This is a genomic window from Georgenia subflava, assembly GCF_009193155.1.
Classification (GTDB): Bacteria; Actinomycetota; Actinomycetes; order Actinomycetales; family Actinomycetaceae; genus Georgenia; species Georgenia subflava.
Genome location: NZ_VUKD01000003.1, coordinates 340,305 through 397,975, shown reverse-complemented (window position 1 = coordinate 397,975; position 57,671 = coordinate 340,305). Strand labels below are relative to the sequence as shown.

The 57,671-nt window shown below is 73.5% G+C and carries 47 protein-coding genes (2 of these 47 cut by a window edge); 40 read left to right on the top strand and 7 right to left on the bottom strand.

Annotated features, from left to right (window positions below; all coding sequences use genetic code 11):
- The 3 genes in view from secF to GD748_RS11850 are tightly spaced (at most 53 nt apart) and all read left to right on the top strand, a layout consistent with a single transcriptional unit that may run on beyond the window.
- Nucleotides 1-683, top strand: the 3' portion of a protein-coding gene (gene secF / locus GD748_RS11860; RefSeq protein WP_152195408.1) for a protein translocase subunit SecF. Its footprint begins 427 nt before the window's first position; only the last 683 of its 1,110 coding nucleotides appear in the window; the start codon falls outside the window, past its left edge; it ends in the stop codon at nucleotides 681-683.
- A complete protein-coding gene (locus GD748_RS11855; RefSeq protein WP_152195407.1) occupies nucleotides 680-1,231 on the top strand; it encodes an adenine phosphoribosyltransferase in 552 nt (183 codons plus the stop codon). The genes secF and GD748_RS11855 overlap by 4 nt, the downstream gene beginning before the upstream one ends.
- A gap of 53 nt (nucleotides 1,232-1,284) precedes the next feature.
- The gene (locus tag GD748_RS11850; RefSeq protein WP_152195406.1) at nucleotides 1,285-3,627 is read left to right on the top strand and encodes a RelA/SpoT family protein; all 2,343 of its coding nucleotides are present in this window, start codon (nucleotides 1,285-1,287) and stop codon (nucleotides 3,625-3,627) included.
- A 127-nt stretch (nucleotides 3,628-3,754) separates the two neighbouring features.
- On the opposite strand, the gene GD748_RS11845 is transcribed toward GD748_RS11850, so the two are convergent.
- The gene (locus GD748_RS11845) at nucleotides 3,755-4,372 is read right to left on the bottom strand and encodes a GyrI-like domain-containing protein (RefSeq protein ID WP_152195405.1); all 618 of its coding nucleotides are present in this window, start codon (nucleotides 4,370-4,372) and stop codon (nucleotides 3,755-3,757) included.
- A 234-nt stretch (nucleotides 4,373-4,606) separates the two neighbouring features.
- Nucleotides 4,607-6,316, bottom strand: coding sequence for a DUF349 domain-containing protein (locus GD748_RS11840; protein ID WP_226921242.1), 1,710 nt, complete (start codon nucleotides 6,314-6,316; stop codon nucleotides 4,607-4,609).
- Nucleotides 6,317-7,164: 848 nt separating this feature from the next.
- Here GD748_RS11840 and GD748_RS11835 point away from each other — a divergent pair.
- The 4 genes from GD748_RS11835 (at nucleotide 7,165) to GD748_RS11820 (ending at nucleotide 12,834) form a co-directional block, all read left to right on the top strand.
- Complete coding sequence (locus GD748_RS11835; protein ID WP_152195404.1) at nucleotides 7,165-7,893, top strand: MBL fold metallo-hydrolase; 729 nt, start codon at nucleotides 7,165-7,167, stop codon at nucleotides 7,891-7,893.
- 152 nt (nucleotides 7,894-8,045) lie between these two features.
- Nucleotides 8,046-9,407: a histidine--tRNA ligase gene (hisS, locus tag GD748_RS11830; RefSeq protein ID WP_152195403.1), complete on the top strand. Its 1,362-nt coding sequence runs from the start codon at nucleotides 8,046-8,048 to the stop codon at nucleotides 9,405-9,407.
- Complete coding sequence (locus tag GD748_RS11825) at nucleotides 9,404-11,170, top strand: dynamin family protein (protein ID WP_152195402.1); 1,767 nt, start codon at nucleotides 9,404-9,406, stop codon at nucleotides 11,168-11,170. The genes hisS and GD748_RS11825 overlap by 4 nt, the downstream gene beginning before the upstream one ends.
- Nucleotides 11,167-12,834 carry a GTPase gene (locus GD748_RS11820; protein WP_152195401.1) on the top strand — a complete coding sequence of 556 codons (1,668 nt, stop codon included), beginning with the start codon at nucleotides 11,167-11,169 and terminating at the stop codon, nucleotides 12,832-12,834. Before GD748_RS11825 ends, GD748_RS11820 begins: the two co-directional genes overlap by 4 nt.
- Nucleotides 12,835-13,137: 303 nt before the next feature.
- Here GD748_RS11820 and GD748_RS11815 read toward each other — a convergent pair whose 3' ends face one another.
- Together GD748_RS11815 and GD748_RS11810 are read right to left on the bottom strand one after the other, a co-directional pair.
- Entirely contained in the window at nucleotides 13,138-15,120 is a 1,983-nt protein-coding gene (locus GD748_RS11815; protein WP_152195400.1) for a DEAD/DEAH box helicase, read from the bottom strand.
- A gap of 210 nt (nucleotides 15,121-15,330) precedes the next feature.
- Entirely contained in the window at nucleotides 15,331-16,857 is a 1,527-nt protein-coding gene (locus tag GD748_RS11810; protein ID WP_152195399.1) for an MFS transporter, read from the bottom strand.
- Between the two features lie 171 nt (nucleotides 16,858-17,028).
- On the opposite strand from GD748_RS11810, the gene aspS reads away from it, so the two are divergent.
- From aspS to GD748_RS11795, 3 genes are all read left to right on the top strand, one after another.
- Nucleotides 17,029-18,969, top strand: a complete 1,941-nt coding sequence (gene aspS / locus GD748_RS11805) for an aspartate--tRNA ligase (RefSeq protein ID WP_152195398.1) — start codon at nucleotides 17,029-17,031, stop codon at nucleotides 18,967-18,969.
- 13 nt (nucleotides 18,970-18,982) lie between these two features.
- Nucleotides 18,983-19,753, top strand: a complete 771-nt coding sequence (locus GD748_RS11800; RefSeq protein WP_152195397.1) for a GNAT family N-acetyltransferase — start codon at nucleotides 18,983-18,985, stop codon at nucleotides 19,751-19,753.
- Between the two features lie 277 nt (nucleotides 19,754-20,030).
- Entirely contained in the window at nucleotides 20,031-20,651 is a 621-nt protein-coding gene (locus tag GD748_RS11795; protein WP_152195396.1) for an L-threonylcarbamoyladenylate synthase, read from the top strand.
- A gap of 120 nt (nucleotides 20,652-20,771) precedes the next feature.
- Here GD748_RS11795 and GD748_RS11790 read toward each other — a convergent pair whose 3' ends face one another.
- Nucleotides 20,772-23,027, bottom strand: a complete 2,256-nt coding sequence (locus GD748_RS11790; protein WP_226921238.1) for an MMPL family transporter — start codon at nucleotides 23,025-23,027, stop codon at nucleotides 20,772-20,774.
- 150 nt (nucleotides 23,028-23,177) lie between these two features.
- Between GD748_RS11790 and GD748_RS11785 the strand changes: the two genes are divergently transcribed.
- The 16 genes from GD748_RS11785 (at nucleotide 23,178) to nusB (ending at nucleotide 39,295) form a co-directional block, all read left to right on the top strand.
- Nucleotides 23,178-24,536, top strand: coding sequence for a replication-associated recombination protein A (locus GD748_RS11785; protein WP_152195394.1), 1,359 nt, complete (start codon nucleotides 23,178-23,180; stop codon nucleotides 24,534-24,536).
- Between the two features lie 144 nt (nucleotides 24,537-24,680).
- Entirely contained in the window at nucleotides 24,681-25,304 is a 624-nt protein-coding gene (rpsD, locus tag GD748_RS11780; RefSeq protein WP_152195393.1) for a 30S ribosomal protein S4, read from the top strand.
- A gap of 156 nt (nucleotides 25,305-25,460) precedes the next feature.
- Nucleotides 25,461-25,817 (top strand): DUF948 domain-containing protein, encoded by a 357-nt coding sequence (locus GD748_RS11775; protein ID WP_152195392.1) that lies wholly within the window; start codon nucleotides 25,461-25,463, stop codon nucleotides 25,815-25,817.
- A complete protein-coding gene (locus tag GD748_RS11770; RefSeq protein ID WP_152195391.1) occupies nucleotides 25,814-26,119 on the top strand; it encodes a hypothetical protein in 306 nt (101 codons plus the stop codon). The genes GD748_RS11775 and GD748_RS11770 overlap by 4 nt, the downstream gene beginning before the upstream one ends.
- Nucleotides 26,120-26,197: 78 nt before the next feature.
- Complete coding sequence (gene alaS, locus GD748_RS11765; protein WP_152195390.1) at nucleotides 26,198-28,900, top strand: alanine--tRNA ligase; 2,703 nt, start codon at nucleotides 26,198-26,200, stop codon at nucleotides 28,898-28,900.
- Nucleotides 28,897-29,421, top strand: a complete 525-nt coding sequence (gene ruvX / locus GD748_RS11760) for a Holliday junction resolvase RuvX (protein WP_152195389.1) — start codon at nucleotides 28,897-28,899, stop codon at nucleotides 29,419-29,421. The genes alaS and ruvX overlap by 4 nt, the downstream gene beginning before the upstream one ends.
- Nucleotides 29,418-30,581 carry an endolytic transglycosylase MltG gene (mltG, locus tag GD748_RS11755; protein ID WP_152195388.1) on the top strand — a complete coding sequence of 388 codons (1,164 nt, stop codon included), beginning with the start codon at nucleotides 29,418-29,420 and terminating at the stop codon, nucleotides 30,579-30,581. Before ruvX ends, mltG begins: the two co-directional genes overlap by 4 nt.
- Nucleotides 30,582-30,941: 360 nt before the next feature.
- Complete coding sequence (locus tag GD748_RS11750; RefSeq protein WP_152195387.1) at nucleotides 30,942-31,928, top strand: shikimate dehydrogenase; 987 nt, start codon at nucleotides 30,942-30,944, stop codon at nucleotides 31,926-31,928.
- Nucleotides 31,918-32,658: a prepilin peptidase gene (locus tag GD748_RS11745; RefSeq protein WP_152195386.1), complete on the top strand. Its 741-nt coding sequence runs from the start codon at nucleotides 31,918-31,920 to the stop codon at nucleotides 32,656-32,658. The genes GD748_RS11750 and GD748_RS11745 overlap by 11 nt, the downstream gene beginning before the upstream one ends.
- 331 nt (nucleotides 32,659-32,989) lie before the next feature.
- On the top strand, nucleotides 32,990-34,204 hold the full coding sequence (gene aroC, locus GD748_RS11740) for a chorismate synthase (RefSeq protein ID WP_152195385.1): 1,215 nt from the start codon (nucleotides 32,990-32,992) through the stop codon (nucleotides 34,202-34,204).
- Between the two features lie 129 nt (nucleotides 34,205-34,333).
- The gene (gene aroB / locus GD748_RS20210; RefSeq protein ID WP_152195384.1) at nucleotides 34,334-36,115 is read left to right on the top strand and encodes a 3-dehydroquinate synthase; all 1,782 of its coding nucleotides are present in this window, start codon (nucleotides 34,334-34,336) and stop codon (nucleotides 36,113-36,115) included.
- A gap of 218 nt (nucleotides 36,116-36,333) precedes the next feature.
- A complete protein-coding gene (locus tag GD748_RS11730) occupies nucleotides 36,334-36,855 on the top strand; it encodes a shikimate kinase (protein ID WP_193312922.1) in 522 nt (173 codons plus the stop codon).
- 218 nt (nucleotides 36,856-37,073) lie between these two features.
- Nucleotides 37,074-37,700 (top strand): hypothetical protein, encoded by a 627-nt coding sequence (locus GD748_RS11725; RefSeq protein WP_152195382.1) that lies wholly within the window; start codon nucleotides 37,074-37,076, stop codon nucleotides 37,698-37,700.
- On the top strand, nucleotides 37,697-38,077 hold the full coding sequence (locus tag GD748_RS11720) for a hypothetical protein (RefSeq protein ID WP_152195381.1): 381 nt from the start codon (nucleotides 37,697-37,699) through the stop codon (nucleotides 38,075-38,077). Before GD748_RS11725 ends, GD748_RS11720 begins: the two co-directional genes overlap by 4 nt.
- A gap of 85 nt (nucleotides 38,078-38,162) precedes the next feature.
- Nucleotides 38,163-38,726, top strand: coding sequence for an elongation factor P (gene efp / locus GD748_RS11715; RefSeq protein ID WP_152195380.1), 564 nt, complete (start codon nucleotides 38,163-38,165; stop codon nucleotides 38,724-38,726).
- A 146-nt stretch (nucleotides 38,727-38,872) separates the two neighbouring features.
- Complete coding sequence (gene nusB / locus GD748_RS11710; RefSeq protein ID WP_152195379.1) at nucleotides 38,873-39,295, top strand: transcription antitermination factor NusB; 423 nt, start codon at nucleotides 38,873-38,875, stop codon at nucleotides 39,293-39,295.
- Nucleotides 39,296-39,401: 106 nt separating this feature from the next.
- Here the strand turns inward: nusB and GD748_RS11705 are convergent, their stop codons facing one another.
- Both GD748_RS11705 and GD748_RS11700 read right to left on the bottom strand, forming a co-directional pair.
- Nucleotides 39,402-40,052, bottom strand: a complete 651-nt coding sequence (locus tag GD748_RS11705) for a response regulator transcription factor (RefSeq protein ID WP_152195378.1) — start codon at nucleotides 40,050-40,052, stop codon at nucleotides 39,402-39,404.
- Nucleotides 40,049-42,019 carry a sensor histidine kinase gene (locus tag GD748_RS11700; RefSeq protein WP_152195377.1) on the bottom strand — a complete coding sequence of 657 codons (1,971 nt, stop codon included), beginning with the start codon at nucleotides 42,017-42,019 and terminating at the stop codon, nucleotides 40,049-40,051. The genes GD748_RS11705 and GD748_RS11700 overlap by 4 nt, the downstream gene beginning before the upstream one ends.
- A 173-nt stretch (nucleotides 42,020-42,192) precedes the next feature.
- Here GD748_RS11700 and GD748_RS11695 point away from each other — a divergent pair, with 173 nt between their 5' ends.
- From GD748_RS11695 to GD748_RS19945, 14 genes are all read left to right on the top strand, one after another.
- Nucleotides 42,193-42,939, top strand: a complete 747-nt coding sequence (locus GD748_RS11695; RefSeq protein WP_152195376.1) for a hypothetical protein — start codon at nucleotides 42,193-42,195, stop codon at nucleotides 42,937-42,939.
- A 130-nt stretch (nucleotides 42,940-43,069) separates the two neighbouring features.
- Nucleotides 43,070-43,579, top strand: coding sequence for a CinA family protein (locus GD748_RS11690; RefSeq protein ID WP_152195375.1), 510 nt, complete (start codon nucleotides 43,070-43,072; stop codon nucleotides 43,577-43,579).
- A gap of 134 nt (nucleotides 43,580-43,713) precedes the next feature.
- Complete coding sequence (pyrR, locus tag GD748_RS11685) at nucleotides 43,714-44,331, top strand: bifunctional pyr operon transcriptional regulator/uracil phosphoribosyltransferase PyrR (protein WP_152195690.1); 618 nt, start codon at nucleotides 43,714-43,716, stop codon at nucleotides 44,329-44,331.
- Nucleotides 44,331-45,344, top strand: coding sequence for an aspartate carbamoyltransferase catalytic subunit (locus GD748_RS11680; protein ID WP_152195689.1), 1,014 nt, complete (start codon nucleotides 44,331-44,333; stop codon nucleotides 45,342-45,344). Before pyrR ends, GD748_RS11680 begins: the two co-directional genes overlap by 1 nt.
- Complete coding sequence (locus GD748_RS11675; protein WP_152195374.1) at nucleotides 45,341-46,654, top strand: dihydroorotase; 1,314 nt, start codon at nucleotides 45,341-45,343, stop codon at nucleotides 46,652-46,654. Before GD748_RS11680 ends, GD748_RS11675 begins: the two co-directional genes overlap by 4 nt.
- Nucleotides 46,651-47,982 (top strand): glutamine-hydrolyzing carbamoyl-phosphate synthase small subunit, encoded by a 1,332-nt coding sequence (gene carA / locus GD748_RS11670; RefSeq protein ID WP_152195373.1) that lies wholly within the window; start codon nucleotides 46,651-46,653, stop codon nucleotides 47,980-47,982. Before GD748_RS11675 ends, carA begins: the two co-directional genes overlap by 4 nt.
- Nucleotides 47,982-51,311 (top strand): carbamoyl-phosphate synthase large subunit, encoded by a 3,330-nt coding sequence (gene carB / locus GD748_RS11665; protein WP_152195372.1) that lies wholly within the window; start codon nucleotides 47,982-47,984, stop codon nucleotides 51,309-51,311. Before carA ends, carB begins: the two co-directional genes overlap by 1 nt.
- A gap of 164 nt (nucleotides 51,312-51,475) precedes the next feature.
- The gene (gene pyrF / locus GD748_RS11660; protein WP_152816159.1) at nucleotides 51,476-52,288 is read left to right on the top strand and encodes an orotidine-5'-phosphate decarboxylase; all 813 of its coding nucleotides are present in this window, start codon (nucleotides 51,476-51,478) and stop codon (nucleotides 52,286-52,288) included.
- Between the two features lie 286 nt (nucleotides 52,289-52,574).
- Nucleotides 52,575-52,886 (top strand): integration host factor, actinobacterial type, encoded by a 312-nt coding sequence (mihF, locus tag GD748_RS11655; RefSeq protein WP_152195370.1) that lies wholly within the window; start codon nucleotides 52,575-52,577, stop codon nucleotides 52,884-52,886.
- Nucleotides 52,887-53,021: 135 nt separating this feature from the next.
- The gene (gene gmk, locus GD748_RS11650; RefSeq protein WP_152195369.1) at nucleotides 53,022-53,651 is read left to right on the top strand and encodes a guanylate kinase; all 630 of its coding nucleotides are present in this window, start codon (nucleotides 53,022-53,024) and stop codon (nucleotides 53,649-53,651) included.
- Nucleotides 53,652-53,743: 92 nt separating this feature from the next.
- Nucleotides 53,744-54,007: a DNA-directed RNA polymerase subunit omega gene (gene rpoZ / locus GD748_RS11645; RefSeq protein WP_152195368.1), complete on the top strand. Its 264-nt coding sequence runs from the start codon at nucleotides 53,744-53,746 to the stop codon at nucleotides 54,005-54,007.
- Nucleotides 54,008-54,070: 63 nt separating this feature from the next.
- Entirely contained in the window at nucleotides 54,071-55,372 is a 1,302-nt protein-coding gene (locus GD748_RS11640) for a bifunctional phosphopantothenoylcysteine decarboxylase/phosphopantothenate synthase (RefSeq protein WP_152195688.1), read from the top strand.
- Nucleotides 55,369-56,577: a methionine adenosyltransferase gene (gene metK / locus GD748_RS11635; protein ID WP_193312921.1), complete on the top strand. Its 1,209-nt coding sequence runs from the start codon at nucleotides 55,369-55,371 to the stop codon at nucleotides 56,575-56,577. The genes GD748_RS11640 and metK overlap by 4 nt, the downstream gene beginning before the upstream one ends.
- Before the next feature lie 81 nt (nucleotides 56,578-56,658).
- Nucleotides 56,659-57,671, top strand: the 5' end (the start) of a protein-coding gene (locus GD748_RS19945; protein ID WP_152195367.1) for a primosomal protein N'. Its footprint extends 1,231 nt past the window's final position; only the first 1,013 of its 2,244 coding nucleotides appear in the window; its start codon is at nucleotides 56,659-56,661; the stop codon falls past the right edge of the window.

The following is a 57,671-nucleotide window of genomic DNA, read 5'->3' as shown; positions in this document are numbered from 1 at the left end:
TGCAGAGCCTGGTGATCTTCCTCGTCCTCATCACCGTCGGCATGGCCCTGTACTTCCGCACCTGGACGATGGCGGTCGGCGCGGTCGGGGCGCTGCTGCACGATCTGGTGGTCACCGTCGGGGTGTACGCGCTCGTCGGCTTCGAGGTGACGCCGGCCTCGGTGATCGGCTTCCTGACGATCCTGGGGTACTCGCTCTACGACACGGTCGTGGTCTTCGACAAGGTCCGGGAGAACAACGACGACCTGTTCACGCAGGACAAGCGCACCTACGCCGAGGGCTCGAACCTCGCCGTGAACCAGACCCTGGTGCGCTCGATCAACACCTCCGTGACCGGCCTGCTGCCCATCGCGTCGATCCTCTTCGTGGGCTCGTTCCTCCTCGGGGCCGGCACGCTGCGGGACATCGCCCTGGCGCTGTTCGTCGGCATGCTGCTCTCGTCGCTGTCGTCGGTGTTCCTCGCGGCGCCGATCGAGGTCGCCCTGCGTGAGCGCAAGGAGCCGATCATCAAGCACACCAAGATGGTCCTGGACCGCCGGGCCCGTCGCCGCGCCGCCGAGGGAGACAGCGTCGACGTCGACCTGGACGCCCGCACGGAGGACCTCACCGGCGTCGGGATCGTCGCCGGGCACCACCTGGGCACCAGCGCCCAGCCGAGACGACGCAAGAAGGGCCGCCGATGACCGCCGCACCCAGTACCGCGTTCCCCTCCGCGCTCACCGAGCTCGTCCGCTCGCACGTGCGCGAGATCCCCGACTTCCCTGCCCCGGGCGTGCTGTTCCGCGACATCACGCCGCTCCTCGCCGACGGTCCCGCCTTCGGCGGCCTCGTCCGCGGGCTGGCCGACGCCTACCGGGGCCGCGTGGACGCCGTCGCGGGGCTGGAGTCCCGCGGCTTCATCCTGGCGGCGCCGCTGGCTCTGGAGCTCGGCGTCGGCATGATCACCGTCCGCAAGGCCGGGCGACTGCCCGGGCCGGTCATCGGCGTCGACTACGCGCTCGAGTACGGCACCGCCCGCATGGAGCTGCGGCCGGAGACCGTCGCCGACGGACAGCGTGTCCTGATCATCGACGACGTGCTCGCCACCGGTGGCACCGGAGCGGCCGCGGTCGAGCTCGTCGAGCGCAGCGGGGGAGAGGTCGTCGCCCTCGCCATGCTGCTCGAGCTGGCCGCGCTCGGCGGCCGCCGCAAGCTCGACGGCTACGCGGTCGAGTCGGTGCTCGTGTACTGACCCCCGGCACGACCCGATTCAGCCCCCGGCGCGACACGCCGTAGGATCGACCAATGGCGGGTGAACGGGTCCCGGTGACGGGCGACGGTGGCAGCACCGAGACGGTGGTGCCGGGCTCGCGCGTGCGTTCCCGCCTGGTATGGCTCGGTTCGCGCGGGCACACCAGCCCGCCGGCGATCGAGCCGCTGCTGCGCGCGGTGCGCGCCAACCACCCCAAGGCCGACACGCAGCTGCTCGTGCGCGCCTACGAGGTCGCCGAGAAGGCTCACCGCGGGCAGGAGCGCAAGAGCGGCGACCCCTACATCACCCACCCGGTGGCCGTGGCGACCATCCTCGCCGAGCTCGGGATGACGCCGCCGACGCTGGCGGCCGCGCTCCTGCACGACACGGTGGAGGACACCGGCTACCCGCTGGACGAGCTGCGGCGCGAGTTCGGCGAGGAGATCGCCCTCCTCGTCGACGGCGTCACCAAGCTGGACAAGGTCACCTACGGCGAGGCCGCCCAGGCCGAGACCGTGCGCAAGATGGTCGTGGCGATGGCCAAGGACATCCGCGTCCTGGTGATCAAGCTGGCGGACCGGCTCCACAACGCGCGCACCTGGCGGTACGTGCCGGCGGCCTCGGCCCAGCGCAAGGCCCGCGAGACGCTCGAGATCTACGCCCCGCTCGCCCACCGGCTGGGCATGAACACCATCAAGTGGGAGCTCGAGGACCTCTCCTTCGCGACCCTGTACCCCAAGGTGTACGAGGAGATCGAGCACCTCGTGGCGGAGCGGGCGCCGGCCCGGGACGAGTATCTCGGCACGGTGCGCATGCAGATCGAGGGCGACCTGCGCACGGCGAAGATCCGTGGCGTGGTGACGGGACGCCCCAAGCACTACTACTCGATCTACCAGAAGATGATCGTGCGCGGCCGGGACTTCGACGAGATCTTCGACCTCGTGGGCGTGCGGGTGCTCGTGGACTCGGTACGCGACTGCTACGCGGCGCTCGGCGCCATGCACGCCCGCTGGACCCCCCTGCCCGGGCGGTTCAAGGACTACATCGCGATGCCGAAGTTCAACCTCTACCAGTCGCTGCACACCACAGTGGTGGGACCCGGCGGCAAGCCGGTCGAGATCCAGATCCGCACCCACGACATGCACCGCCGCGCGGAGTACGGCGTCGCCGCGCACTGGAAGTACAAGGAGAACCCCAGCGCCCGGGGCGGCAAGGTCGCCGAGGCCCCGCCGGGCGCCGAGGAGATGGGCTGGCTGCGCCAGCTCGTCGACTGGCAGCGCGAGACCGCCGACCCCAGCGAGTTCCTGGACTCGCTGCGCTACGAGATGTCCGGTGCGCAGGTCTACGTCTTCACGCCCAAGGGCGACGTCCTGGCCCTGCCCGCCGACGCCACGCCCGTCGACTTCGCGTACGCGGTGCACACCGAGGTCGGTCACCGCACGGTGGGCGCACGGGTCAACGGCAAGCTGGTGTCCCTGGACTCGACGCTGGAGAACGGGGACTCGGTGGAGGTCTTCACCTCCCGCTCCGAGGGCGCCGGGCCGAGCCGCGACTGGCTCAGCTTCGTCCAGAGCCCGCGCGCCCGCACGAAGATCAAGTCGTGGTTCACGAAGGAGCGCCGCGAGGAGGCCATCGAGCTCGGCAAGTCGCAGCTGACGAAGGCGATGCGCAAGCAGAACCTGCCGATCCAGCGGCTCATGAACCACGAGTCGCTCTCCGCGCTCGCCACGGAGATGAACTACGCCGACGTCTCGGCGCTGTACGCCGCGGTGGGGGAGAACCACATCTCGGCGTCCAACGTCGTCCAGCGGCTCGTGCAGTCCATGGGTGGGGAGTCGGGCGCGGAGGAGACCCTGGCCGAGGCGACCATGCCCGGCGAGCAGCGCGCCCGGCACCGCAGCGGCGACTCCGGAGTCGTCGTCGAGGGGATGTCCGACACCGACATCTGGGTCAAGCTCGCCCGGTGCTGCACCCCGGTCCCCGGCGATCCCATCGTCGGGTTCATCACCCGTGGCTCCGGGGTGTCGGTGCACCGGACGGACTGCGGGAACCTCGACGGGCTGCGGTCGCAGCCCGAGCGGATGGTCGGCGTCAGCTGGGCGTCTCGCGCCCAGAGCACGTTCCTGGTCCAGATCCAGGTCGAGGCGCTCGACCGCAGCGCCCTGCTCTCGGACGTGACCCGCGTCCTCTCGGACAACCACGTCAACATCCTGTCCGCCTCGGTGAGCACGTCCCGCGACCGCGTCGCGCTCAGCAAGTTCGTGTTCGAGATGGCCGAGCCGTCGCACCTCGGCCACGTGCTCAGCGCCGTCCGCAAGATCGACGGCGTCTTCGACGCCTACCGCGTCACGGGGACCAAGAACGCCCGCACCCCGACGCCCGAGCCGCAGCACTGAAGCCCCACGGCTGACGCGGCTGACACGGAACCGCGAGGCCGACCTCTCCCGCGAGCGCTCCAGGCCCACCGCGAGGAGGCGGACGCCTCGCGCGGCGGAGGTGCCGCACACGTCGGCGCCGGGGTCGTCATCCGCTGGTGCGGGTCACCGGCTGGCGGAGGATGGTCCTGAGCCTGTCGGGCGCGGTCCGGCGCGGGTCGTTCAGATAGATCTCGTGGTGCCGCCCCGTCATCCGGAGCCCTCGGTCGGGTATGAACCGTTTGTGCATCTCGTCGAGCACGGGTGCTTCGTCGTCGTAGGGACCGACGTGAAGAGTCTGGACGCTCAGGCCCTCGTCGAGCCGCTCGAGACGCACGACGTCGACCGGCGCGGCGCCCCTGCGCGCCGCCGCCTCCCGGGCCGCCTCGACGTGTCCGCGCGTGATCCAGCTGGGCACCATGGTCATCAGCGTCCACTGCCACTGCGACTTGTCCCGCGCCGTCGTGAACGAGTCCATGTCGTCGGCCCACCAGAGCGCCTCGAGCGGCATGACCGCGTAGTCCTGGCCGAGCTCGACCTTGCTGAAGAACTTGAGCTTGTACGCGACGGGATAGATCGCCCCGAGCGCGTCCCCGTAGGCCGCGGACGCGTCGGGGTCACCGCGACCGTCGACCATGAGGAACTGCGCCGCAGGGACCGTGACGACCTCGAACCTGCCCCGCGGGGCGCGGTAGGTCTCGATCTGCTTCCTCAGGTCGATCTTCACCGTGGGCCTCCGGCGCGCCCCGGCGCCGGCCTCTGCGGCCCTGAGCAGGGGTCCTCCGCGCCCTTGCGCAGTGGATCCGGCGACGTCACAGGCGCAGCCACGCCCTGCGGCGCCCCTGGTGACCGCACCGGCGCGGCCACGCCCTGCGGCGCCCCTGGTGACCGCACCGGCGCGGCCACGCCCCGCGGCGCCCCTGGTGACCGCCAGCTGCGGTCGCCAGGGGCGACAGCCGGGCTACTCGTGGACAGCGCGCTGGACCTGGTCGAGCCACGTGCGACGGGCCTCGAGCGCCGCCTCGGCGTCGGCGATCTGCTTGGCGTCACCGCCGTTGCGCGCCTTCGCCAGGTCCTCCTCGAGCTGGGCGATGGCGGACTCGAGCTGGGCGGCAGCCCCCTCCGCACGCGCCTTCGTCTCCGGGTTCGACCGCTTCCAGGCGGCCTGCTCGGCGTCGCGCACCGCCTGCTCGACGGCCCGCATGCGCCCCTCGACCCGCTGGACGTCGGCGCGCGGCACCTTGCCCGCCTCGTCCCACTTGTCCTGGATCGGACGCAGCGCCGCCTTCGCGGCCTTGATGTCCGTCACCGGGAGGATCGCCTCGGCCTGCTCGAGCAGGGCGAGCTTGGCCTTCAGGTTCTCGCCGTACTCGGCGTCGATCTCCGCGTTCTGCGCGCTGCGGGCGTCGAAGAACTTCTGCTGCGCCGCCCGGAAGCGTGCCCACAACGCGTCGTCGTCCTTGCGGGACGCCCGGCCCGCCGCCTTCCACTCGTCCATCAGCTCCCGGTAGGTCGCGGCCGTCCGGCCCCACTCCGTGGAGGTGGAGAGCGACTCTGCGCGGGCGATGAGCTTCTCCTTCGCCGCCTTCACCTGGTCCTGCGTCGCGTCCAGCTCGGAGAAGTACTGACGGCGGTGCCGGTCGAACGCCGTGCGGGCGTGCGAGAAGCGCTTCCAGAGCTTGTCCTCGGTCGGGCGATCCAGCCGCGGTCCGGTGCGCTGCGCCGTCTTCCACTCGTCGAGCAGGTCCCGCAGCCGCTGGCCGGACTGCTTCCACTGGGTGCGGGCCGGGTCCTGCTCCGCGATCTGCTCGGCCTTCTCCACGATGACGGTGCGCTCGGCGACCGCCTGCGCGCGGGCGGCCTCCCGTTCGGCGGCGGCCTGCTTGCGGCGCTCGCCGGCGGCGGAACGGAGCTTCTCGAGCCGCTCGCGCAGGCCGTCGACGTTCCCGACGACGGCCGGCTCGGCCAGCGCCTCGGTCAGGGTCGCCAGCGTCTGGTCGATCTCCTTGGGGGTGATCTGCGCCAGGCGGGCCTCGAAGAGCGCGAGCTGCGCCTGGATGTCCAGGAACCGACGGACGTAGAAGCCGAGGGCCTCCTCCGTGTCCGCTCCGGTGTACTGACCGACGACTCGTTCGCCCGTCGCCTCCCGGACGTACACGGTGCCGTCGTCGTCCACCCGCCCCCAGGCGGCGGCCTCGGCGGCGTCGTGAGCGTCGACCGGCGCGACCACGGAAGGTGCTGCCGCCGCCGGCGCGACGGCCGCCGGCGTGGGGACCTGCCGGCGCGGTGTGGGCCGAGGCCGTGGTGAGGGGCTGGGAGCAGGCCGTGGACCCGGCGTCGGGGTGGGGGACTCGGTCGGTGCAGCGCCGTCGGTCGGTGCGGCGGCCTCGCTCGCTGCGGCAGCCTCGCCCGGTGCGGCGGCCTCACCCGGTGCGGCGGCCTCGCTCGATGGGGCGCCGTCGGTCGGTTCGGCACGGTCGGTCGGTGCGGCGGAGTCGGCCGGTGCAGTGGACTCGGCCGGTGCGGCGGCCTCGCTCGTCGTCGCGGCGGACCCGGCCGGCTCGGCGGGAGTCGCAGTCGGCTCGGCGGGAGTCGCAGCCGGCGCCGTGGGAGCCGCGGTGGGCACCTCCTCGCGCGTCGCTGGTGCCCCTTCGGCAGGCTCGGATCCCACCGGCGAGTCCTGCGTCGAGGGCGGCGCCTCCTCGGCAGGCGCGGCAGGCTCCTCGACCGCGGCCGCATCCGGTGAACCGGAGGACACCTCGCCCGTGCCAGCACCCGTAAACCCGAGAGGCGCGTCGCCTCCCGGCGCACCCGTCGAGGTCGCAGTAGGGCGGCTCGTCCCAGTCTCAGCAGGTGCCGGGTCCTGAGACCCGGGTACCGCGGCGAGCTCAGGCGCGGGCACCTCGGCCCGCTCAGGCGCGGGCACCTCGGCTCCCTCAGACGGGGGCACCTCGGCCCGCTCAGGCGCGGGCACCTCCGCCTCGACGGCCCAAGGATCCACGGGGTCGGCGACCGGCTTGTCCTCGCCAGGAGCTGCCGGCGCGCCGGGCTCGACCGGCGTGCCCGACCCCTGGGCCGGGGCGGCTGCAGCAGCCGTCTCCGGCGCCGCGTCAGTCGGCAGGCCCTCTGTCGGCGCGCCGACCGGCGCTTCCTGCTCCGTCGTTCCCGGGCTGCCCCCGTCCGCCGGGGTCGTGGTGTTCTGGCTCTCGCGCGGGGTCGGCTGCTCGGTCACTTCGAGGTCACTCCTTCGGGATGACGGGGTAGGCGTTCGCCACACCGTTCTCGGTACTTCCCCGGCCACCTGCTCACCGAGGTCTCGCTCCACGCCGCACGCGTCCGGGACGCGATCTCCCGGAGCCTGGTGGATCCGGGCGCGTGACGAGGTTCTCAGTCTAGAGACACGCGCAACCGTCTCCCACCTGATTGCCGAGCCCCCGTGCCTCTACCCCGCGCCCGCACCGCCTCCCCCTGCACGTGCATGGCGGAACCACCCTCGCACCCGCCGGATAGCCTGGCGCCATGCAGCTTCTCGCGACCACCAGCACCGTCCTCGACACCAACTGCTTCGTGGTGGCGCCGGACACCGGCGGCGACGCCGTCGTCGTCGATCCCGGAGCGGGCTCCGCCGGTGCGTTGCGCGAGCTCCTGGACGCCCACGAGCTCCGCGTCGGTGCTGTCGTCCTCACGCACGGACACGCGGACCACCTCTGGGACGCCGCGGAGGTGGCAGGCGCGGCACCGGTCTACCTCGCGTCCCCGGACCACTACCGGCTCGACGACCCGGCCGCCGCCCTCGGCGAGCCGCTCGGGTCGATGTTCACCGGCCTAGCCGCCACCGGCTGGCAGCGTCCAGCGACGGCAGCCCCCTTCCCGGCCGGATGTCTGCGCGAGGGCGGTGCCGAGCTGGTTCCGGGCGTCGTCGTCCGCGCCGTGCCGGCACCGGGCCACACCGAGGGATCGACGATCCTGCTGGTCCGCGGCGACATGGATGCTCCCGACGTGCTGCCGGAGCTGCCGGGAGCGGCGCCCGCCGCGGCCGCCGAGCACCTCGTCGCGTTCTGCGGCGACGTCATCTTCGCCGGCTCCGTCGGGCGCACCGACCTGCCCGGCGGTGACGAGCGGGAGATGGCCGCGACGCTGCGAACGCTCGTCCGTGCGCTGCCACCGAGCACCGTGCTCCTTCCGGGCCACGGTCCGGGCACCGTCCTGTCCCACGAGCTCGCGACCAATCCCCACCTACGGTCCTGATGCGCGTCCCTCGACGCACCGGCTGAGGGGCACGGCCCTTCTGGGGCGTCCGAGGGACGGGTCGGCGGTCGGGGGCTCGGTCCCCTCGGCGCCGGTGCCTCTCCGGCGGGCCGAATCGCACGCTGCGGCGCCGGGGTGCAAGGATCAGCGGCATGGCACGCGCGTCCTCACTGTCCGGATTCCCCGAGTGGTTGCCCGACGGCCGGGTCGTCGAGCAGCACGTGCTCGACTCCCTGCGCCGGACCTTCGAGCTCCACGGGTTCGCCGGCATCGAGACGCGTGCGGTCGAGCCGCTGTCCCAGCTGCTCCGCAAGGGCGAGACCTCCAAGGAGGTCTACCTCCTGCGCCGTCTGCAGGAGGACACCGAGGGCGACGACGCCGACCCCGACAAGCAGCTCGGCCTGCACTTCGACCTCACGGTCCCGTTCGCCCGGTACGTGCTCGAGCACGCCGGCCAGCTGACCTTCCCGTTCAAGCGGTACCAGATCCAGAAGGTCTGGCGCGGCGAGCGGCCCCAGGACGGCCGTTTCCGCGAGTTCACCCAGGCGGACATCGACGTCGTCGGGGCGGACACCCTGCCCTTCCACTACGAGGTGGAGCTCCCGCTGGTGATGGCGGAGGCACTTGCCGCCCTGCCGGTCCCCGAGGTGCGCATCAGTGTCAACAACCGCAAGGTGGCCCAGGGCTTCTACGAGGCCGTCGGTCTTGCCGACGTCGAGTCCGCGCTGCGCGTGATCGACAAGCTGGACAAGATCGGCCCGGCCGCGGTCGCCGAAGCTTTGCAGCGCGAGGCGGGTGCCACCGCCGAGCAGGCCGACCAGGCGCTGCGCCTCGCCGCGATCAGCGGCACCGACGCGGCCGTGGCCGACCAGGTCCTGGCACTGGGGGCACGCTCGACGCTGCTGGACGAGGGGCTCGGCGAGCTGGTGGCACTGCTCGAGGCTGCGCAGGAGCGCTCCCCGGGCACGGTCGTGGCAGACCTGAAGATCGCCCGGGGGCTCGACTACTACACCGGCAGCGTGTACGAGACGACGCTGGTGGGCCACGAGAATCTCGGCTCCATCTGCTCCGGCGGCCGGTACGACTCCCTCGCGTCGGACGGGCGGCGGACCTATCCCGGTGTGGGGCTGTCCATCGGTGTCTCGCGTCTGCTGGCACGCGTCCTGGGCGACGGGCTCGCCACCGCGAGCCGCGGCGTCCCCACCGCCGTCCTGGTCGCCGTGACCGACGAGGAGCACCGCGCCGCCAGCGACCGCACCGCCCAGGCCCTGCGGGCGCGCGGCATCCCCGTCGACGTCGCCCCGACAGCGGCCAAGTTCGGCAAGCAGATCCGGTACGCGGACCGACGGGGCATCCCGTTCGTCTGGTTCCCCGGGGAGGACGGCGACGAGGTCAAGGACATCCGCTCCGGTGAGCAGCAAGCGGCCGACGCCGGCAGCTGGGAGCCGCCCGAGGAGGACCGCTGGCCGCGCGTGGTCGCCGCGGGCTCCGCGGGCGCCGCGGGGGAGCGGTGACCTTGTCCATCCCGTCCGGGACGGGCGACGGGGCCCGTGCCGTCCTCGGTGCCCTGGGCGACCTGCGCTCGGTGCTCGAGTCGGTGACGCTGCCCCTGGACATCGAGGACGCCGCACCGTCGCGCGCCGACCGCCAGGAGGTGCTCGACCAGCTCGCCGACTACATCATCCCCCGCTACGAGCAGCTCGAGGCGCCGCTGCTGGCGGTCGTGGGCGGCTCGACCGGCGCCGGGAAGTCGACTCTGGTCAACGCGCTCCTGCGCGAGCAGGTCACCACCACCTCCGCGATCCGGCCCACCACCCGCCGCCCGCTGCTGGTCCATCACCCCGACGACGCCACGTGGTTCGCCGACGACCGCATCCTGCCCGGCCTGGCACGCGTCACCGTCGCCGCCGGCGCCCCGCCCACCCCGCCCGCCGCAGGTACGGCGGTGCACAGCGAGCTCGAGCTGCGCGCCAGCGAGGCGCTGCCGCGCGGCCTCGCGCTGCTCGACGCACCCGACATCGACTCCGTCGTCGCAGAGAACCGTGCGCTGGCCAACCAGCTCCTCGCGGCGGCCGACCTCTGGGTGTTCGTCACGACCGCCGCCCGCTACGGCGACGCCGTGCCGTGGAACCTGCTGACCGAGGCCGCCGAACGGCGCATCGTCGTCGCCGTCGTCCTGGACCGGGTGCCCAGCGGGGTCAGCGCCGAGGTCCGGCACGACCTCGCCACCCGGCTCGAGGACGAGGGCCTGGGCCGCGCACCGCTGTTCGTCATCGGCGAGACCACGCTCGGCGATGACGGGCTGCTGCCCGCGGCCGACGTCAGCTCCCTGCAGGCCTGGCTGCACGGGATCGCCGCCGACGCCGGGTCCCGCGCCTCGGTCGCCCGCCAGACCCTCGGCGGCGCGGTCGACGCCGCGCTCGGACGGGCCCAGCTGGTCGCCGAGGGCTGCCACAACCAGACGGCGGCGCTGGTCACCCTGGCCGGGCACGTGGACGAGGCGTATGCCCAGGCGCACCAGCGCGTCATGGCGGCCACCGCCGACGGCGCGATGCTGCGTGGCGAGGTCCTCGCACGCTGGCAGGAGTTCGTCGGCACGGGCGAGTTCTTCCGGTCCGTCGAGGCGTACGTCGGCCGGATCCGTGACCGCATCGGCGGCTTCCTCAAGGGGCGCCCGGCGCCGACCGAGCAGGTGGAGGTGGCCATCGAGACGGGCCTCCAGACGCTCCTGGTGGCCGAGGCCGAGCGCGCCGCGGCAGATGTCGACCACTACTGGCGTCGCGAGCCCGGCGCGCGAGGTGTGCTCTCCGAGGCGACCTCCACCCTGGCGAGCGAGGAGCAGCTCGCCGGCGCCGCCGCCGACCAGGTCCGTGGCTGGCAGGACGACCTGCTGCAGCTCGTCCGTGCCGAGGGCGCCGGCAAGCGGATGACCGCCCGCATGCTCTCCTTCGGGGTCAACGGCCTCGGCATCGCGCTGATGATCGTCATGTTCGCGTCCACCGCCGGCCTGACCGGCGCCGAGGTCGCCATCGCCGGTGGCACCGCCGTCGTCGCCCAGAAGATCCTCGAGGCCGTCTTCGGCGACGACGCGGTACGCAAGATGGCAGCCTCGGCGCGCAGCAACCTGCACCGCCGCGCCGGCTCCCTGCTGGCGGACCAGGCGGAGTCCTACCGCCAGGCGCTCGCCGCACTCGGGATCGACCCCTCCGCTACCGACCGCATCAACGGTGCGATCACCGCCGTCCGGGCCGCGCGACGGGCGGAGGCGGGTCTGTGAGCCTGCTCCGCCGTCGCCGCGCCGACCCCACCGCGACGCTGCCCGACGACCTCCAGCGGCTCGGCCGCGCCGTCGACCTCGCCGAGGGGCATCTGCCCCCTCCCGCCGTCGAGGCGGCACAGGCGCTGGTGAGGCGCGCGGCCGAGCGGCAGAACCTCGCGACAGGCCGGACCGTCGTCGCCCTGCTCGGTGCCACCGGCTCGGGCAAGTCCTCGCTGTTCAACGCGCTGGTCGGTCGTGAGATCGCCCGCGCCGCGGCCCGGCGCCCCACCACCACCCGGCCGCTGGCCGCCGTGTGGGGTGACGACGACGCCGCCGAGCTGCTCGACTGGCTCGAGATCCCCGAGCGCACCCACGTCGACCCGGTGGCAGCACCGACTCGCGCACACGAACGCGCGGACGACCTGTCCGGCCTGGTCCTGCTCGACCTGCCCGACATCGACTCCACCGCCCTCGTGCACCGTCAGATCGCCGGGCGCATGGCCGACACGGTGGACGTGCTGGTCTGGGTCCTGGACCCGCAGAAGTACGCCGACGCGATCGTGCACCGTGACTACCTCTCACCGATGGCCGCGCACGCCGACGTCACCCTCGTGGTGCTGAACCAGGTCGACACCCTGGACCCGGCCGAGCGGGTCGGTGTGCTGCGCGACCTCGACACGCTCCTCGAGCGGGACGGTCTGCGCGGGGTCGAGATCCTCGCGACCTCGGCACGTGCCGGCACGGGGGTGGCCGAGCTGCGCGAGCGCATCGGCTCGGTCGCCGCCACCGCCAGGGCCGCGCGGGTACGCCTCGCGGCCGACGTGCGCACGACCGCCGACCACCTCGCCCGGGCGGCCGAGATCGAGCCGGGAGAGGCGAGGCCGCCGACCGAGGTCCACGAGCGCTCCGCCGCCCGGCTCAGCGCCGCCGCGGCCCAGGCGGCCGGCGTCGACGCGGTCCGCGAGGCCGTGCGCGGCTCCTACGTGCGGGCTGCCCGCAGCCAGGTTGGCTGGCCGCCCCTGCGCTGGCTGGCCAGGCTGCGTCCCGACCCCCTGCGGCGTCTGCACCTCGGCACCCGCGGCGAGGACGCCCGCCTGGTGCGCACCTCCCTGCCCGGCCCCACGCCGGTGCAGGAGGCGGCGGTGCGGTCCGCCGCGCACGCGCTGGTGAGCTCCTCAACCACGCACCTACCCGGGTCCTGGCGCGACGACGTCCTGCAGGACGTCGAGGCACGGATCCCGCCGCTGGTGGACACGCTCGACCAGCAGGTCGGTAGCGCCGAGCTCGAGCAGACCCGGCGCCCGGGCTGGTGGCGCTTCCTCGGTGTGCTCCAGTGGCTGTTCCTCGCGACCGCGGTCGTGGGCGGGGCCTGGCTCGGGGTTCTCGCCGGCATGGCGTACCTGCAGCTGCCCCAGCCGGTGACACCGATGGCCGGACCGCTGCCGTGGCCCACGGTGCTGCTCGTCGGCGGCCTCGTCGTCGGGCTCCTGCTCGCGCTCCTCGGCTCGCTGCTGGCCCGGTTCGGTGCCCGCCGGCGGGCGCGCCGGGTCGAGCAGCGTCTGCGCGCGGTGGTGGACGAGACCGTCCGCACCCAGGTCGTCGACCCGGTCGAGGTCCAGCTGGACGAGTTCGCCCAGTTCTACGAGACCGTCACCGTCCTGTCGGGCACCCGCACCTCCTGAGCCGCGCGTCGCGAGCTGCGCCTCGCGACCCGCGCCTCGTGAGCTACGCCTCGCGACCCGCGCCTCGTGAGCTACGCCTCGTGACCGGCGCGTCGTGAGCCGCACGGCGCGACCGCGCACCGCGAGCCGCTCCTACTGAGCCGGGCTTTCGCGAGCCGCCTCGTGAGCCGATCCGACCGGTGTCAGGCGACCGTCGGGCGCGCGAGCTGCCAAGACCCCCGTAACGAGCAACTTCCCTGCCGAAACGGTCGCTATAGCGACCGTTTCGGCAGGGAAGTCTTCAGCCACGCCAAGTACGGATCGTCAGCGGGGGCGGTGCGAGGTCCCCACCGGACGGGACGGGCGGTACGGGCGGTCGCCGTGCGCGGGACGGTCGCCGAACTTCTTGCCGCCCTTGAACGGCTTGCGGTCGCCGCCGGAGCGCGGTCCCTCGTCGGGGCGGATGCGCAGCGGACGGCCGGCCACCCGGGCGGCGCCGATGCGGCGCGTCGTCTCCGGTGTCATGTCCCCGCTGATCTCCACCAGGGAGAAGCTCGGGAAGATGTCGATCTTGCCCAGGTCGGAGCCGCGCAGGCCGCCCTCGCCCGTGATCGCACCGACGATCGCGCCGGGCTGGACGCCGTCCTTGTGCCCGACCTCCACGCGGTAGCGCGTGCCCGCCACACGGGGACGGCGACCGCCGCGCTCGGCGGGGCCACGGGAGCCGTGCGTGCGGGGTGTGTGCCCCTCGTCGAAGGTGGCGGCCACGAAGGTGCCGTCGCCGTCGACCTGCTCCTCACGACGGACGCGCCGCTGCGGCTCGTCCTCGTCGTCGCGGGGGCGGGGGCCGTCGTCGCCGACCGCCAGCGCCACGAGGGTGGCGGCCAGCTCGGTCAGGTCCGCGCCCGTGGACTCGACGTAGCCGGTGACGGCCTCGCGGTACATCTCCAGCCGGCCGGCCTCGTGCCGGGCGGTCACCTTGGCGAAGAGCTGCTGCGCCTTGTGCGCCGAGACGTCCGCGGGGGAGGGCAGCGTGACCTCCTCGAGCCGGCTGCCGGTGAGTCGCTCGATCTGGTTCAGCTGGCCTCGCTCGCGCGGGGTGAGGAACGTCAGCGCCGTGCCGGTCCGCCCGGCGCGCCCGGTGCGACCGATGCGGTGCACGTAGGAGTCCGCCTCGCGGGGCACGTCGAAGTTGACGACCAGGCCGATGCGCTCGACGTCGAGGCCGCGGGCGGCGACGTCGGTGGCGACGAGCACGTCGAGGGAGCCGCTGCGCAGTCGCTCGACGAGCTTCTCGCGCTCCTTCTGCGGGACGTCGCCGGACAGGCCCGCCGCGGAGATGCCACGGTTGGACAGCTCGATCGAGACGTCCTCCACGGTGCCCTTGGTGCGGACGAAGACGATGGCGGCCTCGGCGTCGGACGTGGCCAGCACACGGGAGAGCGCGCCGATCTTGTGACGGAAGGGCACCACGGCGTACGTCTGGTGCACGGTGGCGACCGTGGAGGCGGGACGGGACGTCGCGATACGCACCGGGTCGGTCAGGTGGGTGGCGGCGACGCGCTTGATCGCGGCCGGCATGGTCGCCGAGAACAGCGCGGTGCGCCGCTCGGCGGGAAGCTGGGAGGCGATCTGCTCGACGTCCTCCGCGAAGCCCATCCGCAGCATCTCGTCGGCCTCGTCGAGGACGAGGAACCGCACGCCGCCGAGCTTGAGGCTGCCACGCTCGATGAGGTCCATCACACGGCCCGGCGTGCCGACGACCACCTGGGCGCCGTCCTTGAGCGCCCGCAGCTGCGGCACGTAGCTGGAACCGCCGTAGACGGGCAGCACCGTGAGGTTCTTCGTGCGGTGCGCGAAGGAGGCGATGGCGTCCGAGACCTGCATCGCGAGCTCGCGGGTGGGCGTCAGGACGAGGGCCTGGACCGAGCGCTCCCAGGCATCGACCGCCTCGAGGAGCGGCAGGCCGAAGGCGGCGGTCTTGCCGGTACCGGTCTGCGCGATGCCGACGACGTCGCGGCCGGAGAGCAGCACCGGGATGGCCTCGGCCTGGATGTCGGTGGGGGTGATGAAGCCGAGGTCCTCGACGGCGGCGAGGATGTCCTCGGGCAGGCCGAGGTCGGCGAACGTGCGGGAGGACGCTTCGGCGACGACGTCGACCGCGGGTGCGGTCTCGTCCTCGGGGCGCGTGGAGGCGTCAGAGGTCACAGCTGTGGTCACGAAAGAAGAACCCGTCTCACGAGGGCGGAGTGTGGCTGACTGCGCCGGGTCGGCGAAGCACCTTCCGCTCGTGGGCCCGGTCTGCAGCGAGAACTTCCGCTCTGGGCCTGGGCGGTGACGTGCACTCCAGGAGCCTCCAGGCTACCGGTGGCCCGCACGGGGCGATATCGGTGACCCCGGTGACCTTCCGCACAGGGATCGGCGGGCTACACAACTGTCAGCCGTCATGGCGTCGGGCCCACGCCGTCGGGCGCCAGCCGTCATGGCGTCAGCCGTCATGGCGTCAGCCGTCAGCCGTCAGCCGACGACCGGTGCCGCCGCACGCGCTCCTGCGACCGACGCGACGAGGCCGAGCCCGGAGGCGAGCAGGAGGCCGGCCAGGTAGGCGTCCGTGCCGCCGGTCCCCACGAGGGCCGTGAACAACGCCCCGGAGGCGGCCAGTCCCATGGCGGCGCCCAGCGCGTCGGCGACCTGCAAGGAGGAGCTGATCCGCCCGTGCCGGGCAGGCGGGGTGGCCTGCAGCACCAGCACGGAGAGCGCCGGGTACGCCAGGCCCATGCCCGTGCCGCCGAGCGCCCAGCCGACCACGACGATCCACGGTGTCACGGCCTCCAGCGTGGCACCGGCGGTGATGAACGTCCCGGCCGCGAGCAGCAGCGGCCCGAGCCAGCTGAGCCGGTCGCGGCCGGCGGTGGAGGTCACTCGCCCTTGGATCGCGGCTCCCGTCGCCCACGCCACCGAGGCGACGGTGAGCACGAGACCGGCCTGCCAGACCGGCCAGCCGTGCTCTCGCACGAGCAGCAGAGGCAGGAAGGTCTGCGCCGTCATGAAGGTGGCGTTGAGCAGGGTCCGGCAGGCGACGGCGGACGGCACCCCGCGCAGCAGCCGGACAGTGCCCGCCGGGACGAGGGGCGGCAGGCACAGCACGAGAACGGCTGCGGCGACGATGGCTGCCGGAACCACCCAGGCAGCCATCTCGGAGCCGGTCTGCGAGCCGGCCACCTGGAGGACCGCGACGGCTGCGCCGGTACCTGTGGCAGCCAGCAGCAGGCGACTGTGCCGCACCGCCGGGTCCGACCGCGACCCGTGCGGCGGGATGTGCCGCAGGAGGGGCAGGAGCAGCGCGCTCACCCCGAGGGTCAGCGCCGGGACGCCGAGGAAGATCCAGCGCCACGAGGCGTGGTCGACGACGAGGCCGGTCACCCCGGGGCCGACGAGGGCGGGCACCACCCAGGCGGCGGAGAAGGCGGCGAAGAACGCCGGCTGGCGTGCGGCGGGCACCATCGCCCCGACGAGGACGTACAGCGGCACCACGAGCAGCCCGCCGCCGAAGCCCTGAACCGCACGGCCCACGACCAGGATCTCCATGGACGGCGCCAGCCCCGCGATCACGAGGCCCGTGCTGAAGAGGACGATGCCCGCGAGGAGGGAGCCGCGCGGGCCGCGCGCGTCGGACCAGGCGCCGGAGACTGCGGTGGCGACGAGCCCCGCGGCCAGGGGGACACCGGAGGCGACCGCGTACAGGCGGAGCCCGCCCAGGTCCTCGGCGACGGCGGGCATCGCCGTGCTGACGGCGAGGTTCTCGAAGGCGACGAGGGTGATGAGCGCGACGGAGGCGACCAGCAGGAGCCGGACGAGATCGGGCGGGGCTGCCGCCGGTGCCACGCCGTCGGCCGGGGCTGTCGGCGCGGCCGCGCCCCCGGGCGGGGCTACCCGCGGGGCCACGCCGCCGGGCGAGGCTGCCCGCGCGCCGTCGGGCGCGGGGGTCACGCCGTCCGGCGACGACGTGCCGTCGGTGCCCGTCGTCCAGGGTCGTTCGCTCACCCCCTGATGATGGACCGCCGCGCACGCGTCCAGCCAACCCGCCACAGCGGCGACACCCGCTCCGCAGGGACGCGTGGGCCGGCCCGGGCAGGGCGTCCCGGCCAGGTCTTAGGATCGTCGGTGCGCCCGCCCGTCTAGCGGTGCGCCCCGCACACGACCGGAAGGACCCTCGTGCTCCGCACACACACCGCTGGCTCCCTGCGCGCCAGCGACATCGGCACCACCGTCACAGTCACCGGGTGGGTCGACCGCCGCCGCGACCACGGAGGCGTCGCCTTCATCGATCTTCGGGACGCCTCCGGCATCGCCCAGGTGGTCATCCGGGACGAGGACGTCGCCCACGAGCTGCGGGCCGAGTTCGTCCTGCAGGTCACCGGCGAGGTGGCCGAGCGCCCGGCGGGCAACGCGAACCCGAACCTGCCGACCGGCGAGATCGAGGTCATCGCCAGCGACGTCGTCGTGCTGAACACCGCGGCGCCGCTGCCCTTCCAGGTCTCCGAGCACGCCGAGGACGCCGGTCAGGTGGGGGAGGAGGCCCGCCTGAAGTACCGCTACCTCGACCTGCGCCGCAAGGCACCCGCGCACGCGTTGCGACTGCGCGCCAAGGTCAACGCCGCGGCCCGCCGGGTCCTCGACGCCCAGGACTTCGTCGAGATCGAGACGCCGACGCTGACCCGCTCCACGCCGGAGGGCGCCCGCGACTTCCTCGTGCCCGCGCGCCTGTCGCCGGGTTCCTGGTACGCGCTGCCGCAGTCCCCGCAGCTCTTCAAGCAGCTGCTGATGGTCGCCGGCATGGAGCGGTACTACCAGATCGCCCGCTGCTACCGCGACGAGGACTTCCGGGCCGACCGGCAGCCCGAGTTCACCCAGCTCGACGTCGAGATGAGCTTCGTGGACCAGGAGGACGTCATCGCCGTCGCCGAGGAGGTCCTCGCCGAGATCTGGGCCCTCATCGACCACAAGATCGAACGCCCGATCCCGCGGATGACCTACCGCGAGGCCATGGAGCGGTACGGGACGGACAAGCCGGACCTGCGCTTCGGGCTCGAGCTGACCGACCTGACCGAGTACTTCGCCGACACCCCGTTCCGGGTGTTCCAGAACCCCTACGTCGGCGCCGTCGTCATGCCCGGCGGGGCCGACCAGCCGCGCCGGACCTTCGACGCGTGGCAGGAGTGGGCGAAGCAGCGCGGCGCCAAGGGGCTCGCCTACGTGACGGTCGGCGAGGACGGCACCCTCGGCGGCCCGGTCGCCAAGAACATCTCCGAGGCCGAGCGCGAGGGACTGGCCGCGGCCGTCGGCGCGAAGCCGGGCGACTGCATCTTCTTCGCCGCCGGCAGGGCCTCGGACTCGCGCGCACTGCTCGGCGCCGCCCGCCTCGAGATCGGCCGGCGGGTCGGGCTGATCGACGAAGACGCCTGGTCCTTCGTCTGGGTGGTCGACGCGCCGCTGTTCAAGCCCACCGGCGAGGACGACGACGTCGCGGTCGGCCACGGCACGTGGACCGCCGTCCACCACGCCTTCACCGCACCGACGCCCGAGTGGATCGACCGCTTCGAGGAGTCTCCGGGCGAGGCCCTCGCCTACGCCTACGACATCGTGTGCAACGGCAACGAGATCGGTGGCGGATCCATCCGTATCCACCGCAAGGACGTCCAGCAGCGCGTCTTCGCCGTGATGGGTCTCGGCGAGGAGGAGGCGCAGGAGAAGTTCGGCTTCCTGCTCGACGCCTTCGCGTACGGCGCCCCGCCGCACGGCGGGATCGCGTTCGGCTGGGACCGCATCGTCTCGCTGTTGACCGGCTCGGACTCCATCCGCGACGTCATCGCGTTCCCCAAGTCCGGCGGCGGCTACGACCCGCTGACCCAGGCGCCGGCGCCGATCACGCCCCAGCAGCGCAAGGAGGCCGGCGTGGACACCAAGCCGAGGCCGGCCGGCGGCCAGGCCGGACACCCGGACGACGCGAGACACGCGACGGGGGGCCGGTCCGGGCAGACGGACACCGCCGGGCAGCACGCCCCGGCAGAGCGAGCCGGGCAGACGGCGCAGGGTGTGTCGGCCGGGCAGTCAGCGGCCCAGGGCGACGCCTCCGCCGACCCCGGTCAGGCGTGACAGCAGCATCGCGGTGACGAGCCGAACCGTCCGGACGGCCGGCGTCGAGGAGGAGCTCCTCGCACGCTGGCCGTTCTGGCGCGCCAACTCCGCCAGGTTCGCCGCCCGCGAGGTCTGGACCGACGACACGGCGGAGCCCACAGCGGCGCTGACACTCGTCGGACGTCACGGCGGCGACGCGCTGGTCGGGCTCGGCGAGCCGGAGGCGCTCGCACGCGTGCTCGGCACCGCCGAGCTCCCCGGGGGCCTCGTCCACGCCCTGCTGCCGCGCGGCACCTGGACGCACGTGCCGGCCCAGGTCCGCGAGCGGTTCGCGCTGGTCCCGGGCGGGTCATGGGACTGGCTGGCCTGCGACTCCCAGCCCGAGCAGCGCCTCGGCGAGGACCGCGCCGAGATCCTCGGCACGGGCACCGGTGCGCTGGCCGCCGCGGGCGCGGTCCTCGCCAGGGGCTACCCCGAGCGTTCCGACCGCGACGACGACGCCACGCGCACGTGGTGGGGCTGGCGCACCGCCGACGGCGAGCTCGTCGCCGTCCTCGCGGCCAGGCTGGCGTCGGCCGACGGCTCGGGCGTCCACCTCTCCGCGGTCACCGTCGTGCCCGAGCACCGGCGTCGCGGTATCGCGTCGGCGCTGACGGCCGCGGCCACGCGCTGGGGGCTGGCGCAAGGACCGCTGGTGCACCTGGGTATCTGGTCCGACAACGACGCCGCCCGTACGTTGTACCTCCGGCTCGGCTTCCGCGTCGGCGCGGAGATCGAGAACCTGGTTCCCGCGCAGCACTAAGCGGGGGCCCGGCGACCGCGACGTCGGTAGCGCCCGTCCCCGGCGTCTTCGGCGCCGTCCCCGGCATCTTCGGCCGCCATCCGCGGCGTCATTGGCGGCCGTCCCCGGCGTCCTTGGCGGCTGTCCCCGACGTCAGCAGCGACCATCCCCGGCCGCCAGGGGACCGTCCCCGCCCTCAGTGCCACGCGTCGGAAGGCGCGGTATCGGCCGCGCCGAGCTGCCGGCGCGCCCCGTGCTTCGCAGGACGGGACCGCGGGCGGTACGCAAGACTGCCGCCATGGCCCGCTACCTCGACATCCACCCGCAGGACCCCCAGCCGCGACTGGTCACCCAGGCGATGGACGTCGTCCGCGACGGCGGTCTGATCGCCTACCCCACAGACTCCGGGTACGCCGTCGGCTGTTCGCTGGGAAACAAGGAGGGGCTGGACCGCATCAAGGCGTTGCGCCGGCTGGACGACAAGCACCACTTCACCCTCATGTGCGCGGACTTCGCCCAGCTCGGCCAGTTCGTGGTGGTCGACAACGCGATGTTCCGGCTCATCAAGTCCGCGACGCCGGGGCCGTACACCTTCATCCTGCGCGGCACGCAGGAGGTGCCACGCCGGCTGCTGCACCCGAAGAAGCACACGGTCGGGGCACGCATCCCCGACCACCGCACGACCCAGGCGCTGCTGGCCGAGCTGGGGGAGCCGCTCCTGTCGAGCACCCTCATCCTGCCCGGCGAGGAGACGCCGATGGTCGAGGGCTGGGTGGTCAAGGACGAGATCGACCACCTCGTCGACGTCATCGTCGACTCCGCCGTCGACTCCTCGGAGCCGACCACGGTGGTCGACCTGACGTCCGGAGTGCCCGAGGTCCTGCGCACCGGTGCGGGCGATCCCGACCGTTTCCTGTGAACGCGGGCGGCGCGGACCGTTTCCTGTGAACGCGGGCGGCGCCGCCGACGGTGGTCCGTCGGGCACCGACCGAGGCACCGGTGCGTCCCGTGCGCGCCGCGGCTGCGCACGGCACGCGGCTCAGTGGACGATCTTGAACTTCGAGTAGAAGCGGCGCATCGGCGCCGGCGCCCACCAGTTCCACCTGCCGAGCAGCGTCATGGTGGCGGGCACCAGGAGCATGCGCACGAGGGTGGCGTCGACGAGCACGACCACCGCGAGGGCGACGCCGGCCTGCTTGATCGCGATCAGCTCGCCCGTGACGAATCCGGCGAAGACCGCGACCATGATCAGGGCCGCGGACGTGATGATGCGCCCGGAGCGCTGCAGCCCCCGCTCGACCGCCTCGTCGTTGTCCCGTCCGGCGTCCCAGTACTCCTTGATGCGCGAGAGCAGGAAGACCTCGTAGTCCATGGCGAGGCCGAAGCCGAACGCGACGGCGATCGCCACCACGTAGGACTCCAGGCCGGCGACCGGTGCGAAGTCCAGCAGTCCGGTCAGGTGCCCCTCCTGGAAGATCCACACGGTCACGCCCAGCGACGCGGTCAGCGAGAGCAGGTTGACCAGGAGGGCCTTGAGCGGCACCAGCAGCGAGCCGGTCATCAGGAACAGCAGGACGAAGATGGCGAGCACCACGACGACGGCGGCCAGGGGCAGGCCGTCCACGAGCGCGTCGTTGAAGTCGAGCTGGTTCGCCGCCTGCCCGAGCACCCAGGTCTCGAACCCGGGGTCGAGTGCGCGGACCTGCTCGACGGCGGCGGTCGCCTCCGCACCGGCCGGGTCGTCGACGTCGAGGAAGACCGACAGGACCGTGTGGTCGCCGGACTCGACCGGGCCCGTCACCGTCTCCACACGGTCGAGCGTCGCGATCTCCGCGCCGAGCTCGGCCGCGTCGGCGGTCCCGGCGTCGGCCACGACCGTGAGGTCGGGCGTGCGGGAGCCGGGGTAGTCCTCGGCGAGGACGGCGATGTAGTCCCGCTGGTCGGAGTCGGGCGGGAGCAGCTCGGTGGTCGAGCTACGCATGGTGAGCCCCGTGACCGGCGAGGCGAGCAGGAGCAGAACGGCCAGCGACCCGACGAGCACCAGCCACGGGTGGGCGTGCACCCGGCGGGCGAGCTTGGAGAAGACCCCCTCGTTCGGTGCGATGTCACCGAAGCCGCGCAGGAACGCGCGTAGTCCGGGCACCCGCGAGAGCACCGACGGCCGGCGCATGCGGTCGCCGAGGAGCACCAGCAGCGCCGGGACGAGGGTGACGGCGCACGCGACGGCGAGCAGCACCGCGGCGATGCCGGCCGAGGCGATCGCGCGCAGCACCTCCGGTCGCAGGAGCAGCAGGCCGGCCACGGCGAACGTGACCGTGAGGGCGGAGAAGATGACGGTGCGTCCGGCCGTGGCCACGGTGGTGCGCACGGCCTCGAGCAGCACCGGGTCCCGCCCGGCCCGCCGGCGGCGTCGCCGGCCGGCCGGCGCGGCCTCCGCCGGGCGGTCGCGCTCGAGGCGGTGGATCTCCTCACGGTAGCGCGAGACCACGAGCAGGCCGTAGTCGATGGACAGCGCGAGGCTCAGCACGGTGACGACGTTGACGACGAACGAGTCGACGTTCATCGAGTAGGTGAGAGCGAGGAGGATGCCGAGCCCGCCGACGATCGAGACGACGGCGCCGATCAGCGGCAGACCGGCGGCCAGGAACCCGCCGAACACGACCACCATGATCAGCAGCGCCACCGGCAGCGCGACGGCCTCGCCGGCGACGAGGTCCTCCTGCACCTGCTCGACGATCGCGTCCGCGAACAGCGTGTTCGAGCTGACGATGCCGCTCGCCCCGGGCGCCGTCCCGGCGAGCTCGGCGGGCACCTCGCGCAGTCGCTCGACGACGGCGTCGTGCACGCCCTCCTCGGCGTCGTCCGCCAGCACCACCACCATGAGGAAGCCGTCCTGCTCGGCCGAGACCAGCCCGGCCGCGGCGGGGTTCGCCAGCATGTCGGGCAGCACGAACGGGTCCACGACCGACTCGACGCCGTCGAGGGCGGCGAGGTCGGTGTGCGCCGGCTCCAGTGCGGCGGCGAGCTCGGGCAGGGCGGCCGGGTCGGCGAGGTCGACGCCCTGGACCACCATCGACACCTGCTCGGGGGACTCGCCCTCCGCGGTGAGGATCTCGCGCCCCTCCTCGCTCTCCGAGCCGGGCACGACCGGGGCGCCCGTCTGCAGCCGCTCGAACAGGCCAGGACCGGCGAACCCGGTCAGCGCGGCCGTGCCGCACACCACCGCGAGCAGGGCCCAGACGAGTACGACGACGCGGGGATGGCGGGCGACGAACCGGCCGATGAGGTCGAACACGTCCCACAGTTTCGCACCGTCCGGCCACCGCTCGTGCCACCAGCCGTCGTGGTGCCCCTCACCGCACGCGGCATACGTGGCGGTGCACGAGGCGGTGCACGAGGAGGTGCCTCGTCCGGCTCCGTCCCCGCGGCGTCGTAGCCTTCAGGGGTGGATCTCTTCGAGGCGGCCGGGGCCGACGACGCCGGGGTGCCCGCCGTCGGGCACGGCGCACCGCTCGCCGTGCGGATGCGTCCGGCGACCCTGGAGGAGGTCCTCGGCCAGGACCACCTCCTCGAGGCGGGCTCGCCGCTGCGGCGCCTGGTGGAGCCGGCCGAGCCCGGCCGGCGGCGCATCGCTCCCTCCTCGGTGGTGCTGTGGGGGCCGCCGGGGACCGGCAAGACGACCCTCGCCTATCTCGTCGCGCACGGCTCGGGCCGGCGCTTCACCGAGCTGTCCGCGGTCACCGCCGGCGTCAAGGACGTCCGGGCGGTCATCGAGGATGCCCGACGACGCCTGGTCACCTCAGGGGAGGAGACGGTCCTCTTCATCGACGAGGTGCACCGGTTCTCCAAGTCCCAGCAGGACGCGTTGCTGCCCAGCGTGGAGAACCGATGGGTCACCCTCGTCGCGGCCACGACGGAGAACCCCAGCTTCTCGGTCATCTCGCCGCTGCTGTCCCGCTCGCTCCTGCTCACCCTGCGCCCGCTCGCCGAGGAGCACGTGCGCGACCTCGTCGCGCGGGCCGTGACGGACGAGCGGGGCCTCGGAGGCGCCCTCACGCTGGACGAGGACGCGGCCGACCACCTCGTGCGCCTCGCGGGGGCCGACGCCCGCAAGGCGCTGACCATCCTGGAGGCGGCGGCGGGATCGGCCGACGCGGCGGGTGAGGACGTCATCACCCTCGGCGCCGTCGAGCGGGCGGTCGACGTCGCGGCCGTGCGCTACGACCGGGCCGGCGACCAGCACTACGACGTCACCTCGGCCTTCATCAAGTCCATGCGCGGCTCCGACGTCGACGCCGCCCTGCACTACCTCGCCCGGATGATCGTGGCGGGGGAGGACCCGCGCTTCATCGCCCGGCGGATCGTCATCGCCGCCGCCGAGGAGGTCGGCATGGCCGATCCCTCCGCGCTGCAGACGGCGGTCGCCGCGGCCCAGGCCGTCCAGCTCATCGGCATGCCCGAGGGGGCGCTCGTGCTCTCCGAGGCGGTGGTGCACGTGGCCACGGCGCCGAAGTCCAACGCGGCCTACAAGGCCATCGGCGCCGCCATGGCCGACGTGCGAGCGGGCAAGGCCGGGCCCGTGCCGGTGCACCTGCGCGACACCCACTACGCCGGTGCCGAGGGCCACGGCCACGGCGCGGGGTACGTCTACGCCCACGACGAGCCCCACGCCGTCGCCGCCCAGCAGTACGTACCCGACGATCTCGTCGGCGCCCGGTACTACGAACCCACCGGGCGCGGGCACGAGCGCGACATCACACTCCGCCTCGAGAAGATCAGGCAGCTGCTCGCCGGCGGCCGGTGATAGGCTTTCCCGGTTGCCCGGCCGACCCCGTCACTCCCGACGGCGCACCGGGCCACCACCTGGGGTCATGGCCAACGGGTCGACCCCACGCCGCACGGCAGCCGCCGTCGCCGGTGTGACGTCAACACGACAGGAAGTTCTCTCATGGCAGTTTCCCGCACGCGCCGTCAGGTGCGCCTCTCCCGCGCCCTGGGCATCGCGCTCACCCCGAAGGCCGTCAAGTACTTCGAGAAGCGCCCCTACGGCCCCGGCGAGCACGGCCGCGCCCGTCGCCGTACCGAGTCCGACTACGCCGTCCGCCTCAAGGAGAAGCAGCGTCTGCGCGCCCAGTACGGCATCCGCGAGGCGCAGATCCAGCGCGTCTTCGAGGAGGCCCGCCGCGAGCAGTTCCTGACCGGTGAGTCGCTGGTCGAGCTCCTCGAGATGCGCCTGGACGCCCTGGTCCTGCGCTCCGGCTTCGCCCGCACGATCGCCCAGGCCCGCCAGGCCGTCGTGCACCGCCACATCCTCGTGGACGGCAAGCTCGTCGACCGTCCGTCCTTCCGCGTGAAGCCCGGCCAGGTCATCCAGGTCAAGCCGAAGAGCCAGGCCATGGTGCCGTTCCAGGTCGCCGCCGCCGGCGCCCACCGCGACGTGCTGCCCAAGGTGCCCGAGTACCTCGACGTCCAGGTCGAGAAGCTGCGCGCCGAGCTGGTCCGCCGCCCGCGCCGCGCCGAGGTCCCCGTGACCTGCAACGAGCAGCTGGTCGTCGAGTACTACTCGCGCTGACCTGCTCCACCTCTGACGGACGCTGCGCCCCGGGCAGCCGGCCTGTGCCGGTTCCCGGGGCGCCGCCGTGTTGCGGGTAGATTCTTCCCGACGGCGCATCCGTCCAGGTCGCGGGCCTGCCCGGCCCTCGCCCACGTCCCTCGAAAAGGAGCCCTCATGTCCGTCGGTGACATCGCCGGTCTCGTCGCGGCGCTGGCGTTCGTCGCGCTGGTGATCTTCCTCGCCGTGCCCCTGCTCAAGCTCGGCAAGGTCCTCGACGAGGCGCGGGGCACCGTCAGGCAGCTGACGGACCACACGCTGCCCGCGATCGACGAGGCCGCCCAGACGATCCGCGCGACCAACGGCCAGCTCGCGAAGGTGGACACCATCACCACGTCGGCCGCCCAGGTCACCGAGGACGTCTCCGCCCTCACCACGCTCGTCTCCGCGACGGTCGGCGGCCCGCTCATCAAGCTCTCGGCCTTCTCCTATGCGGTGCGCAGCGTGCTCGGCAGGAAGGACCGGTCCCGGTGAGCCCCAAGCTCCTGATCGGCCTCGGCCTGCTCGGGGTCGCCGTCGCCGGCACCGCCGTCGTGCTCGCCGCCGGCAGGGCACCCTCGGTGCTGGACCGGCTGCGCAACCTGCCGCAGGACTTCACCGCCGCCTACCGGGAGCGGGAGGCCGAGCTCCGCGCCGCCCTGCTGCCCGACGACGCCGCCGTGGCCGCCGCCCGCGCCGACGTCGCCGCCCGGCGCAGCGCCGGGCGTCACCTCGGCGCCGTGCCGTCGGGCGCCGTCTCGCCCGACGACGCCGACGACCTGCCCTACGAGTTCTGACCCGGGCGAGCCGCCCGACCTGCCGCCGGCGGACCGCGACCGCCGGCCCGCCGACACCGACACGTAACCTGAGGAACCATGCGCACCGCTGAGATCCGCACCCGCTGGCTGGACTACTTCGCCAAGCACGACCACGAGATCGTGCCGAGCGCGTCGCTGGTCTCGCCCGACCCGTCGATCCTCTTCACGATCGCGGGCATGGTGCCGTTCATCCCGTACATCGTGGGCACCGAGAAGGCCCCGTGGCCGCGGGCGGCGAGCGTGCAGAAGTGCATCCGCACCAACGACATCGACAACGTCGGCAAGACCACCCGGCACGGCACGTTCTTCCAGATGAACGGCAACTTCTCCTTCGGCGACTACTTCAAGGACGGCGCCGTCGACCTCGCCTGGGAGCTGCTCACCGGGTCGCAGGCCGACGGCGGCTACGGCCTGGACGGCGACCGGCTGTGGGTGACCATCTGGGACCAGGACGCCGAGGCCCTCGACGCCCTCACGCGCGTCGGCGTCGACCCCGCGCACATCGTCCGCCTGCCCCGCGAGGAGAACTTCTGGGACACCGGCCAGCCCGGACCGGCCGGCCCCTGCGCGGAGTTCCACTACGACCGCGGCCCCCAGTACGGCCCCGACGCCGTCGGCGGCACCGTCGACCCCGGCGGGGACCGCTACCTCGAGATCTGGAACCTCGTCTTCGACCAGTTCCTCCGCGGCGAGGGCCGCGGCAAGGACTACCCGCTGCTCGGCGAGCTCGAGCACAAGTCGATCGACACGGGCCTCGGCCTGGAGCGGGTGGCGTACCTGCTCCAGGGCAAGGAGAACATGTACGAGATCGACGAGGTCTTCCCCGTCGTCTCCGCCGCCGAGGAGCTCTCCGGCAAGACCTACACCCTCGGGGCCAACAGCCAGGCGGCCGACGACGTGCGGATGCGCGTGGTCGCCGACCACGTGCGCTCGGCGCTGATGCTCATCGGCGACGGCGTCCGCCCCGCCAACGACGGTCGCGGCTACGTGCTGCGCCGCCTCATCCGCCGCGCGGTGCGCTCCATGCGCCTGCTCGGCGTCGACGAGGCGACCCTGCCGGTGCTGCTGCCCATCTCCAAGGACGCCATGAAGGCCTCCTACCCGGAGCTGGAGACCGACTTCGCCCGCATCTCCCAGGTGGCCTACGAGGAGGAGGAGGCGTTCCGCCGCACGCTCGCCGCGGGCACCACGATCCTCGACACCGCCGTCGCCAAGGCCAAGAAGACCTCGTCCGCCGCGCCGGTCCTCGCCGGCGCCGAGGCCTTCGCGCTGCACGACACCTACGGCTTCCCCATCGACCTGACCCTGGAGATGGCGGCCGAGCACGGCGTGAGCGTCGACGAGACGGGCTTCCGCTCGCTCATGGACGACCAGCGCCAGCGCGCCCGCGCCGACGCCCTGGCCAAGAAGACCGGCCACGTCGACACCTCGCTGTACGCCGACCTGCGCCAGCGCCTGGACGGCCCGGTGCAGTTCCTCGGCTACACCGACGCCACCGCCGAGGCCCGGGTCGTGGGCCTGCTCGTCGACGGCGTCCCCGCCCCGGCCGCGACCGCGCCGGCCGACGTCGAGGTCGTCCTCGACCGGACCCCGTTCTACGCCGAGGCCGGCGGCCAGCTGGCCGACCAGGGCACGATCGCGTTCGCCGGCGGCGGGATCGTCGACGTCGCGGACGTCCAGGCCCCCATCAAGGGGCTCTCCGTGCACCGCGGCCGGCTCACCGAGGGCAGCCTGACGCTGGACGAGAAGGGCGTCGCGGCCATCGACACCACCCGGCGCAAGGCGATCGCGCGCGCCCACACGGCCACCCACATGGTGCACAAGGCCCTGCACGAGCAGCTCGGCGAGCAGGCCACCCAGGCCGGCTCCGAGAACGCGCCCTCGCGCCTGCGGTTCGACTTCCGGCACGGCTCCGCCGTCCCGGCGCCGGTGCTCGGCGAGATCGAGGAGCGGGTGAACGCCCAGCTCGCCGAGAACCTCGAGGTCACCGACGAGATCATGGACATCGACGAGGCCCGCGCCGCCGGCGCCATGGCCCTGTTCGGCGAGAAGTACGGCCGCAACGTACGCGTGGTCTCCATCGGCGGCGACTGGTCGAAGGAGCTGTGCGGCGGCACCCACGTGCCCACCACCGGCAACCTCGGGCTGGTCACCCTCCTCGGCGAGGCCTCCATCGGCTCCGGCGTGCGCCGCGTCGACGCCCTCGTAGGCGCCGGTGCCTACGGATTCCAGGCCAAGGAGCACGCCCTCGTCGGCCAGGTCACCACGCTGCTCGGCGGACGCCCCGAGGAGCTGCCCGAGCGGGTCAGCTCGCTGATGAGCAAGCTCAAGGCCGCCGAGAAGGAGCTCGCCTCGCTGCGCCAGGGCCAGCTGCTCGCCCAGGCGGGCCGGGTCGCCGACGAGGCGGCCCAGGTCGGCACCGCCCGGGTCGTCACGCACGACGCCGGCGAGGTCGCCTCGGCCGACGACCTGCGCACCCTCGCACTGGACGTGCGCTCCCGGCTCGGTGACGCCGCCGCCTCGGTGGTCGCCGTCGGCGGCGTCGCGAAGGGCCGCCCGCTCGTGGTGGTCGCCACCAACGCCGACGCCCGCACCGCCGGCGTGCGTGCCGGCGCGCTCGTCCGGACCGCCGCCACGACCCTCGGCGGCGGCGGTGGTGGCAAGGACGACGTCGCCCAGGGGGGCGGGACGGACGCCGCCAGGCTGAGCGAGGCCCTCGCCGCCGTCCGGGACGAGGTCGCGTCCCTGCTGACCGCATGACGGGCGGCGACCCGGCCGACGGGCCGGCCGCGCTGCGCCGCGGCGTCCGGATCGGGATCGACGTGGGGTCCGTGCGCATCGGCGTGGCACGCTGCGACGCCGCGGGGATCCTCGCGACGCCGGTGCGCACGGTCGCCCGGCGCAAGGACGGCGCCGACCTCGCCGAGATCGTCTCTCTCGTCGGCGAGCACGAGGCCGTCGAGGTGCTGGTCGGGCTGCCGCGCAGCCTCTCCGGACGCGAAGGTCCCGCCGCGGATGCCGCGCGCGGGTACGCTGTCCGGGTTGCGGCCGCCCTGGACCCTCTACCCGTGCGCCTCGTCGACGAACGGCTGACCACCGTCAGCGCCCACCAGGCGCTGCACGCCTCCGGTCGCCCGGGACGCCGGCACCGGGACGTGGTGGACCAGGTCGCCGCGGTCATGATCGTGGAGCAGGCACTCGAGGTCGAGCGACGCACCGGAGCCCCCGCCGGTGAGCTGGTCGTGCCCGACGTGCCCGCTGGGAACGAGGAGAGCGAGTGAACGACCTCTTTGTCGACGGCGCCCCTGGGGAGGCGTCGTCGGAGCCGCGGCGCGAGCGTCGGGAGCACCGGCGTGCCCGGGAGGTCCGGCGCAAGCAGCGGCGCCGCCGCTCGGCGGTGGTGCTCACTCTGACCGTGGTCGTCGTCGCCGTCCTGGCGATCTGGGCGTTCCCGCAGGTGCGGGACATGGTCACCAGCCGCCCCACGACCGCCGCGGAGGACTACCCGGGTCCTGGCTCGGGCGAGGTCGAGGTGGTGATCCCCTCGGGTGCGTCGGGCCAGGAGATCGGCTCGGTGCTCGAGGAGGAGGGCGTCGTCGCCTCGGTGCGGGCGTTCACCACAGCCTTCGCGGAGAACGTCAACGCCCCGCGCATCCAGCCCGGGACGTACACGCTCCTGCAGGAGATGGCGGCGGCCGACGCCGTGGCCGCCCTGCTCGACCCGGCCAACAAGGCCGAGGTCACCATCACGGTGCCCGAGGGCTTCCAGGCGATGCAGGTGTACGAACGCATCGCGAACGTCGCCGAGATCCCGCTCGAGGACGTCCAGGCCGCCGCCGAGGACCCCGAGCTCATCGGCCTGCCGGCCGAGGCCGGCGGCAACCCCGAGGGGTGGCTGGCCGCCGCGACCTACTCGTTCCAGCCGAGCGACGACGCCGCCACGATCCTCTCCACCATGGTCGCCCAGACGGTGGCCCGCCTGGACGAGCGCGACGTCCCGCAGGACCAGCGCCAGGAGGTGCTCACCAAGGCCTCGATCGTCGAGCGTGAGGTGAACCTGCCGGAGTACTACGGCCAGGTCGCGCGCGTCATCGACAACCGGCTCGAGGACACCGGACAGGTGAACGGTCGCCTGCAGATGGACTCCACCGTGCTGTACGGCGTCGGCAAGGTCGGCGGCGTTCCCACCCAGGCGGACCTGGACGACGACAACCCGTACAACACCTATCTCCACGCAGGACTGCCGCCCACGGCGATCGGTGCGCCGGGAGCGGCCGCCATCGACGCCGTCCTGACGGCGCCGGAGGGGGACTGGCTCTACTTCGCCACCGTCAACCTCGACACCGGTGAGACGAAGTTCGCCGCGACGCTGCAGGAGCACAACGCCAACGTCGCCGAGCTGCGCGCCTGGCTCGCGGAGAACCCGCAGACCGACGGGTGACAGGAGTCGGCACCTCGTGACCGGAGGCCGCCGCGGGGTGACACGAGTCAGGACCTCCTGACCGGTGGCCCCGGCAGGGGACACGAGTTGACCACCTGCAAACCGTGACCCCGAGGGGTGACACGAGTCAGCACCTCCTGACCGGTGGTCTCCTGGGCCGTGCGCCGGACGAGGTCGCCGAGGCGGTCGAGGCTGCCATCGGCCGTGCCATCGGGCACGAGCTGACGAGCAGGTCCGGCGAACGAGCGCCTTGAGCCGGCTGTGGACCTCGGCACCGTCCCACGGCCCCGGCTGGTAGAACTTGGCTGGCGGCCGGACGGTCGCGATCGACAGCACCACCGACTTGGAGGACCGACCCGCATGGCCGTCGGACAGGACCTCGCCGCGCCCGGTATCGACCGACGCTGCGCCGTGCTCGGCCACCCGGTGGGTCACTCGCTCTCGCCGACGCTGCACCGGGCCGCCTACGCACAGCTGGGTCTGGACGACTGGGGCTACGGGCTCCAGGACGTCACGGCCGACCAGCTGCCCGCCGTCGTCGACCAGCTCGACGCGAGCTGGGGCGGCCTGTCGCTGACGATGCCGCTCAAGCAGGCGATCATGCCGCTCCTGGACGCCGTCGACCCGCTCGCCGAGGTCACCGGAGCGGTGAACACCCTTGTCGTCCAGCCGGGGCGCGCGGGGCGCGCCGGGCCGTTGTCCGGGTTCAACACCGACGTCCACGGCATCGTCGCGACCCTCCGCGAGGCGGCACCGGCCGGCTGGCGTCCGCAGCGGGCGGTGGTGCTCGGCGCCCGCGCGACCGCGTCCTCCGCCCTCGCTGCGCTCGGCGAGCTGGGCTGCACACGCACGACCCTCGTGGCACGCAGCTTCGCCGGCCCGGGGAGCGCCGCAGTCGCCGCCCACCGCATGGGCGTCACGACCGAAAACGTCACCTGGTCCACGCCCGACGTGGCGGCCGACGCCGTCCTCGCCGCTGACGTGGTGATCTCCACCGTGCCCGCCGGGATCGCGGACCCGGTCTCTACCGTGATGCGCGACCGGCTGGCCGGCTCGCCGAACGCGCTGTCCGGTGCGGTCCTGCTCGACGTGGTCTACGACCCGTGGCCGACCCCTATCGACGAGGCATGGCAGGAGGCCGGCGGCACCGTCGCCCCGGGGTGGGGGATGCTGCTGCACCAGGCGGAGGCGCAGGTCCGGCTGATGACGGGCAGGACCCCCGACGTGGAGGTCATGCGCGACGCTCTCGTCGGCGAGCTGGCGCGGCGCTCCGCCGGGGGAGAGGTGCTGAGCTCGCCACCACCGTTCACGCTGCCCGCGGACCGCAAGGACAGGCATGCCGGCTGAGCCGGCCAAGAAGGTCGACACGTCGGCCGAGGTGCCGGCCAAGAAGGTCGACACGTCGGCCGAGAGGGTCGACACGGCGGCCGAGGCGGCGGCCGAGAAGGTCGGCACGGCGGCCGAGGCGCCGGCAAAGAAGGTCGGCATCTCTGCAGCAGCGCCTGGACGGGCACGCGTCCGCGCCAACCTGCGCCCGCTCGACGGAGCGATCGCCCTCCTCCTGATGATCCTCGCGGCCGTCGGTCTGACCGGCCAGCCTTGGTCCGTCGTGCTGACCGGCGCCGCGCTGACCGCGGCGGCGACGTTGCTCGCCGTCATCGACGTGCGCACCCACCGGCTCCCGGACCGCCTGGTGCTCGTGGGGCTGGCGATCGTCGCCGTCGGTCTCACGCTCGCTGCCGTGCTGACCGGGGGCTGGCCGGCGCTCGGCCGGGCCGGACTCGCGGGCGCCGTCTCAGGGCTGGTGTACCTCGCGCTCGCGCTGCTGCGCACCGGCGGGCTCGGCCTCGGTGACGTCAAGGTGGGTGCCGTCGTCGGGGTGTGGCTGGGCTGGTTCGGATGGACAGCCGTCGTGGCGGGCGTGCTCGCCACGTTCATCCTCGGTGGGGTCTTCGCCGCGGTGCTGCTGCTGACGCGGCGGGCACACCGGCGCAGCGCCGTCGCGCTCGGCCCGTGGCTGTTCCTCGGCGCCGCTGCGGCCACCGCGCTGCATATCGGCGGCCACCTGCTGCACTGAGTGGCGCACCAGCAGCGCAGCGCGGCGCCCGGTACGAACAGGCCTCACCACGAGCCTCCTGGCGTCAACCCACATCCACCCTCCAATTCGCACCGGCGGTGGCCGTCCCGACAACGTCGTCGGCCGTTCCGACAGCGTCGGTGGCCGTCCCGACAGCATCCGTCCCGACCAAAGTCGTCGGCTGTCCCGACAGCGTCCGTTGGCCGTCCCGACGACGTGGCCGCCGTCCCACAACGAGGCCGTCCCAACAACGTGGCCGTCCCGACGACATCGGGTTGCCGATCGTGGACGCCATCCGGGCGACGTGTCTCGCCGTGGCAGGATCGGGGCCATGCTCAGATGGTTGACCGCAGGTGAGTCGCACGGCCCCGCCCTCGTCGGCGTCCTCGAGGGCGTGCCGGCCGGCGTGGAGGTGACCTCCGCCGACATCCGGGCCGCCCTCGCCCGGCGGCGACTCGGCCACGGGCGCGGCTCGCGCATGAAGTTCGAGCAGGACGAGGTGCGCATCCTCGGCGGCGTGCGGCACGGCCAGACCATGGGCGGCCCCGTGGCGGTCGAGATCGGCAACACCGAGTGGCCCAAGTGGGAGACGGTCATGTCCGCCGACCCCGTCCCCGCCGAGTCCCTCCTGATCGACGCCGGCACCGGTGACGAGCGGGAGGTCGCCCGCAACCGGCCGCTCACGCGTCCCCGTCCCGGCCACGCGGACCTCGTCGGCATGCAGAAGTACGATCTGGACGACGCCCGCCCGGTTCTCGAGCGGGCCAGCGCCCGTGAGACCGCGGCCCGGGTCGCCCTGGGAACGGTGGCGGCCGCGCTGCTCGAGCAGGTCGCCGGCGTCCGCCTCGTCTCGCACGTCGTCGCGATCGGCCCAGTCGCCACGCCCGAGGACGCACCGCTGCCCGGGCCCGACGACGTCGCCGCCCTGGACGCCGACCCCGTGCGCTGCCTCGACCCCGCCTCCTCGGCCGCGATGGTGGCCGAGATCGACCAGTGCCAGCGCGACGGCGACACCGTCGGCGGCGTCGTCGAGGTCCTCGCCTACGGCCTGCCGCCCGGCCTCGGCTCGCACGTCTCGGGCGACCGCCGGCTCGATTCGCGCCTCGCCGGCGCGGTCATGGGCATCCAGGCTGTCAAGGGCGTCGAGATCGGTGACGGCTTCCGCACGGCAGCCCGCCGCGGCAGCGTCGCGCACGACGAGATCGTCTCGGCCGACGGTCGGCTGCGCCGTGCGACGAACCGTGCCGGCGGCACCGAGGGAGGCATGAGCAACGGCGAGGTGCTGCGCGTGCGTGCGGCGATGAAGCCGATCTCCACCGTGCCGCGCGCCCTGGCCACCGTCGACGTCACCACCGGCGAGCCGGCGAAGGCCATCCACCAGCGCTCGGACGTGTGCGCCGTGCCGCCCGCTGCCGTGGTCGCCGAGGCGATGGTCGCCCTCGTCCTCGCCCAGGCGCTGCTCGAGAAGGTCGGCGGGGACTCCGTCGGGGAGGCGGCCCGCAACCTGCGCGGCTACCTCGACGCCATCCCCGAGACGCGCCGCTGAGCCCGGCCGCGGGCCGGACGCGGTGCGTCGACCTCGCCCGGCGGTGCACGCGCGATCATGAGTGCAGCCTGCCGACTGGGGACTGAGACCGTCGGCTCCGGCCCCGCGCCGCGGCGGTAGCGTGACCGCGTGACCAGTCCCCACGTCGTCCTCGTCGGCCCGCCCGGTGCGGGCAAGACCACCGTCGGTGGGCTGCTCGCCCGCGCCCTCCACGTCGAGCTGTACGACGCCGACGCCGAGGTCGAGCGCACCGCGGGCACCACCATCCCCGAGCTGTTCCGCACCCACGGGGAGGAGCACTTCCGCCACCTGGAGCACGAGACGGTCACCCGGCTGCTCGCCACCGACGCCGTTGTCTCGCTCGGCGGCGGTGCCGTGCTGCACCCCGGCACGCGCGAGGCACTGCGCGGGCACACGGTGGTCTACCTCGACGTCGACGTGGAGGAGGCCCTGGTACGGGTGTCCCGGTCCGAGGAGCGGCCCCTGCTCGCCGGCGACCCCGCCGCGCGGCTCGCCGCGCTCGTCGCCGAACGGCGTCCCGTCTACGAAGCCGTGGCGACCGCCGTCGTGCGTACGAACGACCGCAGCCCGCAGAACGTGGCGGAGGAGATCCTCGCTCTGCTGTCCGCCCGTGCGCGGCACACCGCCTCGACCACAGCTGCGGCCGGCAGCCCGGCACCGGTCGGCGACCCCGCACCGGCGGACACCCCGACACCTGCCGGCAGCACCGTGCCGGCAGGCACGGCAGGGGACGCGGGGGGTCGCACCAGCGACGCGGAGACCGCTGGCCGCATCGGCGTCCCCGGAGCACCTGGCCGCATCGGCGTCCCCGGAGCGCCCGGCCGCATCAGCGTCGCCGGAGCGAACCCGTACGACGTCGTCGTCGGTCACGATCTCGGCGCCGAGGTCGTCGACCTTGTCGGCTCCGACGCGTCCCGGGTGCTCGTCGTGCACGCCCCCGCCACCGTCGACCGGGCCCGACGGCTGGGCGACGCCCTGAGCGCGGCCGGCCGCGAGGTCGTCCTCCACGAGGTGCCCGACGCCGAGGCGGCCAAGACGATCGACGTCGTCGCCCGCTGCTGGGACCGGCTGGGCGAGCACCGTTTCGGCCGGCAGGACGTGGTGGTCGCCGTCGGCGGCGGTGCCACGACCGACGTCGCCGGCTTCGTGGCCGCCTCCTGGCTACGCGGTGTCCGTCTCGTCAACGTCCCCACCACCCTCCTCGGCATGGTCGACGCCGCGCTCGGCGGCAAGACCGGCATCAACACGGCCGCCGGCAAGAACCTCGTCGGTGCGTTCCACCCGCCCGCCGGGGTAGTCTGCGACCTTGCCGCGCTGACGACCCTGCCGGCCGCGGACCTGCGCGCCGGGCTCGCCGAGGTGGTCAAGGCAGGCTTCATCGCCGACGAGAGGATCCTCGACCTGGTGGAGGCGGACGGTGGCGCGGCCGCCCAGGACCCCGCGTCACCGGTCCTGCGCGAGCTCGTCCAGCGTGCCGTCGCCGTCAAGGCGCGGGTGGTGGGGGAGGACCTGCGTGAGGCCGGGCTGCGCGAGATCCTCAACTACGGGCACACGCTCGCCCACGCCATCGAACGGACCGAGGCCTACTCCTGGCGCCACGGCGATGCCGTCGCCGTCGGGATGGTGTTCGCCGCCGAGCTTGCCCACGCCGCGGGAATGCTCGACGCAGCAGTGGTGGACCGTCACCGCAAGGTGCTCAGCCTCCTGGGGCTACCCACGACCTACCGCGGCGACCGCTGGCCGGAGCTCCACGACGCCATGGCCCGGGACAAGAAGGTGCGCGACGACGCGCTGCGGTTCGTGGTGCTGACGGACATCGCCGAACCGACGGTCCTGCGCGCACCGACCCCCGAGCAGCTCCGGGCCGCCTACTCTGCGGTGAGCGCATGAGCGACGGGGAGCACATGGGCGACGCTGCACACGACAGCGGCGATGCTCGAGGCAACGGCACTGCACACGACAGTGGCAGTGCACACGGGAACGGCAGTGCACATGACAGCGGCAGTGCACACGGGAACGGCAGTGCACATGACAGCGGCAGTGCACACATCCACCGGGATGCAGGAACGAACGACGATGGTCGCGCGGGCGGCGGTTACGGTGTGGGCGTGAGCATCCCGCGTCTCGTCCTCGTCGGTCCGCCCGGCGCCGGTAAGTCGGCCGTCGGAGCCGAGGCCGCCCAGCGGCTCGCCGTGCCCTTCGTCGACACCGACACCGTCCTGGCGGAGCGGTCCGGCACCAGCGTCGGAGAGCTGTTCGTCGACCTCGGCGAGGAACGCTTCCGGGAGCTGGAGGAGCAGATCGTGGCCGAGGCCCTCGCCGCGGACGGCGTGGTCGCCCTGGGCAGCGGTGCCGTCGAACGGGCGGCTTCCCGCCTCGAGCGGTACGTGGCCGACGGGGGCACCGTCGTCTTCCTCGACGTCTCCCTGGCCGCGGGCATGCCGCGCGTCGGTCTGAACGCGCCGCGCTCGGTCGCCCTCGGCAGCCCTCGCTCCCAGTTCTCCTCGATGGCCGCCCGGCGCCGCCCTGCCTACGAGGCGGTGGCCGCGGCGGTGGTGGACACCTCCGGGACCGATGTCGGTGACGCCACCGACGCGGTGCTCGCGGTGCTCGAGCGGCCGCGAAACTGATCCGTCCAGACCCACAAGGACAGTCCCGGGCCGCGGTGCCCGTCCTGACTGCGGCGGATACCTGCCCCAAGCACATGGCGTGACCTGGCGGCTCGACCACGAGATGCCAGATCACTCACAAGGCATCCGGCTTTCCAAGATCCGTGGCGCGTCCTTGATCACGTTTGGTCAAGTCAGCAGCCTTGATACATGAGGATCAAGTCTGTAGCCTTACAGGCATGTTCGTCCTCACGGCAGATCAGAACGCCAGCACGCGCCACGGCGACAAGGTCGAGGACCTTCTCGCCTCCCTCGGTACGTGGTCGACAGAGCACGCCGACGCGCTGGCACTCCCGCTCGAGCGCACGGTCGGCGACGAGGTACAGACCGTGCTGACCCGTGCCGACGCCGCTCTGGACCTCGCCCTCCATCTGATGCGCCTGGGCGAGTGGGCCGTCGGAATCGGTGCCGGGCAGGTGCACGAGCCCCTCGGGACGTCCTCGCGCGCAAGCTCCGGACCTGCGTTCGTCCATGCCCGCGCCGCCGTCGAGCGCGCCCGTGGACGCGGCGAACCGGCTCCTGTCGTCGTGGCCGGCGACGACGAGGCCGCCGCACGGGAGGCGACCGCCCTCGTCCAGCTGCTCGCCTCAGTGGTCCGGCGCCGTTCCGCCGCCGGCTGGGAGGCCGCCGACCTCCTCCGCCCCGACGTGCGGCAGAAGGACGTGGCCAACACGCTCGACATCTCCGAGCAGGCGGTCAGCCAACGGGTACGGTCGGCCCTGCTGGAGGAGGAGCTGCAGGTGCGCCCGCTCGCCGCCGGGCTGATCGCCCGTGCCGCGGGGGAGCGCGGAGGGGAGGACGCGTGACATCGGACACGCTCGCCGTCGTCGGCGTCGTCCTCGCCGTCCTGACCGTCTCGGTCGCCGTGGGCCGGCTGCTCGTCTGGGCGGTGCTGCGCCGCGTCGAGCCCGGCCCCGCCGTCGCGGGCGTGCTGCGCGGCGGCACCTGGATCGGCATGCTCGAGCGTCTGGCGATCACCGGCTCGGTGCTCGCGGGCTTCCCGGAGGCGGTCGCCGTCGTCCTCGCGGTCAAGGGCCTCGGCCGCTACCCGGAGCTGCGAGAGGCCCATCCGGACCGCCGCAGCCCGGCCGCCGAACGCTTCATCATCGGCACGCTCGCGAGCTACACCTGGGCCGGGCTGACCGGCGTCGTCGGCGTCCTGTGGCTCGGCGCGGTATCCTGAGCGCCGCCGAACGGCCCCTGGGACCGCCGCGTCACCGCGCGGCCGTTCGCCCCATCCGAACCCGATACTCAAGGACGGCCCACGCATGGCTTCGACCAACGACCTGAAGAACGGTCTGGTGCTCAACATCGACGGACAGCTCTGGTCCGTCGTCGAGTTCCAGCACGTCAAGCCCGGCAAGGGGCCAGCCTTCGTCCGCACGAAGCTCAAGAACGTCCTGTCCGGCAAGACCGTGGACAAGACCTTCAACGCCGGCGTCAAGGTCGACACCGCGACGGTGGACCGCCGTGACATGCAGTACCTGTACAAGGACGGCACCGACTTCGTCTTCATGGACTCCTCGACCTACGAGCAGATCCCGATCCCGCCGGAGACCGTCGGCGACGCCGCGAACTTCCTCCTGGAGAACCAGGACGTCATCGTGGCCATGCACGAGGGCCAGGTCCTCTTCGTCGAGATGCCGGCCTCCGTCGTCATGGAGATCACCTACACCGAGCCCGGCCTGCAGGGCGACCGCTCCTCGGCCGGCACCAAGCCCGCCACCATCGCCACCGGCTACGAGATCCAGGTGCCCCTGTTCCTCGAGACCGGCACCAAGGTCAAGGTCGACACGCGCTCGGGGGACTACCTCGGCCGCGTCAACGACTGACCCACCGCGACCGCGCCGCTCCACCCGCCCCGGCGGGGGAGCGGCCCCCCGCGCCAGCACGCCGACCGACACGTCAGTACGCCGACCGACACCTCGGCACGCCGACCCAACCGCGCCCACCGGCGCGGCATCGAGAGAGGACCTCCGTGGCCGCACGCACCAAGGCCCGCCGCCGGGCGCTGGACGTCCTGTTCGAGGCCGACCAGAAGGGCAAGGACTCGGCCGACGAGCTCCTCGAGCTGCTCGAGCAGCGCATGCACGTCACCGTGGCACAGGGGTCCTTCCCCCAGTACGCGGTCGACATCGTCGAGGGGGTCGCGGCGCACCGGGCCGAGCTCGACGAGCTCCTCAGCACCTACTCCCAGGGCTGGTCCCTGGACCGCATGCCCACGGTCGACAGGTGCATCCTGCGCCTGGGCGCGTGGGAGCTGCTGCACAACGACGACGTCCCGGACGCCGTCGCCGTCGACGAGGCCGTCCACCTGGCGGCCGAGCTGTCGACCGACGACTCGCCGGGTTTCGTCAACGGCCTCCTCGCCCGGCTCCTGGAGCTCAAGCCCACGCTCTGAGGGCCACTGGGCCGCGAGCCCCTCGCGCGACGCGGGCAGACCTGCGATCTCAAGGCGCGTCACGACGCGTCGCGCGACGCGGGCAAACATGCGGTCTTGAGGCGAATCACGACGGCGCACGCATGCCCGCGTCCCGCGCCCGTGCCACCGCGGCGGCCCGGTCACGGACCTGCAGCTTGGCGAGGGTCGCCGCGACGTTGTTACGCACCGTCTTCTCGGACAGACCGAGGCGCCGGGCGATCTCGTGGTTGCCGAGACCGGTGGCGACGAGGGAGAGCACCTGCTCCTCCCGCGGAGTGAGATCGGGGAAGGGACGCACCGCTGGGCCGCGGAGCGCGAGGAGCTCGCTGAGCCGCCGTCCCACCTCGGGGCCGTACACCGTGCCCCCGCCCGCCACGGTGAGGACCGCCCGGGCGATCTCGTCGCGGTCGGCGCCCTTGAGCAGGTAGCCCCGCGCACCTGCGCGTAGCGCGCCGAGCACGGCGTCGTCGTCGGCGTGCATGCTCAGGACGAGCACAGCCACCTCGGGGAACCGGGCGAGGATCAGTGCGATGGCGGTCTCTCCGCCGACGTTGGGCATGGTCAGGTCGGTGAGCACGACGTGCGGTCGGAGCTCGTCCACGAGCGCCACGAGCGTCCCGCCGTCAGAGGCGTCGCCGACCACCTCGATCTCGGTCACGGCCTCGAGAGCCGCCCGCAGCCCGTAGCGGAACATCGGGTGGTCGTCGGCGATCACCACGCGGACCGGTGGGGTCATGACGCGGCTCCCGGGGCCGCCGCCAGGACGGCGAGCGGGAGCGCCAGCGTGACCGTCGTCCCGCTGGGACCGGTGCCGACGTCGAGCCGTCCGCCGAGCAGGTCGGCCCGCTCACGCATCGAGGTGAGCCCGATCCCGGGGACAGCCCCGCGGGTGAACCCGGCACCGTCGTCCGCCACCCGCAGAGTCACCTCCGAGCCGTCGGCCCACAGGTCGACGGACGCTCGGGTGGCCCCGGAGTGGCGCAGCACGTTCGTGACCGCCTCGAGTGCGACGCGGTAGACCGCGTCCTCGACCGGAGCGTGCAGCCGGGGGAGCGCACCCACCGCGACGTCGACGGGGATCGGTGTGGCACCGATGCGGTCGCTGAGGGCGCGCGCGAGCCCACGCTCGGCGAGCGGGGCCGGGCGCAGGTCCTGGAGGATGCGGCGGACGTCGGTGATGGCGTCGGCGACCTCGCCGCGCAGCGTGCTGGTGAGCTCGGCGCGCGAGCGGTCCTGCGCCGCCAGGTCCTCCAACGCCTGCAGCCCGAGCCCGATACCGGTGAGTGCCGGCCCCAGGCCGTCGTGCAGGTCGCGGCGCAACCGGTCCCGTTCCTGCAGCCGGGCGTCGAGGACGGCGTTGCGCTGGTGCTCGAGCTCCGCGGCGAGGTCGAACGCACGCACGACGACGGCAACCTGGGTGGCCAGGACGACGAGCAGCCGCTCGTCGGCGGCGGAGTACCGCTCGCCCGGGCTGCGCGCCGCGAGACGGAGGACACCGAGGGGTTCTCCGCCCACCGTGAGCGGGACGGCGAGCGCGTCCGCGGCGTGCGACGCGCCCACCGCCGTCAGGACTGTGCCGTCCGGCCGGTCGATGCGGGCGCCGGTCGCCCGCACGGCCTCGCGCACCCCGGTGAGGACGGCGTCGAGCAGCTCGGTCGGCCCGGCAGTGGCCACCCGGTCACCCAGGTCCGCGACCGCGCCGAACGGGTCGGCACGCCGGCCGTAGAGCACGCGGTCCACCACGAGCTGGAGCCGGTCCCGCAGGGGCGTGAGCCCCACGGCGACGGCGGCTGCGGCGACCACGCCGGGCAGCGCCCCACCGGTCAGCCGTGCGCCGGTCACTGCGGCCACGAGCGCATGCGCGGCCACGATGCCCGCGGTGAGGACGGCGTACACCAGCCCGCGCCGCAGCACGATCTCGATGCCCAGCAGCCGGTAGCGCAGGATGCCGACGGCGGTCGCGGCCGGCAGCAGGTACAGACCGACGGCCTGCAGCCACTGCGCCGTCGTCGAGGACCCCAGAGCCTGGGTGAGCATGACGACGACGACCGCGGTCAGGAGCAACGCGAGCTGCTGGCGCTCCGGGCGCCGGGCCCGGGCCAGACGCACCACGCACAGGACCCAGACCGCCACGGTCGCGCTGAGATACACGGCCGCCGGTGCCCACACGAGCCACGCCGGCTGGGTCGAGCCGGGTGCGGGCGAGAACGGCCACGCCCAGGCGTCGTCGAGCCGGGACAGCAGCCACTGCGTCTGCATCATCGCCGCGCCCGCGACGACGACGGCGGCCGCCACGCGCGACACCCCTCGGGGCAGCTGCCCCGAGGGGTACAGCACGGGCAGCAGCCCGAGCAGGACGAAGATGAGGAAGCCGCCCGCGACGCTGAGGAGGAGCTCGCCCGGCCGGATCCAGGACGACTCGGCGCCCGGCGCGCGCAGTCGGGCGAGGGCGTCCGCGCTCAGGCTCAGCTGCGTCGTCGTGCCGACGACCAGGAACAGCCAACCCAGCACGTTGCGCGGACGCAGCCAGGTGAGCGTCGCGCCGACCACCGCCCACGAGAGTCCGACGACGGTCAGGGCCACGTGCAGGACGGTCACGTCGAGGGCGGCTCCGTGGCCTCCCCGGGCCTCCGCCCAGCCACCGCACACGGCGGCGACCAGGCTGACGGCAAGCAGCCCGGTGCCCACCGCTCGCGCTCGCATGGCGACATTCTGGGCCCTGTGCGCCCGCCGGGGTGCCCGTTGGGCGCCCGACCTCCCGGGCAGGTTGCCCGGCAGGTCGGGACCTGTGCCCCTGTCCCGACCGTCGGCGGGCGCGGCAGCCTCCTGCCACCACCGGGCGGGTGTTCCTCCCGGGAGAAGAGAGGACGATCGTCATGACCACCACGACCGCCGCACGCCGCGCCCGCACCACCGGGCGCCGCCACATCCCCTTCCGGATCGTCGCCGTGCTGATCGCCCTGGCGTTCCTCGTGGTCTTCGGCGTGTGGCAGTCGATCCTGACGCCGTGGGTGACGTTCCCGGACGCCACCGACCACGGGTGGACCCGCACGCCAGAGCTGCACCGCTACACCGACAGCGCCTCGGCCGCCGCGATGGCTGCCGTCGGTCTCGGTGCGCTCGTCCTCGCGCTGCGGCCCGTCGGGCGCTCGGCGCTCGTGGCATGGGTCGCGGCGATGCTCACCGTCGTGGGGATGTCGAGCGGGGTCTCCGTGATCCTCCAGCAGCACCAGGGCGTCGGTGGTGCACTCGTGCAGGCCGTGGCGACCGTGGCGCTCACTGCCGTGCCGTTCGTGCTCCTGCACCCGGAGCGGCGCCTCGTCCTGCGGGGCGGTGCGTCCGGGGCCGCAGGCCCCACGGGCGTCGCCCGGGCGGGTCTGGTCGCTATCGCCCTCGCCGGCATCGTGCTCACGCTGGGTGCCGTGGCTCGGCGCCTCACCGGGGTCGTCGCGGAGAGCCCCCTCGAGGACGACGTGCTCGGCTACGTGGTCCTCGGACTCGCCCTGATCCTCGGCAGCTCGATCTGCCTGACCGGTCGGGCCGGCTGGCGCACCCTCGCGGCGATCCTCGGGGCGGTCAGCCTCTACGGCATCGTCGGCGGGCTCTCGCTCGCGTTCGGCTAGCCAGACGGCGACCACCGGCAGGACGGACCGGCTCCGGAGGGTTCCGCCCGACCGCACGGCGCCGCGGCGTGCCGCCGCTCCGCCCGTGGCGCGGTCGCGCTCGGGCGCCGAGCACGCGAAGATCCCCATCATGACCGATGGCATCCTCGACGCCGCCCACCCCCTCCTCGACGAGATCGCCGCCCGGCTCGACGGCTCGGGCCGGACGATCGCCGTCGCCGAGTCGCTGACGGCCGGGAAGATCGCCAGCCACCTCGGCGCCGCGCCCAGCTCGTCGACGTGGTTCGCCGGCGGCGTCGTCGCCTACACCAACGAGGTGAAGTACTCGGTCCTCGGTGTCGAGCGCGGACCGGTCGTCACCGCGCGCTGCGCGGAGCAGATGGCCACCGGTGTCGCCCGGCTGACCGGCGCGGACATCGCCGTCGCGGTGACCGGCGTCGGCGGGCCGGGACCCGAGGAGGGCAAGGAGGCCGGCACGGTGTACATCGGTGCCTGCGCCGGCGCGCGCTCCACCACCGAGCACCACCAGCTCGACGGCGGACCCGAGGAGATCCTCGCGAAGACCACGCTCCGCGCGCTGACGCTGCTCCTGGAGATGATCCCGACCGGGCCCGATCACGTCGGTCGGGCTCGTCCGTGAGGTCCCGGTCACATTCCGTCTCACGGGCGGGGCGCGCAGGTTCTGGCCCCTCGGCGGGGCGGTAGCATCGCCGCGTCCGACATCCTTTAAGGCCCGTCCAGTGAGGCGGGGAAGGAGGTCCTCCAGTGGCCACCATGCCCATGGGCACCGGCGCCGAGCGCCAGGTGCTCTCCGAGTCCGACATCGCCCGGTCCCTGACCCGGATCGCCCACGAGATCCTCGAGCGCAACCACGGCAGCGACGACGTCGTCCTGCTGGGGATCCCGACCCGCGGCGCCCCGCTCGCCGAGCGGATCGCGTCCCGGATCGCTGCCACCGAGGGGCGTCCCGACATCCCCGCCGGCGCGCTGGACATCACGATGTACCGCGACGACCTGCGCGGGCAGCCCACCCGCACGCTCGGGCGGACCACGCTCCCGGCGAGCGGCATCGACGGCAAGGTCGTCGTGCTCGTCGACGACGTGCTCTACTCCGGTCGCACGATCCGCGCCGCGCTGGACGCCCTGAACGACCTGGGCCGTCCCGCCGCCGTCCAGCTGGCCGTCCTGGTCGACCGCGGCCACCGCGAGCTGCCCATCCGGGCGGACTTCGTGGGCAAGAACCTGCCGACCTCGCGCAGCGAGCGGGTCCGCGTCCAGCTCACCGAGACCGACGGCGCAGCAGACGCCGTGACGATCTCCGACGCAGTGACGGTCTCGGACACGGTGACGACCTCCGACGCGCCGACGACCTCCGACGGCGAGGCGCGATGATGAGGCACCTGCTCTCTGCCGCCGAGCTCAGCCACGCCGACGCGGTCCGCATCCTCGACACCGCCGAGGCGATGGCCGCCACCCAGGGCCGCACCATCAAGAAGCTGCCCACCCTGCGCGGGCGCACCGTGGTCAACCTCTTCTTCGAGGACTCCACCCGCACCCGCATCTCCTTCGAGGCGGCCGCCAAGCGGCTCAGCGCGGACGTCATCAACTTCTCCGCCAAGGGCTCCTCGGTCTCCAAGGGCGAGTCGCTCAAGGACACCGCGCTCACGCTGCAGGCCATGGGTATCGACGGCGTCGTCATCCGTCACCACGACTCCGGCGCCCCGCACCGCCTGGCCCACTCGGGCTGGATCGACGTCCCGGTCCTCAACGCCGGCGACGGCACCCACCAGCACCCGACGCAGGCCCTGCTGGACGCGTTCACGATGCGCCGGCACCTCCACGGCCGGGGGAGCGCGCACCGCGACGCCTCGGCCGGCGCGCCACCAGCACCTGAGGGCACCGACCTCACCGGCTCGAGCGTCGTCATCGTCGGCGACGTGCTGCACTCGCGCGTGGCCCGCTCCAACGTCGAGCTGCTGCACACCCTCGGCGCGCGCGTCACCCTCGTCGCCCCGCCCACCCTTCTGCCCGTGGGGATCGGCGCCTGGCCCTGCGCCGTCGGCTACGACCTCGACGCCGCGCTCGCCGAGGCCCGGCCCGACGCCGTCATGATGCTGCGCGTCCAGCGCGAGCGGATGTCCTCGACCGGCGGGGGCTTCTTCCCCTCGCCGCTGGAGTACCACCGCCGCTACGGCCTCGACGGTGCCCGGCTGCGCGTACTGCCCGACGACGCCATCGTCATGCACCCCGGCCCGATGAACCGGGGTCTGGAGATCAGCGCCGAGGCGGCCGACTCGGCCCGCTCGACCATCGTCGAGCAGGTCGCCAACGGCGTCTCCGTGCGGATGGCCGTCCTCTACCTGCTCCTCGCCGGCGGCGAGACCACCACCGGAGGGATCTCATGACCGACCACCTCATCCGTGGGGCCCGCCCCCTCGGCGCGGAGCCCACCGACCTGCTGCTGCGCGACGGCCTCATCGTCGCCACCGGCGCCGACGCCGCCCGTGACGCCGCCGGCGCGGCGGTCCTCGACGCCGAGGGGCTGATCGCCCTGCCGGGCCTGGTGGACCTGCACACCCACCTGCGCGAGCCCGGCCGAGAGGACACCGAGACCGTGTTCTCCGGTACCCGGGCCGCCGCCGCGGGCGGCTTCACCGCCGTGCACGCCATGGCCAACACGACCCCGGTGGCCGACACCGCGGGCGTCGTCGAGCAGGTCTGGAACCTCGGGCGCCAGGCCGGCTGGGTGGACGTCCACCCGGTCGGCGCCGTCTCCGTCGGGCTCAACGGGCAGCACCTCGCCGAGCTGGGCGCCATGGCCACCTCCGCCGCCCGCGTCCGCGTCTTCTCCGACGACGGCAGGTGCGTCGCCGACCCGGTCCTGATGCGCCGTGCGCTGGAGTACGTCAAGGCGTTCGACGGCGTCATCGCCCAGCACGCCCAGGAGCCGCGGCTGACCGAGGGCGCACAGATGCACGAGGGCGCCGTCTCCGCCGAGCTCGGCCTCGCCGGCTGGCCGGCGGTCGCCGAGGAGTCGATCATCGCCCGCGACGTGCTCCTCGCCGAGCACGTCGGCTCCCGGCTGCACGTGTGCCACCTGTCCACCGCCGGCAGCGTCGACATCATCCGCTGGGCCAAGGCCCGCGGCATCGACGTCACCGCCGAGGTCACCCCGCACCACCTCATCCTCACCGACGAGCTCGCCCGCAGCTACGACCCGCGCTACAAGGTCAACCCGCCGCTGCGCACCGCCGAGGACGTCGAGGCCGTGCGCGCCGGCCTGGCCGACGGCACCATCGACATCGTGGCCACCGACCACGCCCCGCACTCGGCGGAGGACAAGGACTGCGAGTGGCCCGCCGGCGCGTTCGGGATGACGGGCCTGGAGACCGCCCTGCCGGTGGTCATCGAGACGATGGTCGAGACCGGCCGGCTGAGCTGGCCCGACGTCGCCCGCGTGCTGTCGACCGCCCCTGCCCGCATCGGCCGCGTCGCCGACCAGGGCCGGCCCCTCGCCGTCGGCGAGCCGGCGAACCTCACCCTCGTCGACCCCGCGGTGCGCCGCGTGGTCGACCCGGCCGCGCAGGCCACGCGCAGCCACAACAGCCCCTTCGCCGGCACCGAGCTGCCCGGCCAGGTCATGGCGACGTTCCTGCGGGGACGCGCCACCGCGTACGACGGCGCCCCCGTGGCGCGGGAGGAGGTCGGCGCATGAGCGCCCCCACAACAGCCACCGGGACGGCCCTGCGCGGCGCCCTGCGCGAACCGGCGCTGATCGTCCTCGAGGACGGGCTCGTCATGCGGGCCAGCGCCTACGCAGCCACCGGTCGCACCGTCGGCGAGGTCGTCTTCTCCACCGGGATGACCGGCTACCAGGAGACCTTCACCGACCCGAGCTACCACCGGCAGATCGTCGTGATGACCGCCCCGCACATCGGCAACACCGGCGTCAACGACGAGGACCCGGAGTCGGGGAAGGTGTGGGTGGCCGGCGTCGTCGTCCGCGACGCCGCCCGGCGGGCCTCGAGCTGGCGCGCCGAGCGCGAGCTCGAGGACGAGCTGGCCGACCAGGGCGTCGTCGGCGTCTGCGACGTCGACACCCGGGCCCTGACCCGGCACCTGCGCGAGCGCGGCGTCATGCGCGCCGGCATCTTCTCCGGCGCGGCGCTCCCGGCGGGCGCCGAGCACCTCACCGACCAGGCCGTCGAGGTCCTGCTCGACATCGTGCGCCAGGCGCCGCAGATGGCCGGCGCGGACCTGGCCCGCGAGGTCTCCACACCCGCCACCTACGTCGTCGAGCCTACCGGCGACTTCGCCGGCAAGGACCCGGTCGCGACCGTCGTCGCCGTCGACCTGGGCATCAAGTCCCGCACCCCCGCCCAGCTCGCCGCGCGCGGGGTCCGGGTCCACGTGGTGCCCCAGTCGACGTCCCTCGCCGAGCTCCTCGCGCTCGCGCCCGACGGCGTCTTCTTCTCCAACGGCCCCGGCGACCCCGAGGCCGCCACCCACGAGGTCGAGCTCCTGCGCGGCGTCCTGGACGCACGCCTGCCGTTCTTCGGCATCTGCTTCGGCAACCAGCTCCTCGGCCGGGCGCTCGGCTACGGCACCTACAAGCTCGCCTACGGCCACCGCGGCGTGAACCAGCCGATCCTGGACCGCACCACGGGCAAGGTCGAGATCACCGCCCACAACCACGGGTTCGCCGTCGACGCCCCGACCGACGCCCCCTCCCTCGCCCCGTTCGACGGCGGCCGGTACGGGCACGTCGAGGTCTCGCACGTCAACCTCAACGACGACGTCGTGGAGGGGCTGCGAGCGCTGGACCTGCCCGCCTTCTCGGTCCAGTACCACCCCGAGGCCGCCTCGGGCCCGCACGACGCCGAGCACCTCTTCGACCGGTTCGTCCGGATGATCGACGAGCACCGTGCCGGCGACGCGCACCCCACCACCGACGCACCCCGCACCACGGAGGCGCACCGCACCACGGATGCGCCCCGCACCACGGACGCGCACCGCACCACCGACGAGAGCGAGAACAGCTGATGCCCAGGCGGACCGACATCTCCAGCGTCCTGGTCATCGGCTCCGGCCCGATCGTCATCGGGCAGGCCGCCGAGTTCGACTACTCCGGCACCCAGGCGGTGCGGGTGCTGCGCGAGGAGGGCCTGCGCGTCATCCTCGTCAACTCCAACCCGGCGACGATCATGACCGACCCCGAGCTGGCCGACGCCACCTACGTCGAGCCGATCACCCCCGAGGTCGTCGCGACGATCATCGCCAAGGAGCGCCCCGACGCCCTCCTGCCGACCCTCGGCGGGCAGACCGCGCTGAACACAGCGATCTCCCTGTACGAGAACGGGGTGCTCGAGGAGTTCGGCGTCGAGCTCATCGGTGCCAGCGTCGACGCCATCCGCGCCGCCGAGGACCGCCAGGCGTTCAAGGAGGTCGTCGAGCGCTGCGGCGCCGAGTCGGCCCGTTCCGCCGTCGCGCACACGCTCGCCGAGGCCGACGCGATCGCCGACGAGCTCGGGTTCCCCCTGGTCGTGCGCCCCTCCTTCACCATGGGCGGGCTGGGCTCCGGCATGGCCTACGACCGGGACGACCTGCACCGCATCGCCGGCGCCGGCCTGCACTACTCGCCGACCACCGAGGTCCTCCTGGAGGAGTCGATCCTCGGCTGGAAGGAGTTCGAGCTCGAGCTCATGCGCGACCGGGCGGACAACGTCGTCGTGGTGTGCTCGATCGAGAACGTGGACGCCGTGGGCGTGCACACCGGCGACTCGGTCACCGTCGCCCCGGCGCTCACCCTCACCGACCGCGAGCTGCAGACGATGCGCGACGCCGGCATCGCGATCATCCGCGAGGTCGGCGTCGACACGGGCGGCTGCAACGTCCAGTTCGCCGTCGAGCCGACCACCGGCCGGCTAGTCTGCATCGAGATGAACCCGCGGGTCTCGCGCTCCTCCGCGCTGGCCTCGAAGGCCACCGGCTTCCCGATCGCGAAGATCGCCGCCCGGCTGGCCATCGGGTACACCCTCGACGAGATCCCCAACGACATCACCGGCTCCACCCCGGCGAGCTTCGAGCCGACCCTGGACTACGTCGTCGTGAAGGTGCCGCGGTTCGCGTTCGAGAAGTTCCCGGCCGCCGACCCGACCCTGACCACGACGATGAAGTCGGTCGGCGAGGCCATGGCGCTCGGGCGCAACTTCACCGAGGCGCTGCAGAAGGCGATGCGTTCCATCGACAAGAAGGGGACGACGTTCCACTGGGACGGCCCCGCCCCCGGCGAGGACGAGGTCGCCGCGCTGCTGGAGTCGGTGCGCACGCCGACGGAGGACCGGCTCGTCGACGTCCAGCAGGCGCTGCGCGGCGGCGCGAGCGTCGCGGAGCTGTACGAGGCGACGGCGATCGACCCGTGGTTCCTCGACCAGCTCGTGCTCGTCGAGGAGGTCGCCGAGGCGGTGCGCACCGCCCCGGCCCTCACGCAGGACGTGCTGCGCCTGGCCAAGCGGCACGGGTTCTCCGACGTCCAGGTCGCCCAGCTGCGCGGCATCGGGGAGGACGCCGTCCGGGAGGTGCGCCACGCGTACGGGCTGCGCCCGGTGTACAAGACGGTCGACACGTGCGCCGCCGAGTTCCCCGCGCTGACCCCGTACCACTACTCCAGCTACGACACCGAGACCGAGGTGCGCCCGCGCGAGCGCGAGGCCGTGATCATCCTCGGGTCCGGGCCGAACCGGATCGGGCAGGGCATCGAGTTCGACTACTCGTGCGTGCACGCCACCATGGCGCTGGCGGAGAAGTACGAGACCGTCATGGTCAACTGCAACCCGGAGACCGTCTCGACCGACTACGACATCTCCGACCGGCTCTACTTCGAGCCCCTGACCTTCGAGGACGTCCTCGAGGTCTACCTCGCCGAGAAGGCCGTCGGCCCGGTCGCGGGCATGGTCGTCCAGCTCGGCGGGCAGACCCCGCTGTCCCTGGCCCAGCGGCTGGCCGACGCCGGCGTGCCGATCCTCGGCACCTCGCCCGCCTCGATCGACCTGGCCGAGGACCGGGGCGCCTTCGGGGCGGTCCTGGGCGCGGCCGGGCTGCCCGCCCCGGCGTTCGGGACGGCCACGACCGCCGAGCAGGCGCTGGAGGTGGCCGGCGGGATCGGCTACCCGGTCCTCGTGCGCCCCAGCTACGTGCTCGGCGGACGGGGCATGGAGATCGTCTACGACGAGCCGGGGCTGCAGGACTACCTCGAGCGCGTCGGCACCGGGCACGACGCCGGCCGGCCCGGCGCACCGCTGCTGATCGACCGCTTCCTCGACGACGCGATCGAGATCGACGTCGACGCCGTCTACGACGGCACCGAGCTGTTCCTCGGCGGCGTCATGGAGCACATCGAGGAGGCCGGCATCCACTCCGGCGACTCGGCGTGCGTGCTGCCGCCGGTCACCCTGTCCGCCGGCGAGCTGGACCGGATCCGCCGCTCCACCGAGGCCATCGCCGCCGGGGTCGGGGTCCGCGGGCTGATCAACATCCAGTACGCGCTCGTCTCGGACGTCCTGTACGTGATCGAGGCGAACCCGCGTGCCTCTCGCACGGTGCCGTTCGTCGCCAAGGCCACCGGCGTGCCGCTGGCCAAGGCCGCGTCGCTCGTGATGGCGGGGGAGTCGATCGCCTCGCTGCGCGAGCGGGGCCTGCTGCCGGCCACCGACGGTTCCGTCGTCGACCTCGACGCGCCGCTCGCCGTCAAGGAGGCCGTCCTGCCGTTCAAGCGCTTCGCCACCGGCGAGGGGAAGATCATCGACACCCTTCTCGGCCCGGAGATGCGCTCCACGGGCGAGGTCATGGGCTTCGACGTCGACTTCCCGCGCGCCTTCGCCAAGTCCCAGGCGGCTGCGTACGGCGGTCTGCCGACGACCGGCCGGGTGTTCGTCTCCGTGGCCGACCGGGACAAGCGCTCCATCGTCTTCCCCGCGGCCCGGCTCGTCGAGCTCGGTTTCGAGCTGCTCGCCACGAGCGGCACCGCGGGGGTGCTGCGCCGGTACGGCGTGCACGCCACAGTGGTGCGCAAGGCCTCCGAGGGGCGCGGCGAGGGTGGGGAGCCGACCATCATCGACCTCATCTCCGACGGCGCGGTCGACATGGTCATCAACACGCCCAGCGGCCAGGGGGCGCGGGCCGACGGCTACGAGATCCGGGCGTCGACCACGGCCGCGGACAAGCCGATCATCACGACCGTGCAGGAGTTCGGGGCTGCGGTCCAGGCCATCGAGGCCGTCGCGGCGGGCCCGTTCGGCGTCCGGAGCCTGCAGGCCCACGACGCCGACCGGTCCGCGCGCCAGGCTGTGCCCGCGACCGCCGGGGGCGCGTGATGGGCGGGGCGGCCGGGGCCCCGGCCGGAGACGTCTCGCCTGTCGGTGCGTCGCCCGCCGGCCTGACGCCGGCCGACGGGTCACCGGCCGACGGGTCACCTGCCGGCGGGTCGCCGGCCGGCGAGGGTGCCCGGGTGCCCTTCGGCACCCGGCTCGCCGCCGCGATGGACACCCACGGGCCGGTGTGCGTGGGCATCGACCCGCACCCTGCCCTCCTCGAGACGTGGGGCCTCACCGACTCCCCTGAGGGGCTGCGGCGGTTCGCCCTGACGGTCGTCGACGCGCTCGGCGGGCGGGTCGCCGCCCTCAAGCCACAGTCGGCGTTCTTCGAGCGGCACGGCTCCGCGGGCATCGCCGTCCTCGAGGAGGTCCTGGCGGCGGCGCGGACGGCGGGCACGCTGACCGTCCTCGACGTCAAGCGCGGCGACATCGGCTCGACCATGGCCGGCTACGCCGACGCATACCTGCGCGACGGCGCTCCGCTCGCGGCCGACGCCATCACCCTCTCGCCGTACCTCGGCTTCGCGTCGCTGCGCCCCGCTCTCGACCTCGCCAGGTCGACCGGTCGCGGGGTCTTCGTGCTCGCTCTCACGTCCAACCCCGAGGGCCACCACGTCCAGCACGCCGTCGCCGCGGCGGGCCCGGTGGCACGCCAGATGGTCGACGGCGCGCGGGCGGAGAACGACATCGACGCCGAGGCACCTCTCGGCTCGGTCGGGCTCGTGGTCGGGGCGACCGTCGGCGCGGCCGCCGCCGATCTCGGCCTCGACCTCGCCGCGACGCGCGGGCCGCTGCTGGCGCCCGGCGTAGGTGCGCAGGGGGCAGGTCCTCGGGAGCTCGTCCACGTCTTCGGCGACGCCCGCCGCCAGGTCCTCGCCAGCACCTCGCGCGGCGTGCTGGCCGCCGGGCCGTCGGCGTCGGCCCTGCGCGACGCCCTCGGCTCCGCCGTCGACAGCGCCGCTGCTGCTCTCCGCTGACAGCCCCGTCCCGTCGCGTGCTCCCCGCTGACAGCCCCGTCCCGTCGCGTGCTCCCCGCTGACGGCCCCGTCCGGTCGCGACGCCGCGCCGTTCCGGCACCGTCCGGAGTCGGTCCTGCCACGGCGCGGATCGGCCCCGGCACTCGACCAGCAGCGTGGGCCAGTCCGGCGCGGCACCGGCTGCGATCGATCTGTCGTCCCACCGCCCGCCGACCACCCGTTGCCGGTAGCGTCATGGGTCACTACCTTCGGGACTACCCATCCGTGAGCTGACGAGGTGACCGACGTGGCACTGCCGCCCCTGACCCCTGAGCAGCGGTCCGCCGCCCTGGCCAAGGCTGCCGCGGCCCGAACCACCCGGGCAGAGGTGAAGAACAAGCTCAAGTACAACCAGGTCACCCTCTCCGAGGTTCTGGAGGCCGCTCGCACCGACGAGGCCCTCGGCAAGCTCAAGGTCGTCTCGCTGCTGGAGTCCCTGCCCGGGATCGGCAAGGCGACGGCCAGGTCTCTCATGTCGGAGATCGGCATCTCCGAGGCACGCCGTGTGCGCGGCCTCGGACCGCACCAGAGCGCCTCGCTCGTGGAGCGCTTCGGTTAGCCGGGCACGGGGCCGCGCACCGGCACGGGGCCGCGCGCACCGCAGCGCGCGGGAGTCGCGAATCCCTACGCCCGCACGAGCTCGCGACGCCGACGCCGACTGCACCCGCCCGCGGCAACCTGGCAGGATGACGGGATGACCGACGCCGCCCCCTCGAGCGACCCGACGCCGCTCGACGCACCGCCGTACGAACCGCGTGACCCCGCCCGTCTGACCGTCCTGTCGGGCCCGACCGCGGTCGGCAAGGGAACCATCATGGCCGAGATGCGCCGTCGGGCCCCGGACCTGCTGATCTCCGTCTCGGCCACCACGCGCGAGCCGCGGCCGGGGGAGATCGACGGCGTGCACTACTACTTCCTCACCCCCGCGCAGTTCGACGACCTCGTCGCCACCGGCCGCATGCTCGAGTGGGCAGTCGTGCACGGACGCAACCGTTACGGCACTCCGCGCGAGCCGGTCGAGCGGGAGCTCGCCGCCGGCCGGCCGGTGTTCCTCGAGCTCGACCTCCAGGGCGCGCGCCAGGTGCGTCGTGCGATGCCCGGGGCCAACTTCGTCTTCCTCGCCCCGCCTTCGTGGGACGAGCTCGTGCGCCGTCTCACCGGACGCGGCACCGAGGGCCCGGCCGAGCGCGAGCGTCGCCTCGACACCGCCCGCGACGAGCTCGCCGCCGTCGCCGAGTTCGACCACGTCATCGTCAACGACGAGGTGGGACGCGCCACGGACGAGCTGCTGTCGCTCATGGGTGTGACCGAACGGGTAGACTAGGGCGTTGCATGCGTGCGGTGCGCCCGTACGAGCTGTCCCGGAGCCCACCCGTGCACCTGCCCGAGAACCATCGATCCTGGAGAAGGTCACCCATGTACGGAACCGTCGCCGCCCCCGAGGGCATCACCGACCCGCCCATCGACGAGCTGCTCGAGAACGTCGACTCCAAGTACGCCCTGGTGATCTACGCCGCCAAGCGCGCCCGCCAGATCAACACCTACAACGCCCAGCTCCAGGAGGGCCTCCTCGAGTTCGTCGGCCCGCTCGTCCCGGCCGCCCAGGAGGACAAGCCGCTCTCCATCGCGATGCGCGAGATCAACGAGGGCATGCTGACCCTCACCCGCATCGAGGACTGAGCCGGCGCTGGCATGACCGGCACCGACGCACGCGCCGCCACGACCGAGGGGTCTGGCGGCGTTCTGCGCATCATCCTCGGCGTCACCGGTGGCATCGCCGCGTACAAGGCTGCCTACGTGCTGCGGCTGCTGCGTGAGGCGGGACACCGCGTACGGGTCGTCCCCACCGAGTCGGCGCTGCGCATGGTCGGCGCCCCCACGTGGGAGGCGCTGTCCGGCGAGCCGGTGCGCACCTCCGTCTTCGACGACGCCGAGCACGTCGACCACGTGGCGCTGGGCCGCAGCGCCGACCTCGTGGTCGTCGCCCCCGCGACGGCGAGCCTGCTCGCCCGCGCGGCGGCCGGCATGGCCGACGACCTGCTCGGCGCCACGTTGCTCACCGTGACCTGCCCGGTGCTCGTCGCCCCGGCCATGCACACCGAGATGTGGCTGCACCCCGCCACCCGGGCCAACGTCGAGGTCCTCCGGTCGCGCGGCGTGCACGTCCTGGAGCCGGACTCCGGGCGCCTCACCGGCAAGGACACCGGCCCGGGCCGGCTGCCCGAGCCGGAGGCCATCGTCGCGGCCGCGCTCGCGCTCGTCGACGACGCTGCCGTGCCCGGCGGCCGCACGCCCGCCGGCGGCAGCGCAACCTCCGGTGACAGCGCAGCGCACGGCTGGAACGACGTCCAGGACCTCGCCGGACGCACCGTCGTCGTCTCCGCCGGCGGCACCCGCGAGCCGCTGGACCCCGTGCGCTTCCTCGGCAACCGCTCCTCCGGCCGGCAGGGCATCGCCCTCGCCGTGGCCGCCGCCCGGCGCGGCGCGACCGTGACTCTCGCGGCCGCCAACGTCGACGAGTCGCTGCTGCCCGACCACCCAGCGATCGCCGTCGAGCGGGTCGAGACCACGGCGGAGCTGCGCAGCGCCGTGCGCGCGGCCGGAGCGGGCGCGGACGTGATCGTCATGGCGGCCGCGGTCGCCGACTTCCGCCCCGTGGCCAGCACCGCGCACAAGATCAAGAAGTCCGACGCCGGGCCGGAGCCGATCGAGCTCGCGCAGAACCCCGACATCCTCGCCGAGCTCGCCGCCGACCGGCTGCGACCGGGGCAGGTCGTCGTCGGCTTCGCCGCCGAGACCGGGGACGAGACCGGCGACGTCCTCGCGCACGGCCGCGCGAAGGCCCGCCGCAAGGGTGCCGACCTGCTCGCCGTGAACGAGGTCGGCACCGACCGCGGCTTCGGCGACGTGCCCAACGAGGTCACCGTCCTCGACGCCGACGGCGCGGTCGTCGGGCAGGGGAGCGGCAGCAAGGCCGACGTCGCCGACGCCCTGCTGGACGCCGTCGCGGAGCGCCTGCGGGCTACCACTACGATCGAGCGGTGACTTCTCCCGCACTGCGTCAGTTCACGTCCGAGTCGGTGACCGAGGGGCATCCGGACAAGGTGTGCGACCGGATCTCGGACACGATCCTGGACGCGATGCTGGAGCAGGATCCGGCGGCGCGGGTGGCGGTGGAGACGGTGGTGACCACCGGTCTGGTCCATGTCATCGGTGAGGTGACCACCGATGCGTACGTGGAGATCCCGCAGCTGGTGCGTGATGAGGTCCGCCGGATCGGGTACACCTCCTCGGCGATCGGTTTCGACGGGTCCTCGTGCGGGGTGTCGGTCTCGATCGGGCAGCAGTCCCCGGACATCTCGGCCGGGGTGTCGAAGTCGTTGGAGGAGCGCACCGACACCGGTGGGGACGACGAGCTGGACCACCAGGGCGCCGGTGACCAGGGGCTGATGTTCGGCTATGCGTGCGACGACACGGCCGAGCTGATGCCGTTGCCGATCCATCTGGCGCACCGGCTGGCCGAGCGGCTGGCGCTGGTGCGCAAGGAGGCGGTGGTGGCGGGGTTGCGCCCGGACGGCAAGACCCAGGTGACCATCGGCTACGACGGTGACCGGGCGGTGAGCCTGGACACGGTGGTGGTCTCGACCCAGCACGACGACTGGGTCCGCCAGGACCTGCTGCACAGCGCCGTCGCCGAGGAGGTCGTCGCCCCGGTGCTCGCCGCCGCAGGGCTGGACCTCGACACGGAGGGTCATGAGCTGCTGGTGAACCCGACGGGAAAGTTCGTCGTGGGCGGGCCGATGGGCGACGCCGGTCTGACCGGTCGGAAGATCATCGTCGACACCTACGGCGGGATGTCGCGTCACGGTGGTGGCGCGTTCTCGGGCAAGGACCCCTCGAAGGTGGACCGTTCGGCGTCGTACGCGATGCGCTGGGTCGCCAAGAACGTCGTCGCTGCCGGGCTCGCGCGCCGGTGCGAGGTCCAGGTCGCCTACGCCATCGGGCGGGCGCACCCGGTGGGGCTGTTCGTGGAGACCTTCGACACCGAGACGGTACCGGTGGAGCGGATCGTGGCCGCGGTGCGCGAGGTCTTCGACCTGCGACCGGCCGCGATCATCCGTGACCTGGACCTGCTGCGCCCGATCTACCGGCACACCTCCGCCTACGGCCACTTCGGCCGCGAGCTGCCCGACTTCACCTGGGAACGCACCGACCGCACCGCAGACCTCCAGTCAGCTGTCGGGGCCTGAAGGTCGACCGGGCGCACCATCTGGTCGAAGCCGTCCACGGCCGCGTATCGGCTCGTCTGCGTCGCGTGGTGAGATGAGGTCATGACCAGCGGCTCCCGACCCGAGCAGGGCGCGCTCCTGGATCTGCCCGCCCGGGCCCCGGCTGCGGTCGACGGCGGCGGCGTTCTCGATCCGGTCGCGCGGGTGATGGTGGACGTGCCTCTGCCGCACCTGGACCACCCCTTCGACTACCTCGTACCGCCCGCCATGGCCGACACGGCGCTGCCCGGGGCGCGCGTGCAGGTCCGCTTCGCGGGAAAGGACCGCTCGGCGTTCGTCATCGAGCGACGGTCGGACACCGACCACGGCGGGTCGCTCGCGCCGCTGCGGCGCGCCGTCTCCCCGGTGCCCGTGCTCTCCCCGGCCGTGCTGCGCCTGTGCCGCGCGGTGGCCGACCGGTACGCCGGAACGCTCATGGACGTCGTCCGCCTCGCCGTGCCGCCACGTCACGCCAGCACCGAGAAGGCAGTGCTGGAGAAGCACGGCACCGCCCCGCTGGTGTCGCGGCCCGTGGAGCCCCCGACAGGCCAGGCCTGGGCGGCCTACACGGGTGGGCCCGCCTTCCTTCGCCACCTCGGCGCCGGGAAGAGCCCTCGCGCCGTCTGGACCGCACTGCCGTCCAACCCCCGCACCGAGGGCTCAGCAGGTCCGACGGAGCAGCCCGCGCCGGCAGGACCAGCCCGTCCGACGGAGCCCCCCACCCCGGCAGCACCAACCCGTCCGACGGAGCAGCCCGCTCCGGCAGGACCATCGAGTCCGACCGAGGCGGCCACTCCGGCAGGATCAACGGGTCCAGCGGAGCCGCGCACGCATGCAGTCACCGGCGACGTCGCACCCTGGCCGGCCGCCGTCGCCCAGGCCGCCCGCGCGACACGCGCCTCCGGGCGGGGTGTCCTCGTCGTCGTGCCCACCACTCGGCAGGTCGACCTCGTCGTGGCCGCACTGGCGGCCGAGCTCCCCGGGGAGCCTGTGGTGCGACTGGTCGCCGACGACGGCCCCTCGCGCCGGTACCGCGCCTTCCTTCGGGTGCTGCTGGGCGAGGTGCGCGTCGTCGT

Bases quoted from the DNA above. Each gene is read 5' to 3' on its own strand.
- alaS (WP_152195390.1), top strand. From the start codon at position 26,198: ATGCGCACCGCTGAGATCCGCACCCGCTGGCTGGACTACTTCGCCAAG.
- GD748_RS11850 (WP_152195406.1), top strand. From the start codon at position 1,285: ATGGCGGGTGAACGGGTCCCGGTGACGGGCGACGGTGGCAGCACCGAG.
- GD748_RS11775 (WP_152195392.1), top strand. From the start codon at position 25,461: ATGTCCGTCGGTGACATCGCCGGTCTCGTCGCGGCGCTGGCGTTCGTC.
- gmk (WP_152195369.1), top strand. From the start codon at position 53,022: ATGACCGACGCCGCCCCCTCGAGCGACCCGACGCCGCTCGACGCACCG.
- rpoZ (WP_152195368.1), top strand. From the start codon at position 53,744: ATGTACGGAACCGTCGCCGCCCCCGAGGGCATCACCGACCCGCCCATC.
- GD748_RS11750 (WP_152195387.1), top strand. From the start codon at position 30,942: ATGGCCGTCGGACAGGACCTCGCCGCGCCCGGTATCGACCGACGCTGC.
- pyrF (WP_152816159.1), top strand. From the start codon at position 51,476: ATGGACACCCACGGGCCGGTGTGCGTGGGCATCGACCCGCACCCTGCC.
- hisS (WP_152195403.1), top strand. From the start codon at position 8,046: ATGGCACGCGCGTCCTCACTGTCCGGATTCCCCGAGTGGTTGCCCGAC.
- carB (WP_152195372.1), top strand. From the start codon at position 47,982: ATGCCCAGGCGGACCGACATCTCCAGCGTCCTGGTCATCGGCTCCGGC.
- GD748_RS11745 (WP_152195386.1), top strand. From the start codon at position 31,918: ATGCCGGCTGAGCCGGCCAAGAAGGTCGACACGTCGGCCGAGGTGCCG.
- aroC (WP_152195385.1), top strand. From the start codon at position 32,990: ATGCTCAGATGGTTGACCGCAGGTGAGTCGCACGGCCCCGCCCTCGTC.
- pyrR (WP_152195690.1), top strand. From the start codon at position 43,714: ATGCCCATGGGCACCGGCGCCGAGCGCCAGGTGCTCTCCGAGTCCGAC.
- GD748_RS11695 (WP_152195376.1), top strand. From the start codon at position 42,193: ATGACCACCACGACCGCCGCACGCCGCGCCCGCACCACCGGGCGCCGC.
- GD748_RS11690 (WP_152195375.1), top strand. From the start codon at position 43,070: ATGACCGATGGCATCCTCGACGCCGCCCACCCCCTCCTCGACGAGATC.
- carA (WP_152195373.1), top strand. From the start codon at position 46,651: ATGAGCGCCCCCACAACAGCCACCGGGACGGCCCTGCGCGGCGCCCTG.
- efp (WP_152195380.1), top strand. From the start codon at position 38,163: ATGGCTTCGACCAACGACCTGAAGAACGGTCTGGTGCTCAACATCGAC.
- ruvX (WP_152195389.1), top strand. From the start codon at position 28,897: ATGACGGGCGGCGACCCGGCCGACGGGCCGGCCGCGCTGCGCCGCGGC.
- GD748_RS11835 (WP_152195404.1), top strand. From the start codon at position 7,165: ATGCAGCTTCTCGCGACCACCAGCACCGTCCTCGACACCAACTGCTTC.
- GD748_RS11680 (WP_152195689.1), top strand. From the start codon at position 44,331: ATGAGGCACCTGCTCTCTGCCGCCGAGCTCAGCCACGCCGACGCGGTC.
- GD748_RS11675 (WP_152195374.1), top strand. From the start codon at position 45,341: ATGACCGACCACCTCATCCGTGGGGCCCGCCCCCTCGGCGCGGAGCCC.
- GD748_RS11725 (WP_152195382.1), top strand. From the start codon at position 37,074: ATGTTCGTCCTCACGGCAGATCAGAACGCCAGCACGCGCCACGGCGAC.
- GD748_RS11855 (WP_152195407.1), top strand. From the start codon at position 680: ATGACCGCCGCACCCAGTACCGCGTTCCCCTCCGCGCTCACCGAGCTC.
- GD748_RS11700 (WP_152195377.1), bottom strand. From the start codon at position 42,019: ATGCGAGCGCGAGCGGTGGGCACCGGGCTGCTTGCCGTCAGCCTGGTC.
- rpsD (WP_152195393.1), top strand. From the start codon at position 24,681: ATGGCAGTTTCCCGCACGCGCCGTCAGGTGCGCCTCTCCCGCGCCCTG.
- GD748_RS11705 (WP_152195378.1), bottom strand. From the start codon at position 40,052: ATGACCCCACCGGTCCGCGTGGTGATCGCCGACGACCACCCGATGTTC.
- GD748_RS11795 (WP_152195396.1), top strand. From the start codon at position 20,031: ATGGCCCGCTACCTCGACATCCACCCGCAGGACCCCCAGCCGCGACTG.